General features: G+C 70.7%; 50 protein-coding genes and 6 pseudogenes (1 of these 56 only partly in view). 23 read left to right on the top strand and 33 right to left on the bottom strand.

The window, feature by feature from the left end; all coding sequences use genetic code 11:
* A partial coding sequence (locus ACFYZJ_RS35945; protein ID WP_388575616.1) for a phosphoenolpyruvate carboxylase occupies positions 1 to 473 on the bottom strand: 473 nt, incomplete at its 3' end.
* A gap of 307 nt (positions 474 to 780) precedes the next feature.
* Here ACFYZJ_RS35945 and ACFYZJ_RS35940 point away from each other — a divergent pair.
* Together ACFYZJ_RS35940 and ACFYZJ_RS35935 are read left to right on the top strand one after the other, a co-directional pair.
* Positions 781 to 1,791, top strand: coding sequence for an acyl-CoA desaturase (locus ACFYZJ_RS35940; protein ID WP_388575614.1), 1,011 nt, complete (start codon positions 781 to 783; stop codon positions 1,789 to 1,791).
* Positions 1,792 to 1,858: 67 nt separating this feature from the next.
* Complete coding sequence (locus tag ACFYZJ_RS35935) at positions 1,859 to 2,461, top strand: TetR family transcriptional regulator (protein ID WP_388575637.1); 603 nt, start codon at positions 1,859 to 1,861, stop codon at positions 2,459 to 2,461.
* 545 nt (positions 2,462 to 3,006) lie between these two features.
* Here the strand turns inward: ACFYZJ_RS35935 and ACFYZJ_RS35930 are convergent.
* The gene (locus ACFYZJ_RS35930; RefSeq protein ID WP_388575611.1) at positions 3,007 to 3,369 is read right to left on the bottom strand and encodes a VOC family protein; all 363 of its coding nucleotides are present in this window, start codon (positions 3,367 to 3,369) and stop codon (positions 3,007 to 3,009) included.
* A gap of 4 nt (positions 3,370 to 3,373) precedes the next feature.
* Entirely contained in the window at positions 3,374 to 4,183 is an 810-nt protein-coding gene (locus ACFYZJ_RS35925) for a trans-aconitate 2-methyltransferase (protein ID WP_388575609.1), read from the bottom strand.
* A gap of 88 nt (positions 4,184 to 4,271) precedes the next feature.
* On the opposite strand from ACFYZJ_RS35925, the gene tamR reads away from it, so the two are divergent.
* Positions 4,272 to 4,769, top strand: a complete 498-nt coding sequence (tamR, locus tag ACFYZJ_RS35920; protein WP_388575606.1) for a MarR family transcriptional regulator TamR — start codon at positions 4,272 to 4,274, stop codon at positions 4,767 to 4,769.
* Here the strand turns inward: tamR and ACFYZJ_RS35915 are convergent.
* Positions 4,728 to 5,495: a LuxR C-terminal-related transcriptional regulator gene (locus tag ACFYZJ_RS35915; protein ID WP_388575603.1), complete on the bottom strand. Its 768-nt coding sequence runs from the start codon at positions 5,493 to 5,495 to the stop codon at positions 4,728 to 4,730. The genes tamR and ACFYZJ_RS35915 overlap by 42 nt on opposite strands.
* 251 nt (positions 5,496 to 5,746) lie before the next feature.
* Here ACFYZJ_RS35915 and ACFYZJ_RS35910 point away from each other — a divergent pair, with 251 nt between their 5' ends.
* Positions 5,747 to 6,202 carry a GNAT family N-acetyltransferase gene (locus ACFYZJ_RS35910; protein ID WP_388575600.1) on the top strand — a complete coding sequence of 152 codons (456 nt, stop codon included), beginning with the start codon at positions 5,747 to 5,749 and terminating at the stop codon, positions 6,200 to 6,202.
* A 12-nt stretch (positions 6,203 to 6,214) separates the two neighbouring features.
* Here ACFYZJ_RS35910 and galK read toward each other — a convergent pair whose 3' ends face one another.
* From galK to galT, 3 genes are read right to left on the bottom strand one after another with little or no spacing between them, the layout of a single operon-like run.
* Positions 6,215 to 7,357 carry a galactokinase gene (gene galK, locus ACFYZJ_RS35905; protein WP_388575598.1) on the bottom strand — a complete coding sequence of 381 codons (1,143 nt, stop codon included), beginning with the start codon at positions 7,355 to 7,357 and terminating at the stop codon, positions 6,215 to 6,217.
* On the bottom strand, positions 7,358 to 8,326 hold the full coding sequence (gene galE / locus ACFYZJ_RS35900) for a UDP-glucose 4-epimerase GalE (protein WP_388575595.1): 969 nt from the start codon (positions 8,324 to 8,326) through the stop codon (positions 7,358 to 7,360).
* Positions 8,323 to 9,384, bottom strand: a complete 1,062-nt coding sequence (galT, locus tag ACFYZJ_RS35895; protein ID WP_388575592.1) for a galactose-1-phosphate uridylyltransferase — start codon at positions 9,382 to 9,384, stop codon at positions 8,323 to 8,325. The genes galE and galT overlap by 4 nt, the downstream gene beginning before the upstream one ends.
* A gap of 176 nt (positions 9,385 to 9,560) precedes the next feature.
* Here galT and ACFYZJ_RS35890 point away from each other — a divergent pair, with 176 nt between their 5' ends.
* Both ACFYZJ_RS35890 and ACFYZJ_RS35885 read left to right on the top strand, forming a co-directional pair.
* Positions 9,561 to 11,240 carry a sodium:solute symporter family protein gene (locus tag ACFYZJ_RS35890; protein ID WP_388575590.1) on the top strand — a complete coding sequence of 560 codons (1,680 nt, stop codon included), beginning with the start codon at positions 9,561 to 9,563 and terminating at the stop codon, positions 11,238 to 11,240.
* Positions 11,241 to 11,260: 20 nt separating this feature from the next.
* Positions 11,261 to 11,569 carry a hypothetical protein gene (locus ACFYZJ_RS35885; protein ID WP_388575587.1) on the top strand — a complete coding sequence of 103 codons (309 nt, stop codon included), beginning with the start codon at positions 11,261 to 11,263 and terminating at the stop codon, positions 11,567 to 11,569.
* 151 nt (positions 11,570 to 11,720) lie between these two features.
* On the opposite strand, the gene ACFYZJ_RS35880 is transcribed toward ACFYZJ_RS35885, so the two are convergent.
* From ACFYZJ_RS35880 to ACFYZJ_RS35865, 4 genes are all read right to left on the bottom strand, one after another.
* Positions 11,721 to 12,404 carry a LuxR C-terminal-related transcriptional regulator gene (locus tag ACFYZJ_RS35880; protein ID WP_388575584.1) on the bottom strand — a complete coding sequence of 228 codons (684 nt, stop codon included), beginning with the start codon at positions 12,402 to 12,404 and terminating at the stop codon, positions 11,721 to 11,723.
* A 158-nt stretch (positions 12,405 to 12,562) separates the two neighbouring features.
* Positions 12,563 to 13,354 carry a hypothetical protein gene (locus tag ACFYZJ_RS35875; RefSeq protein ID WP_388575581.1) on the bottom strand — a complete coding sequence of 264 codons (792 nt, stop codon included), beginning with the start codon at positions 13,352 to 13,354 and terminating at the stop codon, positions 12,563 to 12,565.
* Positions 13,355 to 13,414: 60 nt separating this feature from the next.
* Positions 13,415 to 13,603: a hypothetical protein gene (locus ACFYZJ_RS35870; RefSeq protein WP_388575640.1), complete on the bottom strand. Its 189-nt coding sequence runs from the start codon at positions 13,601 to 13,603 to the stop codon at positions 13,415 to 13,417.
* 110 nt (positions 13,604 to 13,713) lie between these two features.
* Complete coding sequence (locus ACFYZJ_RS35865) at positions 13,714 to 15,519, bottom strand: ABC-F family ATP-binding cassette domain-containing protein (protein ID WP_388575579.1); 1,806 nt, start codon at positions 15,517 to 15,519, stop codon at positions 13,714 to 13,716.
* Positions 15,520 to 15,675: 156 nt separating this feature from the next.
* Here ACFYZJ_RS35865 and ACFYZJ_RS35860 point away from each other — a divergent pair.
* Positions 15,676 to 16,043: pseudogene (locus tag ACFYZJ_RS35860) on the top strand (hypothetical protein).
* 10 nt (positions 16,044 to 16,053) lie between these two features.
* Here ACFYZJ_RS35860 and ACFYZJ_RS35855 read toward each other — a convergent pair.
* From ACFYZJ_RS35855 to rsmI, 6 genes are all read right to left on the bottom strand, one after another.
* On the bottom strand, positions 16,054 to 16,947 hold the full coding sequence (locus tag ACFYZJ_RS35855) for a 4-(cytidine 5'-diphospho)-2-C-methyl-D-erythritol kinase (protein WP_388575576.1): 894 nt from the start codon (positions 16,945 to 16,947) through the stop codon (positions 16,054 to 16,056).
* Positions 16,948 to 17,829: a 16S rRNA (adenine(1518)-N(6)/adenine(1519)-N(6))-dimethyltransferase RsmA gene (rsmA, locus tag ACFYZJ_RS35850; RefSeq protein WP_388575574.1), complete on the bottom strand. Its 882-nt coding sequence runs from the start codon at positions 17,827 to 17,829 to the stop codon at positions 16,948 to 16,950. It abuts the gene before it with no gap.
* 47 nt (positions 17,830 to 17,876) lie between these two features.
* Positions 17,877 to 19,349, bottom strand: a complete 1,473-nt coding sequence (locus tag ACFYZJ_RS35845; protein WP_388575571.1) for a ubiquitin-like domain-containing protein — start codon at positions 19,347 to 19,349, stop codon at positions 17,877 to 17,879.
* 142 nt (positions 19,350 to 19,491) lie between these two features.
* On the bottom strand, positions 19,492 to 20,391 hold the full coding sequence (locus ACFYZJ_RS35840; protein WP_388575568.1) for a TatD family hydrolase: 900 nt from the start codon (positions 20,389 to 20,391) through the stop codon (positions 19,492 to 19,494).
* 49 nt (positions 20,392 to 20,440) lie between these two features.
* Positions 20,441 to 20,893: a hypothetical protein gene (locus tag ACFYZJ_RS35835; RefSeq protein WP_388575566.1), complete on the bottom strand. Its 453-nt coding sequence runs from the start codon at positions 20,891 to 20,893 to the stop codon at positions 20,441 to 20,443.
* A 787-nt stretch (positions 20,894 to 21,680) separates the two neighbouring features.
* The gene (rsmI, locus tag ACFYZJ_RS35830) at positions 21,681 to 22,556 is read right to left on the bottom strand and encodes a 16S rRNA (cytidine(1402)-2'-O)-methyltransferase (protein ID WP_388575563.1); all 876 of its coding nucleotides are present in this window, start codon (positions 22,554 to 22,556) and stop codon (positions 21,681 to 21,683) included.
* Positions 22,557 to 22,618: 62 nt separating this feature from the next.
* Here rsmI and ACFYZJ_RS35825 point away from each other — a divergent pair, with 62 nt between their 5' ends.
* Positions 22,619 to 24,358 carry a dolichyl-phosphate-mannose--protein mannosyltransferase gene (locus tag ACFYZJ_RS35825; protein WP_388575560.1) on the top strand — a complete coding sequence of 580 codons (1,740 nt, stop codon included), beginning with the start codon at positions 22,619 to 22,621 and terminating at the stop codon, positions 24,356 to 24,358.
* 333 nt (positions 24,359 to 24,691) lie between these two features.
* Here the strand turns inward: ACFYZJ_RS35825 and ACFYZJ_RS35820 are convergent, their stop codons facing one another.
* The gene (locus ACFYZJ_RS35820; protein WP_388575558.1) at positions 24,692 to 25,048 is read right to left on the bottom strand and encodes a hypothetical protein; all 357 of its coding nucleotides are present in this window, start codon (positions 25,046 to 25,048) and stop codon (positions 24,692 to 24,694) included.
* 265 nt (positions 25,049 to 25,313) lie between these two features.
* On the opposite strand from ACFYZJ_RS35820, the gene ACFYZJ_RS35815 reads away from it, so the two are divergent.
* Positions 25,314 to 26,945 (top strand): penicillin-binding transpeptidase domain-containing protein, encoded by a 1,632-nt coding sequence (locus tag ACFYZJ_RS35815; RefSeq protein WP_388575556.1) that lies wholly within the window; start codon positions 25,314 to 25,316, stop codon positions 26,943 to 26,945.
* A 94-nt stretch (positions 26,946 to 27,039) separates the two neighbouring features.
* Positions 27,040 to 28,710, top strand: coding sequence for a penicillin-binding transpeptidase domain-containing protein (locus tag ACFYZJ_RS35810; protein WP_388575553.1), 1,671 nt, complete (start codon positions 27,040 to 27,042; stop codon positions 28,708 to 28,710).
* A 12-nt stretch (positions 28,711 to 28,722) separates the two neighbouring features.
* On the opposite strand, the gene ACFYZJ_RS35805 is transcribed toward ACFYZJ_RS35810, so the two are convergent.
* Positions 28,723 to 29,067 carry an SsgA family sporulation/cell division regulator gene (locus ACFYZJ_RS35805; protein WP_388575551.1) on the bottom strand — a complete coding sequence of 115 codons (345 nt, stop codon included), beginning with the start codon at positions 29,065 to 29,067 and terminating at the stop codon, positions 28,723 to 28,725.
* A 175-nt stretch (positions 29,068 to 29,242) separates the two neighbouring features.
* Here ACFYZJ_RS35805 and ACFYZJ_RS35800 point away from each other — a divergent pair.
* The 5 genes and pseudogenes from ACFYZJ_RS35800 to ACFYZJ_RS35780 all read left to right on the top strand — a co-directional run.
* Positions 29,243 to 29,491, top strand: a pseudogene (locus ACFYZJ_RS35800) (energy-coupling factor ABC transporter permease); the annotation flags it as partial.
* A pseudogene (locus ACFYZJ_RS35795) lies at positions 29,437 to 30,125 on the top strand (energy-coupling factor ABC transporter ATP-binding protein). The pseudogenes ACFYZJ_RS35800 and ACFYZJ_RS35795, both read left to right, overlap by 55 nt.
* Complete coding sequence (locus tag ACFYZJ_RS35790) at positions 30,122 to 30,583, top strand: MarR family winged helix-turn-helix transcriptional regulator (RefSeq protein WP_388575548.1); 462 nt, start codon at positions 30,122 to 30,124, stop codon at positions 30,581 to 30,583. Before ACFYZJ_RS35795 ends, ACFYZJ_RS35790 begins: the two are co-directional and overlap by 4 nt.
* Before the next feature lie 106 nt (positions 30,584 to 30,689).
* Entirely contained in the window at positions 30,690 to 31,136 is a 447-nt protein-coding gene (locus ACFYZJ_RS35785) for an organic hydroperoxide resistance protein (protein ID WP_388575545.1), read from the top strand.
* Positions 31,137 to 31,224: 88 nt separating this feature from the next.
* Positions 31,225 to 32,382: a serine hydrolase domain-containing protein gene (locus tag ACFYZJ_RS35780; RefSeq protein ID WP_388575543.1), complete on the top strand. Its 1,158-nt coding sequence runs from the start codon at positions 31,225 to 31,227 to the stop codon at positions 32,380 to 32,382.
* A gap of 99 nt (positions 32,383 to 32,481) precedes the next feature.
* On the opposite strand, the gene ACFYZJ_RS35775 is transcribed toward ACFYZJ_RS35780, so the two are convergent.
* From ACFYZJ_RS35775 to ACFYZJ_RS35765, 3 genes and pseudogenes are all read right to left on the bottom strand, one after another.
* A complete protein-coding gene (locus ACFYZJ_RS35775) occupies positions 32,482 to 32,763 on the bottom strand; it encodes a DUF1876 domain-containing protein (RefSeq protein ID WP_388575540.1) in 282 nt (93 codons plus the stop codon).
* 141 nt (positions 32,764 to 32,904) lie between these two features.
* Positions 32,905 to 33,813 (bottom strand): annotated as a pseudogene (locus ACFYZJ_RS35770) (NAD(P)-dependent oxidoreductase); the annotation flags it as partial.
* A gap of 165 nt (positions 33,814 to 33,978) precedes the next feature.
* Positions 33,979 to 34,101: pseudogene (locus tag ACFYZJ_RS35765) on the bottom strand (EamA family transporter); the annotation flags it as partial.
* 25 nt (positions 34,102 to 34,126) lie between these two features.
* Between ACFYZJ_RS35765 and ACFYZJ_RS35760 the strand changes: the two are divergent.
* The 3 genes from ACFYZJ_RS35760 to ACFYZJ_RS35750 all read left to right on the top strand — a co-directional run bounded on the left by ACFYZJ_RS35760 (position 34,127) and on the right by ACFYZJ_RS35750 (position 36,524).
* On the top strand, positions 34,127 to 34,603 hold the full coding sequence (locus ACFYZJ_RS35760) for a recombinase family protein (protein WP_388575538.1): 477 nt from the start codon (positions 34,127 to 34,129) through the stop codon (positions 34,601 to 34,603).
* Positions 34,604 to 34,632: 29 nt separating this feature from the next.
* On the top strand, positions 34,633 to 35,574 hold the full coding sequence (locus ACFYZJ_RS35755; RefSeq protein ID WP_388575536.1) for a recombinase family protein: 942 nt from the start codon (positions 34,633 to 34,635) through the stop codon (positions 35,572 to 35,574).
* Between the two features lie 188 nt (positions 35,575 to 35,762).
* The gene (locus ACFYZJ_RS35750) at positions 35,763 to 36,524 is read left to right on the top strand and encodes a hypothetical protein (protein WP_388575533.1); all 762 of its coding nucleotides are present in this window, start codon (positions 35,763 to 35,765) and stop codon (positions 36,522 to 36,524) included.
* Here the strand turns inward: ACFYZJ_RS35750 and ACFYZJ_RS35745 are convergent.
* Positions 36,452 to 37,150 carry a replication initiator gene (locus ACFYZJ_RS35745; protein WP_388575634.1) on the bottom strand — a complete coding sequence of 233 codons (699 nt, stop codon included), beginning with the start codon at positions 37,148 to 37,150 and terminating at the stop codon, positions 36,452 to 36,454. The genes ACFYZJ_RS35750 and ACFYZJ_RS35745 overlap by 73 nt on opposite strands.
* A 239-nt stretch (positions 37,151 to 37,389) precedes the next feature.
* Between ACFYZJ_RS35745 and ACFYZJ_RS35740 the strand changes: the two genes are divergently transcribed.
* Together ACFYZJ_RS35740 and ACFYZJ_RS35735 are read left to right on the top strand one after the other, a co-directional pair.
* The gene (locus ACFYZJ_RS35740) at positions 37,390 to 37,707 is read left to right on the top strand and encodes a trypco2 family protein (protein WP_388575530.1); all 318 of its coding nucleotides are present in this window, start codon (positions 37,390 to 37,392) and stop codon (positions 37,705 to 37,707) included.
* 49 nt (positions 37,708 to 37,756) lie between these two features.
* Positions 37,757 to 40,741 carry a tetratricopeptide repeat protein gene (locus ACFYZJ_RS35735; RefSeq protein ID WP_388575527.1) on the top strand — a complete coding sequence of 995 codons (2,985 nt, stop codon included), beginning with the start codon at positions 37,757 to 37,759 and terminating at the stop codon, positions 40,739 to 40,741.
* 135 nt (positions 40,742 to 40,876) lie between these two features.
* Here the strand turns inward: ACFYZJ_RS35735 and ACFYZJ_RS35730 are convergent.
* From ACFYZJ_RS35730 to ACFYZJ_RS35715, 4 genes and pseudogenes are all read right to left on the bottom strand, one after another.
* Positions 40,877 to 41,652 (bottom strand): annotated as a pseudogene (locus ACFYZJ_RS35730) (EamA family transporter).
* A complete protein-coding gene (locus ACFYZJ_RS35725; RefSeq protein ID WP_388575526.1) occupies positions 41,649 to 42,164 on the bottom strand; it encodes a YbaK/EbsC family protein in 516 nt (171 codons plus the stop codon). The pseudogene ACFYZJ_RS35730 and the gene ACFYZJ_RS35725 overlap by 4 nt, the downstream one beginning before the upstream one ends.
* Positions 42,165 to 42,174: 10 nt before the next feature.
* The gene (locus tag ACFYZJ_RS35720) at positions 42,175 to 42,363 is read right to left on the bottom strand and encodes a DUF397 domain-containing protein (protein WP_388575523.1); all 189 of its coding nucleotides are present in this window, start codon (positions 42,361 to 42,363) and stop codon (positions 42,175 to 42,177) included.
* Positions 42,360 to 43,220: a Scr1 family TA system antitoxin-like transcriptional regulator gene (locus ACFYZJ_RS35715; protein WP_388575521.1), complete on the bottom strand. Its 861-nt coding sequence runs from the start codon at positions 43,218 to 43,220 to the stop codon at positions 42,360 to 42,362. The genes ACFYZJ_RS35720 and ACFYZJ_RS35715 overlap by 4 nt, the downstream gene beginning before the upstream one ends.
* 260 nt (positions 43,221 to 43,480) lie before the next feature.
* Here ACFYZJ_RS35715 and ACFYZJ_RS35710 point away from each other — a divergent pair, with 260 nt between their 5' ends.
* Positions 43,481 to 43,666 carry a hypothetical protein gene (locus tag ACFYZJ_RS35710; RefSeq protein ID WP_388575519.1) on the top strand — a complete coding sequence of 62 codons (186 nt, stop codon included), beginning with the start codon at positions 43,481 to 43,483 and terminating at the stop codon, positions 43,664 to 43,666.
* 78 nt (positions 43,667 to 43,744) lie between these two features.
* On the opposite strand, the gene ACFYZJ_RS35705 is transcribed toward ACFYZJ_RS35710, so the two are convergent.
* Positions 43,745 to 45,979 carry an MMPL family transporter gene (locus ACFYZJ_RS35705; RefSeq protein ID WP_388575516.1) on the bottom strand — a complete coding sequence of 745 codons (2,235 nt, stop codon included), beginning with the start codon at positions 45,977 to 45,979 and terminating at the stop codon, positions 43,745 to 43,747.
* A gap of 99 nt (positions 45,980 to 46,078) precedes the next feature.
* The gene (locus tag ACFYZJ_RS35700; protein WP_388575513.1) at positions 46,079 to 46,678 is read right to left on the bottom strand and encodes a TetR/AcrR family transcriptional regulator; all 600 of its coding nucleotides are present in this window, start codon (positions 46,676 to 46,678) and stop codon (positions 46,079 to 46,081) included.
* Between the two features lie 259 nt (positions 46,679 to 46,937).
* Between ACFYZJ_RS35700 and ACFYZJ_RS35695 the strand changes: the two genes are divergently transcribed.
* Positions 46,938 to 50,267 (top strand): S41 family peptidase, encoded by a 3,330-nt coding sequence (locus ACFYZJ_RS35695; protein WP_388575511.1) that lies wholly within the window; start codon positions 46,938 to 46,940, stop codon positions 50,265 to 50,267.
* A gap of 102 nt (positions 50,268 to 50,369) precedes the next feature.
* On the opposite strand, the gene ACFYZJ_RS35690 is transcribed toward ACFYZJ_RS35695, so the two are convergent.
* The 4 genes from ACFYZJ_RS35690 to ACFYZJ_RS35675 form a co-directional block, all read right to left on the bottom strand.
* Complete coding sequence (locus ACFYZJ_RS35690; RefSeq protein ID WP_388575508.1) at positions 50,370 to 50,552, bottom strand: hypothetical protein; 183 nt, start codon at positions 50,550 to 50,552, stop codon at positions 50,370 to 50,372.
* A gap of 82 nt (positions 50,553 to 50,634) precedes the next feature.
* Entirely contained in the window at positions 50,635 to 51,519 is an 885-nt protein-coding gene (locus tag ACFYZJ_RS35685) for an SDR family oxidoreductase (RefSeq protein WP_388575505.1), read from the bottom strand.
* The gene (locus ACFYZJ_RS35680; protein WP_388575502.1) at positions 51,516 to 52,673 is read right to left on the bottom strand and encodes an alpha/beta fold hydrolase; all 1,158 of its coding nucleotides are present in this window, start codon (positions 52,671 to 52,673) and stop codon (positions 51,516 to 51,518) included. The genes ACFYZJ_RS35685 and ACFYZJ_RS35680 overlap by 4 nt, the downstream gene beginning before the upstream one ends.
* Complete coding sequence (locus ACFYZJ_RS35675; protein ID WP_388575500.1) at positions 52,670 to 54,187, bottom strand: flavin-containing monooxygenase; 1,518 nt, start codon at positions 54,185 to 54,187, stop codon at positions 52,670 to 52,672. The genes ACFYZJ_RS35680 and ACFYZJ_RS35675 overlap by 4 nt, the downstream gene beginning before the upstream one ends.
* Positions 54,188 to 54,351: 164 nt before the next feature.
* On the opposite strand from ACFYZJ_RS35675, the gene ACFYZJ_RS35670 reads away from it, so the two are divergent.
* On the top strand, positions 54,352 to 54,601 hold the start of the coding sequence (locus tag ACFYZJ_RS35670) for a MerR family transcriptional regulator (RefSeq protein ID WP_388575631.1). The gene runs 380 nt beyond the window's last position; 250 of the gene's 630 nt are visible here — the first part of the coding sequence; its start codon is at positions 54,352 to 54,354; its stop codon lies off the right edge, out of view.

Genomic DNA, 54,601 nt, shown 5'->3' with positions numbered 1-54,601 from the left:
GGGGTTTCCAGGAGTGCGGCGATGCGCCGGAGCTTGTTGAGGACGGACCGGCGCGCGGCCTCGGTGGGGTGCGCCGTGAAGACGGGGCGCACGTTGAGGTTGCGGACGGTTTCGCGCAGGTGGTCGGGGTCGGCGTCCTTGAGGCGGTCGGCGGTGCGGGAGAGCAGGCCGCCCTCGGCGGCGCGCTTGGCGCGCAGTTCACGGCCTCGGTGCACCTGTTCGGTGACGTTGGCCAGGTGGAAGTAGGTGGAGAAGGCGCGCACCAGCTTGGCGGCGGTCTGAAGTTCGGTTCCGCGCAGCAGTTCCGCGGCGGCATCGCCGTCCTCGCGGGTCAGCCTGCGAACCCTTTCGACCAGCTCCAGGAGTTCGGGGCCCTCCTGGCGGACGAGGGTCTCACCGAGCAGGTCGCCCAGTCGGCGGATGTCGGCGCGCAGTTCACTGCTGGTCGTCGTCTGGTCGTCGGCACTGCTCACAGGTGCGGCTCCTTGCAGTGTTGAAGCTCATCCGGAGGGGGACCCGGATGGGTGCCGTGCGCGGCGGGTGCCGCATACGGGACGGGCATCCGGGAAGAAATCAGAGCGGACCGCGCTGTCCGACCGACTCCAAGGATAGGTGGCGATGCGGACGCGCTGGCTCTCGGGCTCTTGCCGCCGGGCGACGCACTGCCATACTTACGACGCCGTAGGTTACGGAACCGTAGGTCTCCCGTCAGGTGCCGGGAGCACACCGGTGCCGTATCCGGGCATTTGTCTTGACCCTCGACCCCACAGGGGACGCCCCATGACCACAAGCTCCGATGTGATCGAAGACGCCCCGAAGGCGAACGACGACTCTTCGCTGCCCTCCGCGACGCTGGGTGGCGAGCAGAAGCGCTCGATCGAGCAGATCACGCTGCTGCTGTTCATCACCGTCCCGTTCCTGGCGCTTCTCGCGGCGGTGCCGCTGGCGTGGGGATGGGGGGTGAGCTGGCTCGATGTGGGCCTGCTGGTCTTCTTCTACTTCCTGGGCTGTCACGGCATCACGGTCGGTTTCCACCGTCACTTCACGCACGGCTCGTTCAAGGCGAAGCGGCCCTTGAAGATCGCGCTGGCGATCGCGGGGTCGATGGCCGTGGAGGGGCCGCTGGTGCGCTGGGTGGCCGACCACCGCAAGCACCACAAGTTCTCCGACGCGGAGGGCGACCCGCACTCCCCGTGGCGGTACGGGGAGACGGTTCCGGCGCTGATGAAGGGCCTGTGGTGGGCCCATGTCGGCTGGATGTTCGACGAGGAGCAGACACCGCAGGACAAGTACGCCCCGGACCTGATCAAGGACCCGGCGATGCGGGCGATCTCCCGCCAGTTCGTGCTGTGGACGACCCTGTCGCTGGTGCTGCCGGCGCTGATCGGCGGGCTGGTGACGATGTCGTGGTGGGGTGCGTTCACCGCGTTCTTCTGGGGGTCGCTCGTCCGGGTGGCGTTGCTGCACCACGTGACGTGGTCGATCAACTCGATCTGCCACGCGGTGGGCAAGCGGCCGTTCAAGTCGCGGGACCGTTCGGGCAACGTGTGGTGGCTGGCGATCCTGTCGTGCGGGGAGTCCTGGCACAACCTGCACCACGCGGACCCGACGTCGGCGCGGCACGGGGTGGAGCGGGGCCAGCTGGATTCCTCGGCGCGGATCATCCGCTGGTTCGAGCGGCTGGGCTGGGCCTACGACGTGCGCTGGCCGTCACGCTCGCGTATCGATTCGCGTCGCCACAGTGACGGGAGTGGCTCCCGACGCGGGAAGGTGACCGCCGGCACGGCATGATGGCGGTGTGGCGACCGACTCCAGCACCCCCAGCAGCGACAAGCCGCGGCGCGCACGCCGTACCCGGATGACCGGTGCGGAGCGCCGCCAGCAGTTGCTGGAGATCGGTCGCACGCTGTTCGCCGCGAAGGGGTTCGAGGGCACGTCGGTGGAGGAGATCGCGGCGAAGGCCGGGGTCTCCAAGCCGGTGGTGTACGAGCACTTCGGCGGCAAGGAGGGGCTGTACGCGGTGGTGGTGGACCGCGAGATGCGGCGCCTGCTGGACATGGTGACCAGCTCCCTGACCGCCGGGCACCCGCGTGAGCTGTGCGAGCAGGCCGCGTTCGCCCTGCTGGACTACATCGAGGAGTACACGGACGGTTTCCGGATCCTGGTCCGGGACTCGCCCATCCCGCAGTCGACGGGTTCCTTCGCGTCGCTGATCTCGGACATCGCGACGCAGGTGGAGGACATTCTGGGCCGCGAGTTCAAGAGCCGCGGCTTCGACCCGAAGCTGGCGCCGCTGTACGCGCAGGCGCTGGTGGGGATGGTGGCGCTGACGGGGCAGTGGTGGCTGGACGTGCGCCGGCCGAAGAAGGCGGAGGTCGCCGCGCATCTGGTGAACCTGGCGTGGCACGGGCTGGACGGGCTGGAGCAGAAGCCGCGGCTGATAGGTCACCGTAAGAGCTGAGGGCGGGTGGGCGGTCAGCGGCGGGTGATCGCTTCGCCGATGGTGAAGCCCTGGGCGGGGCCGAAGGGGATGATGACGTCCGTGCCGTACAGGACACGATGCTCGTCCACATACGCCCTTCTTCCGGTTCGGCGCAGTCAGGACGAGCACGGCGCCCCCCTCGTCGAAGTCGTCGACGATGACGTGGATGGGGCTACCTGCCCGCGCGTACTCGCGGCGCCTGCGCACTCGGTCACGCTCGATGTTCTGGCGACCGGGTGAGACGACCCCGAACACCACGGAAACGTGCGCGGCCTCGATGCCGAGGTCGTCCTCGTCGGAGATCTCGTCCGCGTCCGAAGGGGCGACGAAGAGGTCAGGGACCCAATCCTTGGGCCGGTGGATGACGTTACCGTCGTGCCACACTGCGTGTTCGCCGTCTCCGAGCACCTCCTCCATGAGTCTGGGCGCGGGCGCCACTGCGGCACACGCGACACCCGAACGCTATGGACGCGAAACCCCCGGTGACGCCCGTACCGCAACTGATCATCCGAACGAGTGATCATCTACTCAAGGGGCTCCAGGAACTCCAGCCGGTTCCCCACCGGATCCTCCGAGTAGAAGCGCCGGTGTCCCGGCAGGTTGTCGTCCCAGGTGACCGGCGCCCCGTGGGCGGCGAGCCGCGCCGCGTACGCCTCGATGCCCGTGACCCGCAGCCCCGGGTGGGCTTTCTTCGCGGGGCGGAAATCATCCTCGATGCCCAGATGGAGCTGCACGGCACCCGCCTGGAACCAGCAGCCGCCGCGCGCGGCGAGCACCGGCGGCTTCGGGATCTCCGTCATGCCGAGGACGTCCACGTAGTACGCACGCAGCCGGTCCTCGGAGCCGGGCGGGGCGGCGAGCTGGACGTGGTCGACGGCGGTCAGCATCAGATCAGGCCCCTTTCGTGGCGACGGCGAAGATGCGGCGGAACGGGAACACGGTGCCGTGCTCGGTCGCCGGGTACGCCTCGCGCAGGACCGTCCGGTAGTCGGCGACGAACTCCTCCGCCTCCTCCCCCAGCTCGGTGAGGACGGGCCGCAGCCCGGTGCCCTTCACCCAGTCGAGGACCGGGTCCTCGCCCTGCAGCAGATGCAGATACGTGGTCTCCCAGACGTCCGCCGCGCAGCCGAGCGCGGTGAGGTGGTGCAGGTACGCCTCGGGGGTGAGGACCGCGTCGTCGTGGCGCAGGGTTTGGGCGAGGCGGTCCTTCCAGCGGGGCGAGTGGGCGAGTTCGCGCATCAGCCGGTGGCTGGGGGAGGCGAAGTTGCCGGGGACCTGGAAGGCGAAGGTGCCGCCCGGCTTGAGGGCTCTGACCCACTCGGCGAACCGCCCGGCGTGTCCGGGTACCCACTGCAGGGTGGCGTTGCTGACGATCAGGTCGTACGGCTCCTGCGGCGTCCAGGTGCGGGCGTCGGCGTGCGCGAAGTCCAGGCGGCCGCCGCCGGGTGTGGGGCCCGCGTAGGCGTCGGTCTTCGCGAGCATCTCCGAGGAGTTGTCGTAGCCGGTGATGTGCGCGGTGGGCCAGCGGTCGGCGAGCAGGGCGGTGACGTTGCCGGGGCCGCAGCCGAGGTCGGCGATGCGGGGCGGGTTACCGGGCAGGCCGGGCACGCGGGAGAGCAGGTCGGTGAAGGGGCGGGCGCGGTGGTCGGCGTGGCGGAGGTACTGGGCCGGGTCCCAGGTCGGTTCGTTCGGCTTGGTCATGCCTCTCACTCTCCTCGGCCACTTATCTCGATGTCAAGATATTCGGTATCAAGAGACTTCACGTCGACACAACCACTACACTGATCGCATGGAGGACGAGGTCGATCGGCTGGTCGCGGCGTGGCGCAGGGAACGTCCGGACCTCGACGTGGAACCGCTCGAGGTGCTCAGCCGGGTCAGCAGACTGGCCCGGCATCTGGACCGCGCACGCCGACTGGCGTTCTCGGAGCACGGCCTGGAGCCCTGGGAGTTCGACGTCCTCACCGCGCTCCGCCGGGCCGGCAACCCCTACCAGCTCTCCCCCGGCCAGTTGCTCACCCAGACGCTGGTCACCTCCGGCACGATGACGAACCGCATCGACCGCCTGGCGAAGAAGGGCCTGGTCGAGCGGCTCCCGGACCCCAGCGACCGCCGGGGCGTGCTGGTGCGGCTCACGGACGAGGGCCGGGACCGGGCCGACCAGGCCCTCGCCGGACTCCTCGACCAGGAGCGCGCGATCCTCTCCGAGCTGAGCTCGGCCCAGCGCGGTGAGCTGGCGGCGCTGCTACGCCAGCTGACCGCCCCGTTCGACAACATCCCCGGCTAGGTCGACCGGCCCTACCCCGGCGCGGCGCGCCAGGGCGACGGCGGCGAGGGTCGAGTGGACGCCCAGCTTCCCCAGCACGTTCTGCATGTGCGTGCGGACGGTGTGCGGGGACAGGAACAGCCGCTCGGCGACCGCCTTGCGGCCGAGTCCGGCGACCATGCACCGCAGCACCTCCCGCTCCCGGGGCGTGAGGGACTCCACCAGGCGCTCGCTCTCGGTGCGGTGCTTGCGGGCCGCGGTCAGCTCCCGCAGCACCCCGGTGAGCAGGGCGGGCGGCAGGTGCGTCTCGTCCCGCAGGACGCCGCGGATGACCGTGAGCAGCCGCTGCAGCGAGCAGTCCTTCGCGACCCAGCCGGAGGCGCCGGCCTGCAGGGCGAGGGCGGCGCGGCGCGGGTCGTCCTTCTCGGCGAGGACGACGGTCCGCACGTTCGGCTGGCCGGAGCGGACGCCGGCGACGAGGGAGAGGCCGTCGACGAGCCCGTCCTCGTCGCCCTCCTGGACGGGGACCGCCGGGCGTGAGCCGGGGACGTTGCCCCCGAGGTCCGCGTCGACGAGCATCACGTCGAATCTGCGGCCCTCCGCGGCAGCCCGCTCCAGGCAGCGCAGCGCGGCCGGGCCGCTGCCGGCCGCGGACACGTCGACGTCCGGTTCGGCCGCCAGGGCGGCGGCGAGGGACTCGGCGAAGATGCGGTGATCGTCGACGACCAGAACTCGGATGCGAACCACTGACACCCCCACTGTTCGGGGGACAGCCGGGCGCGGATACGGCGCCCGGAGCGCTCCCCGGATTTTCACCTGGGACGGGTAAGGCAGCGGCACGGCCGCCGCCGTGCTGGAACTGCTACCCCCGCCTCGGGCGTCGTACCCGACTGTCTCGCCCCCTGATCAGCACCGGCCCCCACCGGCGCTGTTTCCCAGGGTAGGGCCGCCGGCCTGGAGCGGAAGGAGATTTGCAGAACTGGTCGGCCGACGCGTTTATGGTGAGGCGCATGTTTCGTATCGAGACAGAAGTCGACAAGGAGCGGCGGGATCTGCTCCGGGCTCGGCTGCGCGACACGAACACGGCGGCGTCCCCGGTGCTGCGCGCCCTGCGTGGCACCCCGGCGGAGCGTGATGTCCCGCTCCACGTGTGGGCGTTGGACGCGGCGGGGGAGGTGGCGGGCGGGCTGGTCGGGCACACCTGGACGACGTGGCTGCACGTCGCGTACCTGTGGGTGGACGAGCGCCACCGCGGCGCGGGCCTCGGCACGCGGCTGCTGGCGCAGGCGGAGCGGACGGCCCACGAGGAGCGCGGCTGCACGGCGTGCCGCCTGGAGACGTGGGACTTCCAGGCGCCGGAGTTCTACCGGAAACAGGGGTACGAGGTGGTGTGCGTGATCCCCGACTATCCGCCGGGGATCACGGAGTACACGCTGACGAAGCGGCTGGACTGAGCCGGGACGGGATCAGCTCAGGCGACGCGCCCCCGCCGACGGCACCGCCGGGAACACCCGCGGTGCCGTGAACCCGGCGGCGGCGAACGCCTCCTCGATCGCCTTGGTGATCGTGTCCGTGTCCGACGCCTCCGTCAGCACGATCGCCGAGCCGCCGAAGCCGCCGCCCGTCATCCGGGCCCCCAGCGCGCCGGCGGCGTTCGCGGTGTCCACCACCAGGTCCAGCTCCGGGCAGGAGATCCGCAGGTCGTCCCGGAGGGAGAGGTGGCCGTCGGTCAGGACCGGGCCGATCGCGCGGGCCCCGCCCGCGTCCAGCAGCCGGACGACCTGCTCCACCCGGTGGTCGTCGGAGACGACGTGGCGCACATAGCGGCGCACCCGTTCGTCCGACAGGCGCGCGAGCGCGGAGTCCAGGTCTTCGTACGCCACGTCCCGCAGGTGCGAGACGCCCAGCTGCCGTGCGCCCTCCTCGCAGCCCGCGCGCCGCTCGGCGTACGCCCCGTCGCCCAGCGCGTGCTTCACCCGGGTGTCCACGACCAGCAGCGTCAGGCCCTGGGAGGCCAGGTCGAAGGGGATCTGCCGGAGGGACAGGTCACGGCAGTCCAGGTGCAGTGCGTAGCCGTCCGTCGCGCACGCCGACGCCATCTGGTCCATGATCCCGCAGGGCACGCCCACGAAGTCGTTCTCGGCGCGCTGCGCGATCCTGGCCAGCTCCGGGCCGGTCAGGCCCAGCCCGTACAGGTCGTTGAGCGCGAGGGCGATGACGACCTCCAGCGCCGCCGAGGAGGACAGGCCGGCGCCCGTCGGCACCGTCGAGGACAGATGGACGTCCGCGCCGGTGATCGGGTGCCCCGCTTCGCGCAGCACCCAGACCACGCCCGCCGGGTACGCGGCCCAGCTGGTGTTGGTCAGCGGCTGCAGTTCGTCGACGTGCAGTTCGACGACGGGGCCCTCGATGTCCGCCGAGTGCAGCCGCAGCACGCCGTCGGTGCGCCGCGAGACCGCCGCGACCGCCGTGTGCGGCAGCGCGAGCGGCATCACGAAGCCCTCGTTGAAGTCCGTGTACTCGCCGATCAGGTTGACCCGGCCCGGTGCCGCCCAGACGCCTTCGGGAGCCGTCCCGTAGATCTCCCCGAAGCCCTCGCGCACTCCCACCTACTGCTCCCTTGCGATGTTCTGTGCGAACTGCCACGCGTCCGCGACGATCCCCGCGAGGTCCGCGCGGGACGGATTCCAGCCGAGCTTCTCGCGGGCGGTGGCCGCGGAGGCGACCAGGACCGCCGGGTCGCCGCCCCGGCGCGGGGCCACGACCTCGGGGATCGGGTGCCCGGTGACCTGACGCACCGTCTCGATGACCTCGCGCACCGAGAAGCCGTTGCCGTTGCCGAGGTTGCAGATCAGGTGTTCGCCGGGGCCGGCGGCGTCGAGGGCGAGCAGGTGCGCCTCGGCGAGGTCGGCGACGTGGATGTAGTCGCGGATGCAGGTGCCGTCCGGGGTCGGGTAGTCGTCGCCGAAGATCGAGATCGCCTCTCGCCTGCCCTGCGCGACCTGGAGGACGAGCGGGATGAGGTGGGACTCGGGGTTGTGGCGCTCGCCGTAGGCCCCGTAGGCGCCGGCGACGTTGAAGTAGCGCAGGGAGACGGCGCCCAGGCCGTGTGCGGCCGCCTCGCCGGTGATCATGTGGTCGACGGCGAGCTTGGAGGCGCCGTAGGGGGAGGTCGGCGCGGTCGGGTCGGCCTCGGTGATCGGGGTGTTGACCGGTTCGCCGTAGGTGGCCGCGGTGGAGGAGAAGACGAGCTTGCGCACGCCGGCCTCGCGCATGGCGCCGAGCAGGGCCATGGTGCCGCCGACGTTGTTGTCCCAGTACTTCTCCGGCTTCACGACCGACTCGCCGACCTGCGAGAACGCGGCGAAGTGCAGGACCGCGTCGAAGGAGGCGTCCAGCCACTTGGCGGCGTCGCGGATGTCGCCCTCGATGAAGGAAGCACCGGCCGGCACGCCCTCGCGGAAGCCGGTGGAGAGGTTGTCGAGGACGACGACCTCGTGGCCGGCCTCCAGCAGGTGCTGCGCGACCACGCTGCCCACATAGCCGGCGCCGCCGGTGACCAGGTACTTCCCACTCATGAACTCGCTACCTCTCGCAGTCGCCGGGCCGCGGCCTCCGGCGGCACGTCGTTGATGAACACGTTCATGCCGGACTCGGAACCCGCGAGGAACTTCAGCTTGCCGGAAGTGCGGCGAATGGTGAAAAGCTCGAGGTGGAGCGCGAAGTCGTCCCTGGTCACCCCGTCGAACTCGTCCAGTGTGCCGAACGGCGCCTGGTGCCAGGCGGCGATGTACGGCGTCGGAGGCTCACCTTCGCCGAAGATCCGGTCGAAGCGCTTCAAGAGTTCCAGGTAGACCTTGGGAAACTCTGTGCGTGCCGCCTCGTCGAGCGCGAGCAGGTCGGGGACGCGACGGCGGGGGTAGAGGTGGACCTCGTAGGGCCAGTGCGCGGCGTACGGCACGAACGCCACCCAGTGGTCGCTCTGCAGGACGATCCGCTCGTCGGCGAGTTCACGCTCCAGGACCGCGTCGAACAGGTTCTCCCCGCCGGTCGCCTCCTTGTGGGCGGCCAGCGAACGCAGCATGAGGGCGGTGCGGGGGGTGGTGAAGGGGTACGCGTAGATCTGCCCGTGCGGGTGGCCGAGGGTCACGCCGATCTCCGCGCCGCGGTTCTCGAAGCAGAAGACCTGCTCGACGGCCGGCAGGTGGGAAAGCTCGGCGGTGCGGTCGGTCCAGGCGTCCAGGACCAGGCCCGCCTGCTCCTCGGTCAGGTCGGCGAAGGAGGCGTTGTGGTCGGAGGTGAAGCAGACGACCTCGCAGCGGCCGGAGTCGCCGGCGAGCGAGGGGAAGCGGTTCTCGAAGACGACGACGTCGTACGAGGAGTCCGGGATCTCGCTCAGCCTGCCGTCCCGGGAAGGGCACAGCGGGCACTCGTCGGCCGGCGGGTGGTAGGTGCGGCCCTGGCGGTGCGAGGCGATGGCGACGGAGTCGCCGAGCAGCACGTCCTGGCGGATCTGGGAGGTCGTGACGGTCCGCTCGAGCGGCCGGCGGTCGACTGCGTCCCGCACGACGTCGTCGCGCAGGTCGTAGTAGATGAGCTCACGACCGTCGGCCAGCCGGGTCGAGGTCTTCTTCACGTTCGACTCTCCATTCGAGCCACTCACCCTTCAAACATAACCCAACACACCAAAACACAACTCACCACGGTCGTCAACGTCACAATCCAACAAAGACCATCATCAGAAGTGTTCAAATATCGAACGTGAGGGCGTAGGTTCCGGACTGATTGGTTCACGCAACGAAGCGAGTTCTCATGCAAACCCCCACATATCTGGCAGCCGGGCTACGCCTCCCCACGAACGGGCTCGACTACGCGATCCTCGGGATCTACTTCGCGGTCGTGCTCGGCATCGGCTTCGCCGCCCGCCGCTCGGTGAAGACCAGCCTCGACTTCTTCCTGTCCGGCCGCTCCCTGCCCGCCTGGATCACCGGTCTGGCGTTCATCTCGGCCAACCTGGCCGCCACCGAGATCCTCGGCATGGCCGCCAACAGCGCCCAGTACGGCGCCTACACCGTGCACTGGTACTGGATCGGCGCCATCCCGGCCATGGTGTTCCTGGGCCTGGTGATGATGCCGTTCTACTACGGCTCCAAGGTCCGCTCGGTGCCGGAGTTCCTGCTGCTGCGCTTCGACAAGGGGGCGCACCTGCTGAGCTCGATCCTGTTCGCGTTCGCCGCGATCCTCATCGCGGGCGTGAACCTCTACGCCCTCGCGATCGTCGTGCAGGCGCTCCTGGGCTGGCCGCAGTGGGTGGCGATCGTGGTCGCCGGCTTCTTCGTGCTCGCGTACATCACCCTCGGCGGCCTGTCGTCGGCGATCTACAACGAGGTGCTGCAGTTCTTCGTGATCCTGGCGGCGCTCATCCCGATCACCGTGCTCGGCCTGAAGAAGGTCGGCGGCTGGGGCGGCCTGACCGACAAGCTCACCAAGACCCACGGCCACGACTTCGTCACCGCCTGGGGCGGCACCGGGATCGGGCACACCAACCCGCTCGGCGCCAACTGGCTGACCATCGTCCTCGGCCTCGGCTTCGTGCTGTCCTTCGGCTACTGGACCACCAACTTCGCCGAGGTGCAGCGCGCCCTGTCCGCGAAGAACCTCTCCGCGGCCCAGCGCACCCCGCTGATCGCCGCGTTCCCGAAGATCTTCATCGTGTTCCTGGTGATGATCCCCGGCCTGGTGACCGCCGTCCTGGTCCCGAAGATCGGCATGCCCGGCTCGTCCCTGCAGTACAACGACGCGATCCCGTACCTGATGCAGGAGCTGCTGCCCAACGGCGTCCTCGGCATCGCGGTGACCGGTCTGCTGGCGGCCTTCATGGCGGGCATGGCGGCCAACGTGTCGTCCTTCAACACGGTTTTCACCAACGACATCTGGGCGCGGTACATCGTCAAGGACCGCGAGGACACGTACTACGTCCGCTTCGGCCGCCTCATCACGGCGATCGGCGTGCTGGCGTCGATCGGCACGGCGTTCCTGGCGTCGTCGTTCTCGAACATCATGAGCTACCTGCAGACGCTGTTCTCCTTCTTCAACGTGCCGATGTTCGTGGTGTTCATCGTCGGCATGTTCTGGAGGCGCGCGTCCGCGAAGTCGGGCTTCTGGGGCCTGCTCGCCGGCACGGTGACCGCGATGGTGAACTACTTCGTCATCTACAAGCACGGCATCATCTCCATCCCCTCCGACCAGGGCGCCAACTTCGTCTCCGCGATCGCCGGTTTCGTGGCCGGCGCGGTCGTGATGGTCGCGGTCTCGCTGTTCACCAGGCCGAAGCCGGAGGACCAGCTCCAGGGTCTCGTCTACGGCACCCGGTCGCCGGGCATGGCGGAGCCGCCCTCCGCGGGCGACGACGCCTGGTACCGCAGGCCCGCCCTGCTCGGCTGGGGCGCGGTCGTCCTCGCCGCCGCCTGCTACATCCCGTTCTCGCTCTGACCGCGGAGGATTGACCGACCATGTCCGAGTACTCCGAACACGACGTCCAGCGCCACGTCACCGAGCTGGAAGGCAAGTCCGCCACCGCGGCACGCATCTTCGACCTCCGCCGCATCATCGGCGGCCTGTTCGTTCTCTACGGCGTCATCGTGATGATCGCGGGCTTCACGGCCTCCGACGCGGCGATCCGCAAGGCGGAGGGCGTCAACATCAACCTGTGGACGGGCCTCGGGATGCTGATCCTGGGGCTGCTGTTCCTGCTCTGGCTCAAGCTGAGGCCGATAGCTCCGCCGTCGGCTGCCGAGGTGTCGGAGGAGAGGCCGGAGTAGCGCGCGGCGCGGCTCTGCTCCGCTCGGGAGGTGCCGGGGAACTGCGCGTCGTACGTCGGCTGCGGGACCTCCGCGGCTGGTCGCGCCCGTGCTCACGCGGCGGAGCCGCCGAGTTTCGCAGCCCCGCGCCCCTAGGGGGGCGCACCCCCGGCTACTCGCTTCCGGGCTTGATGGGCCCCGCCCGGTCCAGCAGCCCCGTCCGCGCGGCCAGCGCCGCCGCCTCCAGGCGGGAGCCCACGCCCAGTTTCATCAGAACCCGTTGGACATGGGTGCGGGCCGTGGACGGGGCGATGCCCATACCCGCCGCGATCAGGCGGGTGTCCTCGCCGTCGGCCACCCGGACCAGGACCTCGACCTCCCTCGGGGTCAGCATCTGCAGCAGGCGTTGGCCCTCGTCGTCCGGCTGCGCGGCCGGATTGAGCAGTTCGTCGAACGCGCCCTGCAACAACTGCGGCGCCACGGCCGCCTCGCCCGCCCGCGCCTTCATGATGGCCCGCTCGACGCCCTCGATGCGCTCGTCATGGCGTACGTAACCGGAGGCGCCGGCGGCGAACGCGGCCGCTATCCCGCGCGGACTCGGCACCGGGCCGAGGACCAGCACCGCCACCTGCGGGCGCTCCCGCTTGATGCGCACCACCGGGTCGAAGGCGCCCGGCTCCGCGGGTGCCGCCGTGCCCAGCAGACACACCTCGGGCGCCCTGCTGATCACCAGGTCCGCCGCCCCCGCGGCGGGCGCCGCCGCGGCGAGCACCCGGTGCCCCCGCAGCTTCAGAGCCGAGGCCAACGCCTCGGCGAGCAGTCGGTGGTCATCGACCACCATGAGCCGCACTCCCATCGAGCAACCCCCCAGTCCCCCCCCATGGATGCCCACTATGGATGCCCACTGGCCCGCATGGACAGAAGCCCCCCGGCGCACCCCCCGCCCTTCATGCCCCCGGAAGCTACACGCTTGTTCGACATTGCGCTTCCCCAACCGGCCAGAAGTGCCCCGGATTACCGAAATCCCGCCCAATGGCGCCTGATGAGGGGTACGTGAAAGGCCTCGCACCCGAACAGGAGCGAGGCCTTCGCCGCGCGCCGCGTACGCGCTACTTCGCACCGAAGCCGAGCGCGGTGTACGACTTCTGGTCCTCCGTGAACGGCTTGCTGACCAAGTCCTTGCCGAGGGACAACGATCTTGTTGATGCCGGCCTTGGCATAGACGGCGCCGGTCAGCCAGGAGCCCGCGACGTTGTCGATCTCCTGTCTGTCCTTGATCTGCGGCGCCGGTATCCGGAAGAGCACCTTGGCGCTGGGGTCGGCCGGCACCTTCTCCCGGCCCGAACCGGAGCTGCCGGCGCCGCTTCCCTGACCGCCACCGGCACCGGACGCGGAGCCGCCGCCCGTGGCGCTGCCGGAGGAGCTGTTCGCGTACCAGGCCCCGACACCGACGACCAGCGCGATGGCCGCGACCGCGGCGACGACGATCCACACCGTGGCGCCCGGTCCCCTGCGACCGCCGCCCGGGATGACCTGCGGCGGTACGGGGTCCATCGGCGGATGCTGATAGCCGTAGCCGGGCTGCTGGTTCGGGTGGCCGTAGGCCGGCTGCTGCGGATGCCCGTATCCCGGCTCGGGCGGGGCCGGCGGCTGCGGGTAGCCGTAGCCCGGTCCCTGGGCGGGCGGCGGCTGGGGTGCGCCGAAGCCGCCCGGCGGCGGGGGCTGAGGGGCGCCGAAACCGCTGCCCGGCGGCGGCTGGTGGGGCGGCGGGGGCGGCTGGTGGGGAGGGGGTGGCGGCTGGCTCATGGCGTGAGTACCTCGAGGGACGCGGGAACAGTGGGCGGGGACGGGCGGGTCACGGGCCGCTCACTTGCCGTAGGCCAGCATCAGCTTCTCCTCGGACCGGGTGCCGCCCGTCAGCCGGGTGGTGGAGAGGTAGAGGCGCCCGTCCCCCTCTTCACTGGTGTGTCCCCACGCCCGCGGTGCTCGTTTTCCGCCACGCCGGTGGTCCTCGGGCTGTTCTCGGACGGACCTTTCTATCACTGGGGCCGCCACGAAGAGGGGGCCGGTCCTGCCCCTGTTCCCAAGGGAGGACCGGCCCGTGATGCCCTCGTTACGCCCCTTCACGTGTCTCACTCGGCGCGTGAAGGACTCCCGCCCAACGCCTAGGCGTCCTCCGCGAGTTCCAGCCAGCGCAGCTCCAGCTCCTCACGCTCACCCGCCAACTTCCGGAGTTCAGAGTCGAGTTCGGCCACCTTCTCGAAGTCGGTGGCGTTGTCGGCGATTTGCTGGTGGAGCTTGCCCTCCCGCTCGGCGATCCTGTCCAACTGGCGCTCGATCCGCTGGAGTTCCTTCTTCGCGGCGCGGGCGTCGGCGGCGGACGCCGTCGGCTTGGCCGCCGCGGGTGCGGGGGCGACGGCCGCCGCGGCGGCCTCCTCCATGCGGTGGCGCCGCTCCAGGTACTCGTCGATGCCGCGGGGCAGCATCCGCAGCGTGGCGTCGCCGAGGAGGGCGTACACCTTGTCGGTGGTGCGCTCGATGAAGAAGCGGTCGTGGGAGATCACGATCATCGAGCCGGGCCAGCCGTCGAGGAGGTCCTCGAGCTGGGTGAGGGTCTCGATGTCGAGGTCGTTGGTGGGCTCGTCGAGGAAGAGGACGTTGGGCTCGTCCATGAGCAGGCGCAGCAGCTGCAGCCGCCGCCGCTCACCGCCGGACAGGTCGCCGACCGGCGTCCACTGCTTCTCCTTGGTGAAGCCGAACGTCTCGCACAGCTGCCCGGCGGTCATCTCCCGTCCCTTGCCGAGGTCGACCCGCTCCCGCACCCGCTGCACGGCCTCGAGGACCCGCCAGGTCGGATCGAGTTCGGCGACCTCCTGGGAGAGGTACGCGAGCTTGACGGTCCTGCCCACGGCGATCCGGCCGCCCGCCGGCTGCTGCTCGCCCTCGCTGCGCGCGGCGTCCGCCATGGCGCGCAGCAGGGAGGTCTTGCCGGCGCCGTTCACCCCGACGAGACCGATGCGGTCGCCGGGGCCGAGCTGCCAGGTGACGTGCTTGAGCAGCACCTTCGGGCCGGCCTGGACGGTGACGTCCTCAAGGTCGAACACCGTCTTGCCGAGCCGCGACGACGCGAACTTCATCAGCTCGCTGCTGTCGCGGGGCGGCGGCACGTCCTGGATCAGTTCGTTGGCGGCCTCGACGCGGAAGCGGGGCTTGGAGGTGCGGGCGGGGGCGCCGCGCCGCAGCCACGCCAGCTCCTTCCTGATCAGGTTCTGCCGCTTGGCCTCCTCGGAGGCGGCGATGCGCTCCCGCTCCGCGCGGGCGAAGACGTAGTCGGAGTAGCCGCCCTCGTACTCGTGGACCGTGCCGCGCTGCACGTCCCACATGCGGGTGCACACCTGGTCGAGGAACCAGCGGTCGTGGGTGACACACACCAGCGCGGAGCGGCGCTCGCGCAGGTGCTGGGCGAGCCAGGCGATGCCCTCGACGTCGAGGTGGTTGGTGGGCTCGTCGAGGACGATCAGGTCCTGCTCGGCGATCAGCAGCTTGGCGAGCGCGATACGGCGCCGCTCGCCGCCGGAGAGGGGGCCGATCACGGTGTCGAGCCCCTGGGGGAACCCGGGCAGGTCGAGTCCGCCGAAGAGGCCGGTGAGCACGTCGCGGATCTTCGCGTTGCCCGCCCACTCGTGGTCGGCCATGTCCCGGATGACCTCGTGGCGGACGGTGGCGGCCGGGTCGAGGGAGTCGTGCTGGGTGAGCACCCCGAGGCGGAGCCCGCCGGAGTGGGTGACGCGGCCGGTGTCGGCCTCCTCCAGCTTGGCGAGCATCCGGATCAGGGTGGTCTTGCCGTCGCCGTTGCGCCCGACGACCCCGATCCGGTCCCCTTCGGACACGCCGAGCGAGACGCCGTCCAGCAGGGCACGGGTGCCGTACACCTTGCTGACGTTCTCGACATTGACCAGGTTGACGGCCATTTCACTCCTGACGCGGGGATCGATCAGCCTTCAAGCGTAGGGCCTCCGGGGGAGGGAGCGGGGCGCGCGGTGATCGTCACTCTATGTGGTGACTGGTTCGTGATCGACGGCTACGGCGGGAAGGCAGGCCGCAGGATCGCGTCCATGGGAGGAACCATGATCGCCGAGTCCACCGAGCGGTCTCGCCGGCCGATGCCGCCGATGGACGGTTACACCGTGGATGACCTGTTCACGCTGCCGGATCTCCCGCCGCACACCGAACTGATCGACGGGAGCCTGGTCTTCGTGAGCCCGCGGCGCATCTTCCACGCCGATGCGATCGACCCGCTGGTCAACGGACTGCGGCGGACAGTGCCTACTGGCTGGTGGAAATGGCGGGTCAGGACGACCACCCGGTTGTCCAGGTCTACGAACGCGGTGAGGCGACCGGCGCCTATGCGCTGACCGGCATCCACCACGACCACGTCAAGGTCAGCGTGCCTTACGACATCGACATCGACCTCACCGCCATCGACGACCTCTGAGATCCACCCCTCAGACCACCGTCGCCCCGACCGCCGGCGCCACCGCCACCCGAGCCGAGCTGCACGTTCCGGACGCCACCAGCGCCCCCGCGACCTCCTCCGCAGCGGACGCGTCCCGCGCGAGGAACGCCGTCGTAGGCCCCGACCCCGACACCAGCCCCGCCAGCGCCCCAGCCGCCCGCCCCGCCGCCAGCGTCTCCGCCAGCTCCGGGAACAGGGACAGCGCCGCCGGCTGAAGGTCGTTCGAGAGCGTCGCCGCCAGCGCGCCCGCGTCCCCCTTCGCCAGCGCCTCCAGGAGGTCCTGGGACGCGACCGGCTCGGGGATCCGCACCCCCGCGTTCAGGCGGTCGAACTCCCGGAAGACCGCCGGGGTGGACAGGCCCCGCCCGGCCGTCGCGAACACCCAGTGGAAGGTGCCCCCGACCTCCAGCGCCGTGAGCCTCTCGCCCCGCCCCGTGCCCAGCGCCGCCCCGCCCACCAGGCTGAACGGCACGTCGCTGCCCAACTCGGCGCAGATCTCCAGCAGTTCCTCACGCGGGGCTCCGGCCCCCCACAGCGCGTCGCAGGCCACCAGCGCGCCCGCCCCGTCCGCGCTGCCGCCCGCCATGCCCCCGGCGACCGGGATGTCCTTGGCGATGTGGATGTGCACGGCCGGATCGAGGCCGCGGCGTTCCGCGAGTGCCAGCGCCGCCCGCGCCGCCAGGTTCGTACGGTCGAGCGGTACCTGCTCCGTGTACGGCCCCGAGCAGGTGAGGCTCAGCTCGTCGGCCGGGGTCACCGTGATCTCGTCGTACAGGCCGACGGCCAGGAAGACGTTCGCCAGGTCGTGGAAGCCGTCGGGGCGGGCACCGCCCACCGCGAGCTGCACATTGACCTTGGCCGGGACGCGTACGGTCACGCTCACTTACTCGGACTCCCCTGTCGCATCTTTCGCCGCCTCCGCGATACGCGCGAACTCCTCCACCGTCAGCGACTCGCCGCGCGCCTGCGGTGAGATGCCGGCGGCCACCAGCGCCGCCTCCGCCGCCGGGGCCGACCCCGCCCAACCCGCGAGCGCGGCCCGCAGCGTCTTGCGCCGCTGGGCGAACGCCGCGTCCACGACCGCGAACACCTCGTCCTTCGACGCGGTGGTCTTGATCGGCTCGGTGCGCCGCACCAGCGAGACCAGCCCGCTGTCGACGTTCGGCGCGGGCCAGAAGACGTTGCGCCCGATGGCCCCGGCGCGCTTGACCTCGGCGTACCAGTTGGCCTTCACGGACGGCACCCCGTACACCTTCGACCCGGGTGCGGCGGCGAGCCGGTCGGCGACCTCGGACTGCACCATCACCAGCGTGCGCTCGATGCTCGGGAAGGTGTCGAGCATGTGGAGCAGGACGGGCACGGCGACGTTGTAGGGCAGGTTCGCCACCAGCGCGGTGGGCGCGGGGCCCGGCAGCTCGCGGACGTGCAGCGCGTCGGAGTGCACCAGCGCGAACCGCTCGGCGCGCTCCGGCATGCGCGCCGCGATGGTCGCGGGCAGCGCGGCCGCCAGCACGTCGTCGATCTCGACTGCGGTGACGCGCTCGGCGACCTCCAGCAGCGCCAGCGTCAGCGAGCCGAGCCCGGGTCCCACCTCCACGACGACGTCGTCGGGCCGCACTTCGGCGGTGCGCACGATGCGCCGCACGGTGTTGGCGTCGATGACGAAGTTCTGGCCGCGCTGTTTGGTGGGGCGTACGCCGAGGGCCGCCGCCAGCTCACGGATGTCGGCGGGGCCCAGCAGGGCGTCGGGGGTGGGGCTGCTCACGGGGCAAGCCTACGGGGCGGGACCGAGCCCCTCGGCCGGTGGCACCGTCACCGGTACAGCCGTGACCCGCAGTGCGGCCACGGGCTGGTCCCCTGGCGCGCGTACAGCTTCTTCGCCCGGTACGTCTGCTCCTCCGCGGGGGCGTCCTGCGGCCGGCCCGAGCCGCCGAGACTGCGCCATGTGCGTCGGTCGAACTGGTAGAGGCCGCCGTATGTGCCCGACGGGTCCACCGCGTGGGCGCGGCTGCCGGACTCACAGGCCGCGAGCCCCGTCCAGTTCAGGTTCTCCGCGCCCTCCACCAGGTCCGGGCGCGGCTTGGTGCCGATCCGTACGAGCTGTGTCTGCGGCTCCCGCACCACCTCGTCCCTGACCCGCCGCGGGGTCTCCTTCACGCCGTTGACGGTGCGCAGGGCGTACGTGACCCGGCGCGCGCCCGCCTGCCCGGGGCGTGCGACCACTTCGGTGCCCTTGAGCAGGGTCGGGTCCTTGGTGCGCCGTACGGCGAACGGGATCGGCTCCTCGCGGACCTCCTGGGATCCGGTCACCCGCAGCACGGTCACCGTCTGCCCGTCGTGCGGGAAGCTGTCCGCTGCCACGGACGTCGTGTCCTGCCGGTACAGCACGACCCCGGCCTGGGCGACGGCCTCGCGGACGGTCGCCGCGTTGGTCCGGATGGTGCGCGCCTGTCCGTCCGCCAGGACCGTCACCGTGCGCTCGGTGCGGACGTCCACCTCGAGCCCGTCGCGGCCGATCCCCTGGGAGCGTGAGGTCGACAGGTAGGCGCCCTCCGCGCGCACCCCGAACTGCCGGAGCGCGGCCTCGACGGTGGGCGCCGTCGTCCACACCTCGCGTCGGACGCCGTCGATGGTGAGCCACACGGGGCGGCCGTAGCGCACCGCGACCTCGTCGCCGCCGACGAGCGGTGTTCCGGGCGCGGGGGCGACGAGGTCGCGGTCGCCCACCTTCACGCCCTCCTGGGCGAGCAGTTCGCCGACGTCGGCGGCGAAGGTGTGCAGGGTGCGGGTGCGGCCGTCCACGGTCAGCTCGACGGCCTTGTCGTTGGCGACGAAGGCGGTGGTGCCGCCGGCGAGGAACGCGACGACGAGCGCCTGCGGGATCAGACGGCGCACGGAGTCGGGGCGTGCGCCGCCCTTTCGGCGACGCGCCGCGTGCCGGGCCTGGGCGCGCCCTGAAGGGGGCGGGACGGCGTCCGGCTGGGCGCGCCCTGAGGGGCGGGGGACCGCGTCCGGCTCGGCACGCCCTGAGGGGCGGGGGACCGCGTCCGGCTCGGCACGCCCTGAGGGGCGCGGGACGGCGTCCGGCTCGGCACGCCCTGAGGGGCGCGGGACGGCGTCCGGCAGCCGGCGGGGCGAGCGGACCGTTATCTCCATGGCGCGCGCCGCCGCGCGGGCGCGGGCCTCGTACGCGGGCCGGTACGTGTCCGGGTGGGCGTGACCGGGGGCCTCACGGTCCTCACGGCCCTCGTACGCCCCGAACGGCGAGTACTGCCGGTTGCTCACGACGACACGCTCCAGAGAGGTTCCGACACGGGCGACCAGAACCTAGCGGCTGGCCGTCACTCTCCAAAGCAACGCCGTTACTCGGTGTCGCGACACGGGCCCCGGGCGGACACTCGCCGCCGGGCCGACCCCGGTCGGGCGGTCAGTACCCGAACGCGCGGGCCGTGTTGCGCGCGACGGCCGCCGCCAGCGTGTCCTCCTCGACACCCTTCACCGCGGCCATGGCCCGGACCGTGACCGGGATGAGGTAGGGCGCGTTCGGCCGTCCGCGGTACGGCGCCGGCGTCAGGAACGGCGCGTCGGTCTCCACCAGAACGAGGTCGAGGGGGGCCACGGCGAGGGCGTCGCGCAGGGGCTGGGCATTCTTGAAGGTCACGTTGCCGGCGAACGACATGAAGTACCCGTTCCGCGCACAGACCTCGGCCATCTCGGCGTCACCCGAGTAGCAGTGGAAGACGGTCCGCTCCGGCGCGCCCTCCTCCTTCAGGATGCGCAGCACGTCGGCGTGGGCCTCGCGGTCATGGATCACCAGCGCCTTGCCGTGCCGCTTGGCGATCTCTATGTGGGCGCGGAAGGAACGCTCCTGGGCGGCCTTGCCCTCAGGCCCGGTGCGGAAGTAGTCGAGCCCGGTCTCGCCCACGCCCTTGACCTGCGGCAGAGCGGCGAGACGGTCGATCTCGGCGAGCGCCTCGTCCAGCGCCGCGTCCCCGCCCGGCTCCCGGGCGCCCTGCCGGGACCAGCCGTCGGGGTCGCCGAGCACGATGCGCGGAGCCTCGTTCGGGTGCAGGGCCACGGCCGCGTGCACGGAGTCGTGCGCCGCGGCGGTCTCGGCGGCCCACCGCGAGCCCCGCACATCGCAGCCGACCTGTACGACCGTCGTCACGCCGACCGACGCCGCCTTGGCGAGGCCCTCCTCCACCGTGCCGGACTGCATGTCGAGGTGGGTGTGGGAGTCGGCGACGGGTACGCCGAGGGGCGCGGGAAGCGGTGGCGGCGCGTTCTTGTCAGACTTTTCCGATGTGTCGGACGCTCGGGAAGGCATGCCCCGATCCTACGAAAGGGGCATGCCGCCCCTCGTACGGCAGGAGCCGTCAGCCCGCCCTGCGGTGGTTCTGGAACGGATGGAGCAGGTCCGACAAGTGCCAGTGGTGGCCGTCGGTGTCCTTCGCCTGTGTGGGAGGCGCCTCCCGGTTCCCGCCGTCGACCTGCGGGAGGGGGCCGGGGTGCCGGTGCAGGGAGTTCTGCACGGAGGACACCTGGCCCGGGCGCATGATGCGCACCACGTGGCTGTCGCAGTTCTGGCAGGCCGGGCGGCTCAGCGGAGAGGGGACGACGCGGCCGTTCGCCACGTACATCACGAACTCGTTGCCGTCCGCGTCGAGGTGGTGCTCTATCTCGTACGACTGCTCCCAGCCGTGCCCGCAGCGCATGCACGCGAAGGAATAGGACTCGTGGACGACGGCGGTCGCCGCGCTGCGGTCGGGCTGCCCTGTGACCTGGCCGGCCGCGGTGGCCTGGCCGGTCCGCCCTGATATCTCGCTCATTCCAGCTCCTCTTGTCCATCGGACAAGCGCCCCCCGCGGTGCGGGCTTCCCCCCGGAATCCCGCGCGGTCCCACGGTGGGCGAGGGACGGGTACGTCCCTGTCCCCCAGTGGACGCCCTCACCGGCGAGAGCGGGAGCGGAGCTGTCGAGTGTTGGAGGCGATTTGGACTTTACTTGCCAAACTCACCCGATCGCCCCGCTCCGGCTTTGCCTTCGACGACAGCCCTTTGCCGCCCTATGGGGCGCACGCTCAGGAGAGATGCGCCCTGCTCAGAGGCGGTATGAGCCCCATCACGGGGGCGAGCGGCGACCCCGGCACGCACGGCCAGGACGCCCGCGGAATCCCCGGGGCCGTCCTGGGAGGGGGCCGGGACGCCATTTCCGGCAAGGGGCCGGGCCACCTTTCCGGCGGGGGGCCGGGGCCACCTTTCCGACGGGGCGCCGGAACCACCCTCCCGGCTGCGGGCCCGGACCCACCTTTCCCGCAGCAGACTGGAGCCACTGCCCCGGCCGGGCGCCGGAACCCCCCTCCCGGCTGCGGGCCCGGACCCACCTTTCCCGCAGCAGACTGGAGCCACTGCCCCGGCCGGGCGCCGGGCCCACCTTCCCGGCAAGCGGCCGGGACCACCTTCCCCGGCGGGCGGCCACCGACCGGGCGCCGGGCCCACCTTCCCGGCAAGCGGCCGGGGCCACCTTTCCCGCCGGGCGGCCGGGACCACCTTTCCCGGCAGGCGGCCGGGACCGAGAACCGAAACACCTCCCGGCAGCGATCGCGGAGCGACGACGCTCAGCCCGCCGCGTTCGCGTTCTTCGCCGCCACCACCGCGTCGAAGACCGCCCGCTTCGGCAGGCCCGCCTCCGCCGCGACCGCCGCGATGGCCTCCTTGCGGCGCTCCCCGGCCTCCTCCCGGACGTGCACCCGGCGCACCAGCTCGGCGGCGTCCAGTTCCTCGGGGGCCTTCTCGCCGGCGCCTTCCACCACGACCGTGATCTCGCCCCGTACCCCCTCGGCGGCCCACGCCGCCAGCTCCCGCAGCGGGCCGCGCCTGACCTCCTCGTACGTCTTGGTCAGCTCGCGGCACACGGCGGCCCGCCGCTCGGCCCCGAACACCTCCGCCATCGCGGCGAGCGTGTCGTCCAGCCGGTGCGGGGCCTCGAAGTAGACGAGGGTGCGCCGCTCCTCGGCGACCTCCCGGAGCCGCGACAGCCGCTCACCCGCCTTGCGCGGCAGGAACCCCTCGAAGCAGAACCGGTCCACCGGCAGCCCGGACAGCGCCAGCGCGGTGAGCACGGCGGACGGCCCCGGCACGGCGGTCACCCGGATGTCCTTCTCCACGGCGGCGGCCACCAGGCGGTATCCGGGGTCCGACACGGACGGCATCCCCGCGTCCGTGACGAGCAGCACCCGTGCCCCGCCCGCCAGCGCCTCGACCAGCTCCGGTGTCCGGGCGGACTCGTTGCCCTCGAAGTACGACACGACACGCCCGGCCGGCTGGACGTCCAGCGCCTGGGTGAGCCGGCGCAGCCGGCGCGTGTCCTCGGCGGCGATCACATCGGCGGTGGCCAGTTCCTCGGCGAGCCGCGGCGGCGCGTCCGCGATGTCCCCGATGGGAGTACCGGCGAGGACCAGGGTTCCGGACGTAGTCCCAGAGGCAACTGTCACGTTTCCATCCTCGCAGGCGCCGTCCACGGGACTCACACAGACCTGTTCCCTACGATGGCGCGGTGACCAGTACCGCGTCCTCCACGGACACCCGGCAGGGCCAGGCCACCACAGACCCACGGCCGTCGTGGCAGCAGCGGCTGCGCCGTTTCGGATACGCGGCGCGCCCGAGAAGCGACGTCCGTGACCGGCTCGTGCCGCCGTACACCCGGCCCAGCCCGCGCATCTGGGCGCCGATCGGCCTGGGGCCGGACGTCGCCGTACGGATCACGCGCTGGTCGGCGTGGGGCGGCCCGCTGCTCGTCACGCTGATCGCGGGGCTGATGCGGTTCTGGAACCTGGGCAGTCCCAGGGCGGTGATATTCGACGAGACGTACTACGCGAAGGACGCGTGGGCGCTCGTCCACAACGGGTACGAGGCGAACTGGGCCAAGGACGCCAACAACCTCATCCTCCAGCACCACGGCCATGTGCCGGTCCCCACGGACGCCGCGTACGTCGTGCATCCGCCGGTCGGCAAGTACGTCATCGGCCTGGGCGAGCTGATCTTCGGCTTCAACCCGGTCGGCTGGCGCTTCATGACGGCCCTGCTCGGCACGCTGGCGGTGCTGCTGCTGTGCCGTATCGGCCGTCGCCTGTTCCGGTCCACCTTCCTGGGTTGTCTGGCGGGCGGGCTGCTGGCGGTCGACGGGCTGCAGTTCGTGATGAGCCGTACCTCGCTGCTCGACGGGGTTCTGGAGTTCTTCGTGCTCGCGGCCTTCGGCTGCCTGCTCGTCGACCGGGACCGAACGCGCGCCAGGCTGGCGGCGGCCCTCCCGGTGGACACGGACGGCCGGGTGCGCCCGGACGCGCACACCGCCGAGACCACCCGCTTCGGGTGGCGCCCGTGGCGCTGGCTGGCGGGCCTGATGCTCGGCCTCGCGATCGGCACGAAGTGGAACGGCCTGTACTTCCTCGCCGCGTTCTGCGTGATGGCCCTGCTGTGGGACGTGGGCGCGCGCCGGGTCGCGGGTGCCCGCCGCCCGTACGTGACGGTCCTCAAGCGGGACACGGGCCTGACCTTCCTGGCAACGGTCCCGGTCGCGCTCGCGGTGTACCTGGCCTCCTGGACCGGCTGGATCCTCTCCCCCACCGACGGCTCCGGCGGCTACTTCCGCAACTGGGCGGCCACCGACGGCAAGGGCGGCGACTGGACCTTCCTGCCCGACTGGCTGCGCAGCCTGTGGCACTACGAGCACGAGGTCTACCTGTTCCACGTCGGGCTGACGTCCCCGCACACGTACCAGTCGAACCCGTGGAGCTGGATCGTGGTGGGCCGCCCGGTCTCGTACTTCTACGAGTCCCCGAACCCGGGTGAGGCGGGCTGTCCCACGGACGCGGGCGGCAAGTGCGCCCGCGAGGTCCTCGCCCTCGGCACCCCGCTGCTGTGGTGGGCGGCCTGCTTCGCGCTCCTGTACGTGCTGTGGCGCTGGGCGTTCCGCCGCGACTGGCGGGCGGGCGCCATCGCGTGCGGCGTCGCGGCCGGCTACCTGCCCTGGTTCATGTACCAGGAGCGCACGATCTTCTACTTCTACGCGGTCGTCTTCGTGCCGTTCCTGTGCCTGGCGGTCGCGATGATGATCGGCGCCCTCCTCGGCCCGCCCGGCTCGGACGAACGCCGCCGGATCGCGGGAGCGGCGGGGGCGGGCGTCCTGGTCCTGCTGATCGCCTGGAACTTCATCTACTTCTGGCCCCTGTACACGGGCACGGCCATCCCGATGGACTCGTGGCGGGCGCGGATGTGGCTGGACACCTGGGTCTAGCCGGACGGACGCACGACGAGGGCGCGGCGGTCGGCCGCGCCCTCGTGGTCGTTGTTGGTCATCAGCGGGATCGACTCCTGGCGGTCGCGGATGGGGCTGGACACCTGGGTCCAGCCGCACGGACACATGACGAGGGCGCGGCGTGCGCCACGCCCCTCGCGAAGTCGCGGGCACGGAGGTGGCGACAGCCGATCTGCAACGCATCTGGGAAATGTGTCGCACCTGCGGACGGACCCCCGCCCCCTGGAGTCGGCACACCCTCGGACCCGAAGGTTCTTGACCATGCCTGCGTGCACCGGTGACTCGGCGAACGGTTGCTGCTCGCCGACCTCCTCAGTCGCGCCTCGGGTTGCCCTGTAGGCCATCCAGGCAGCCTTGGTCCCAGCCGTCTTGCTGCAGTTCTCCACCGCTGATGTAGGCGGTGGAGGCAGCCTCGTCACATCTACGCTTCGCCTCCCGCTCGTCAGCGGCGTAAAGGCCTTCCTGGCGCATCTCCTGACCATCCTCGTACCCCTGCGCATAGCCGGGCGGAACAGGAGAGTCCGAGCCTTCGCTGCCCGACTTGGCCAGGCTCCCGCCGATCACCACCAGAAGAGCGAACGCTGCGGCAGCCACCAAGATCCGACCGGCAGTTCGGTCACGAAGAGCCGGTGGCAGGAACCGCTGCCACCTGTAGTAGGGGAGCGTCATCAGACAACCTCCAGGATTTCAGCTCTCCCGACGCACTGTGTGGCCGCGTCGACCAAACCCTAGGAGCGCGCAGACTGTCCGGTCCACGGCCCCTGGACGGCCCGTGAGGGTCCACCCAGGCCTCACGGGACTGAATCGCCAGGTCAGGGCAACACGGGTTTGCGTCATATTTCTGATCACTCTTCGACAAGAAGCGACCACAGCGCTCACAACCGTCGCTCAGGCCGCCTACAGTGCGAGGCCTACGGGGAGGGGGCTGTCTGCCATGCGCAAGGGGGTCAAGGCCGTCATCGTGGGCGGGGTGTTCACGGTGATGGTGGGAGGGGCCGGATACGGCGCGTACAACGTGCTGTCCGCGCTGCACGAGAGTTCGGGGGGCGGCGCGGGGGCCGCGCAGGTGAAGACCGGGCCGCCCTCGGCCGATGAGGTCAAGGATGCGACCGGCAAGTTCTTCGCCGCCTGGGAGAAGGGCGACGCGGCCACCGCGGCCTCGTACACGAACAACGCCGGGGATGCGGGGCAGCTGCTGAGCGCCTACGGGTCCAGTGCGCACATCACCGGCGTGCAGATCACGCCTGGCGCGCCCAGCGGGGACACGGTGCCGTTCTCCGTGAAGGCGACCGTGTCCTACGGGGGGAAGTCCAAGCCCCTCGCCTACGACAGCAGGCTGACCGTCGTGCGCGGGGTGACCACCGGGCGGGCGCTGGTCGACTGGCAGCCGTCCGTCGTCCATCCGGCCCTGCAGAAGGGCGACACGCTCGTCACCGGGGAGGCCAAGGCCCCGCCGATCGAGGCGGTGGACCGCAATGGCACGGTCCTGACGAAGGACAAGTACCCGTCCCTGGGCCCGATCCTGGACGCCCTGCGCGAGAAGTACGGCGACGCGGCGGGCGGCAGGCCCGGCATCGAGCTGTCCGTCCAGCGCGCCGACGCGAACACACCCGGCAGGACCCTGGTGACCCTCGCCGAGGGCACGCCCGGAAAGCTGCGCACCACGCTCAGTGCCGGCGCGCAGGCCGCCGCCGAACGGGCCGTCCTGGACTACGCGGAGTCGTCGGTGGTGGCGGTCAAGCCGAGCACCGGTGAGGTGCTCGCGGTCGCCAACCACCGCCAGGACGAGTTCAACGCGGCGTTCGAGGGGCGGCTCGCCCCCGGCTCCACGATGAAGATCGTCACGTCGGCGATGCTCATCGACAACGGCGTGACCACGATGAACGGCCCCGCTCCCTGCCCGCCGACAGCCACCTGGCAGAGCCAGACCTTCCACAATCTCCGGGGCATGGAGCCCAACGAGAACGCGACGCTGGCGAACAGCTTCATGCGCTCGTGCAACACGGCGTTCGTCAAGCTGATCGACGAGAAGCCCCTCACGGACGAGTCGTTGACCGACGAGGCCGAGGAGCGGTTCGGGCTCGGGCAGAACAACTGGAAGACGGGCATCGTCTCCTTCGACGGCAGCGTTCCCGCCTCCACCGGCCCGGACCGCGCCGCCAACGCCATCGGCCAGGGCCAGGTCCAGATGAGCCCGCTGAACATGGTGTCGGTCACCGCCACCGCGATCACCGGAACGTTCCGGCAGCCGTACCTGGTCTCTCCCGACCTCGACCACCGCGAACTGGCCACCGCCAAGGGGCTGTCCGCGAGCACCGTCGCGCAACTGCAGGCGATGATGCGGCTGACGGCGACGCAGGGCACCGCCGCGCGCGTGATGGCGGGGCTCAGCGGTGACATCGGTGCGAAGACCGGGTCCGCGGAGGTGGACGGGCAGGCGAAGTCCAACAGCTGGTTCACCGGGTACCGGGGCGACATCGCGGCGGCGGCCATGACCCAGGAGGGCGGGCACGGCGGCGACGCGGCCGGTCCTATTGTCGCAGCTGTGCTACGAACGGGAGGCTGAAGTCACCCGTGTCACCGCGGGACTCTAGTGTGTTGTCCTCGTTGATGACTGTGAGGGCACTGGGGGACCTGGGGACTTCGGAGGACCGGGAGCTGTGGGCAAGAGAAGGCGCGTCGCCGGGCGCAACAACAGCCGGCCGCTGGTGATCGGCGGGCTGATCGCCGTCGTCGGGCTGGGCGGGGCCGTGGGCGCCTACAGCCTGCTGGGCGGCGGCGCGGCGGCCGACGACCGCCATGCGGCCTCGGGCCACCAGAAGCTGGTGAAGACGGGGCCGCCGTCCGCCTCGGAGGTCCGCACGACGGCCACCGCCTTCCTCACGGCCTGGCAGCGGGGCGACGCGGCGAGGGCGGCGGCCGCCACGGACGACTCGGCCGCCGCGACCGCGGCCCTGACCGGCTACCGCAAGGACGCGCACCTCACAGGCGTCACCCTGACCCCGGGCACCCCCACCGGGGCGACGGTCCCGTTCTCCGTCAAGGCGACGGTGTCGTACCAGGGCACGAGCAAGCCGCTGACCTACGACTCGAAGCTGACGGTGGTGCGGCGGGCGAACGACGGGGCGACGGTGGTGCGGTGGCAGCCGTCGGTGGTGCACCCGGACCTGACGGACGGCGACCGCCTGGTGACCGGTGAGGCGGGCACCCCCCCGATCAAGGCGCTGGACCGCGACGGCGGCGAGATCACCACGGCCAAGTACCCGTCGCTGGGCACGGTGCTGGACGGCCTGCGCGAGAAGTACGGCAAGAAGGCCGGTGGCAAGCCGGGCATCGAGCTGCGGATCGTGCGCAGGGCGGCGGGGAAGGGCAAGGAGAAGACGCCCGACAAGACGCTGGTGACGCTGAGCGCGGGCACGCCGGGCACGGTGAAGACGACGCTGAGCCCGACGCTGCAGGCGAAGGCCGAGCAGGAGGTGACGGCCAGGGACAAGGCGTCCGTGGTCGTCATGCGGCCCTCGACGGGCGAGATCCTGGCGGCGGCGAACTCCGGCCACGGCTTCAACGTGGCTTTCGAGGGCTCCCTCGCCCCGGGCTCGACGATGAAGATCGTGACGTCGACGCTGCTGTTCGAGAAGGGCCTGGCGCACGCCGACAAGCCGCACCCCTGCCCCAAGTACGTGACGTACGGCGGCTGGAAGTTCCAGAACGACAACAAGTTCGAGATCAAGAACGGCACGTTCAAGGACAGCTTCGCCGCCTCCTGCAACACGGCCTTCATCAGCCAGGCGGAGAAGCTGCGGAACGACGACCTCACCAGGGTCGCGCAGCAGATCTACGGCCTCGGCATGGACGACTGGTCCATCGGTGTCCCCAGCTTCGACGGCGCCGTCCCGGTGCAGAGCGCGGCCCAGATGGCGGCGTCCCTGATCGGCCAGGGCGGCGTCCGGATGAACCCGCTGAACATGGCCTCGGTGGTCTCCACGGCGAAGACGGGCGTCTTCCACCAGCCGTACCTGGTCGCGCCGTCGGTGGACGGCCGCACCCTGGCGAAGGCGACCCGCACGATGTCGGCGTCGACGCAGGCCCAGCTGAAGGAGGTGCTGCAGTACACGGCCGCGGCGGGCACGGCGGCGAAGGCCATGGCGGGCCTCGGCCCGGACGTCGGCGCGAAGACGGGCTCTGCGGAGGTCGACGGCCAGAACAAGCCCAACGGCTGGTTCACCGCCTGGAAGGGCGACCTGGCCGCCGCGGGCGTGGTCCAGGCAGGCGGCCACGGCGGCGACACGGCGGGCCCGATCGTGGCGGCGCTCCTGCGCGCGGGGAGCTGACCCCGAGGACGCCTACCGCGTCGGCCCGGCCCCGACGGTGTACGTCCGCCGCAGGAACCGGATGAGGGCCTTCGACTCGAACTGCACCACTTCCACGCCCTGCGGCGAGTGGAACTCCATCACGGCCTGGACCCGGCCGCACGGCCAGATGCGGACCTCGCCCGTGCCCGCCGGAGCGCTCAGGCCCTGTTCCAGGAGGTCCCGGGAGAAGGCCCACTCATGCGGGCCGGGCAGCCCGATGCGAACCGAGCGGGGGTCGGCGTCCGGGTCGTAGCGCAGGACGACGGGGACGGCGTCAGGAGTTTCCGGGGAGTCGGTGACGACATGGGCTCGCGCGTACTGTTCCACCACGGACATCGGATCACTCCTCACGCTGCGTCACCCGAGCAGAAGCTGTGAATCCGCTACCCATCCAATGTCGCACGTATGGGCGCCATCGGCCTCCGATGCGAGTGTTGCTCACCACAGTACACCCTTTTCGCCACATGGATGCTCTTGCAAAGTGGTCGCAATAAGGCGCTGTCCTCGATCGGTGCATGTCCCCGACGGATTCATCAACGCGCCCACCTCCGCGGCGACCGGCGTCCTCGCCGTCGGCGCCCTGGCCGTCGGTCTGAAAAGCGCCCGGCGTGAGCTCGACGAGCGCACCGCCCCGCTGGCCGGCCTGGTGGCCGCGTTCATCTTCGCGGTCCAGATGCCGAACTTCCCCGTCGCCGCGGGGAGGCCCTGTTCCGCGTCGACTTCCGCATCGAGCGCGGCGAACGGGTCGCCCTGCTCGGGCCGAACGGCGCCGGGAAGACCACGCTCGTGCTGCACCTCAACGGCATCCTGACCGGCGGCACCGGCACGGTGAGGGTCGCCGGACTGCCGGTCGGGAGGCAGCACATGGCGGAGATCCGCCGCCGGGTCGGGATCGTCTTCCAGGATCCGGACGACCAGTTGTTCATGCCGACGGTCCGCGAGGACGTGGCGTTCGGACCGGCGGCGGCCGGGCTGAAGGGCGCGGAGCTGGAGGAGCGCGTCGACCGGGCCCTCGAACGGGTCGGCATGGCGGAGTTCAAGGACCGCCCACCGCACCACCTCTCCTTCGCCCAGCGGCGCCGGGTGGCGGTGGCGACCGTCCTCGCCATGGAGCCGGAGATGCTGGTCCTGGACGAGCCGTCCTCCAACCTCGACCCGGCCTCGCGCCGCGAACTGGCCGACATCCTCAGGTCGTTGGACGTGACGGTGCTCATGGTCACGCACGACCTGCCGTACGCCCTGGAGCTGTGCCCGCGCTCCCTGGTCCTGAGCGAGGGCGTGATCGCGGCGGACGGCAGGACGGCCGAACTGCTCGCCACGACGAGCTGATGCGCGCCCACCGCATGGAGCTGCCCTTCGGCTTCGATCCACGGTCCGTGACAATGGGCGCGTGACGAACGAGGAGATGGACGGCTCGCTGCTCCTGGACGACCAGCTGTGCTTCGCGCTGTACGCCGCCCAGCGCGCGGTGACGGCCGCGTACCGGCCGTTCCTCGAGGACCTCGGCCTCACCTACCCGCAGTACCTCGTCCTGCTGGTCCTGTGGGAGCGCGGCGAGACGACGGTGAAGGAACTGGCGGCCGCCCTGCGCCTGGACTACGGCACCGTCTCGCCACTGCTGAAGCGGCTCGAGGCGGCGGGCCTGGTCCGGCGTGAGCGGTCGGCGCGGGACGAGCGGTCGGTGCTCGTCGCGGTCACCGGACGCGGAGAGGAGCTGCGGGAGCGTGCGGCGCGGGTGCCGGGCGCCCTGCTCACGGCGACGGGGCTCGACGGCCCGGAGATCGCCCGGCTGCGCGAGGAGCTGTGGCGCCTGGCGGAGAAGGCGGAGGCCGCGGCGGGCCGTATCCGCTGATCTCGGGTTACCCGTGGTTGCTGCCCCCTGGTGACGGCGATGGGCCTACCGGTCGGTACCTTGTGCGCGATGAACTTGCGCACACTTGTTCTGGGGGAGGCCGACCATGTCTGACGGCACCGCTGTCGACACCCGTCCAACGAAGATCATGTACGTCGCCGAGGCCACCGCGCACGGCGGCCGGGACGGGTATGTGACCAGTCAGGACGGCCACATCGGGCTGAAGGTGGCGATGCCGCCGGAGCTGGGCGGTGACGGCAGCGGCACCAACCCGGAGCAGCTGTTCGCGGCCGGCTACAGCTCCTGCTTCCACAACGCGCTGATCCTGGTCGGCAACCGCGAGGGTTACGACCTCACCGGCTCCACCGTCGCCGCCAAGGTGGGGATAGGCCCCAACAAGCAGCGCGGCTACGGCCTCGCGGTGGCGCTGAGCGTCTCGCTGCCCGTGCTCGACCAGGAGGTCGCGGCCCGGCTCGTGGACGCGGCCCACCAGGTGTGCCCGTACTCGAACGCCACCCGCGGGAACATCGATGTAACGATTGTGCTGGGCTGAGAAGCCCCAGGAATCGCAGGCTCCAGGCACGTGTTACGCCCATAGTCGCAGGCGATCGACCATCGAGGATCGGGACGGGAGTGCGGAGGTGGACGTGAACGGCACTGTGGCCGAGGGCTTCGAGCCGGTCAGGGAGGCGTTCGTACGGAACTTCGAGGCGCTCGGCGAACGCGGGGCCGCGGTCGCCGTCTACCGGGACGGGCGCAAGGTCGTGGACCTGTGGGGCGGCACGAAGGACGTCGACGGAACGGCTCCCTGGCAGCGGGACACGGCGCAGATCGTGCGCTCGGCGACCAAGGGTGTCGCGGCGGCCGTGCTGCTGATGCTGGCCGAGCGCGGCGAGCTGGACCTGGACGCGCCGGTCGGTGACCACTGGCCCGAGTACAAGGCGCAGGGCAAGGAGCGCACGACGGTGCGGCAGGTGCTCGCGCACCGAGCGGGCGTACCGGTCCTGGACCGCCCGCTCACCCCGGCCGAGGCCGCCGACCCGGATCTGGCGGCCACCGCGCTGGCGGCGCAGGCACCCGTCTGGGAGCCCGGCACGGACCACGGCTACCACGCGCAGACGTACAGCTGGCTGACAAATGAGCTGCTCCGCCGGGTCACGGACCGTTCGATCGGCGAGTGGATCGCCGCCGAGGTCGCCGGTCCGCTGGGCCTGGACCTGTGGGTGGGCCTGCCGGAGGCGGAGGCGCACCGGGTGGGCCGCGTCGGCCGCATCGAGGCCCCGGCTCGGGAGGGCGCCCTGCGTACCCGGCCCAAGCGCGCGGTCGCCGACGCGTACGCGGACCCGGCGAGCCTGACCCGCCGGGCCTTCGCGGCGATCACCCCGCAGCCCGACGAGAACGACCCCGCGTACCGGGCGGCGGTGCTGCCCGCGTCGAACGGCATCGCGACGGCCGACGCGCTGGCCCGGTTCTACGCGGCGCTGACCGGCGAGGTGGACGGCGTACGCCTGTTCTCCCCCGCGACGGTGGCGCTGGCCCGCCGGGAAGCCTCGGTGGGACCGGACCGCGTGCTGGTGGTCCCGACCCGCTTCGGTCTCGGCTACATGCTCCACGGCAGCGCCTCCCCCCTGCTCGGCCCCGGCTCCTTCGGTCACCCGGGCCGCGGCGGCGCACTGGGCTTCGCGGACCCGGAGTCGGGCATCGCCTTCGGCTATGTGACGAACGGCTTCCACCAGAGCGTGACGGCGGACCCGCGGGCACAGGCGCTGGTCCGGGCGGTGCGTACGGCACTGGCGTGACCGGCCACGACGCGGCGGTGCCCGCACGCCTCGACGTGCGGGCACCGCGGGAATCCGTACTCCTCGATCTCTCTGTGGGCGTGGGCCTCACTGTGGGCGTCAGTGGAACGTGAGCGGGTGCGACGTCCTCCCCGACGCCTCGTCGATCTCGTCGTGCGCCTTCGTGAGCAGTTCCATCGCCAGCTCGTTGAGCGCACGCGCCCCCGCGATCTCCTCACCGACACGCGGCTGATTCGCGTCGGAGCGGTGGCGGCTGGCGTACCCGCGGGCCCGGACCTCTTTGCCGTCCGGGAGCCGGACGAGCGCCGCCGCCCGCGTCCGCTGGTCGTCTTCCTCGAACTCGAGTTCCACATGCCATCCGACAGCGGTGTGCATAGCCATGACGATCACCTCCGGAACCACTGATTCCAGGGTGCTCCTCCTCGCGCCCCGATGCACGGCGCGGCGCCTTCGGTAATCCCCGGGAGAGTGCGGAAATCCGCGGGAGACCTCCGGAGTCCGGAGCCCAGGAGTGCGGAGCCCTCAGGAACCGGACTTCTCGTCGAAGCTGGCGAAGTAGGCGGCGGCCATGTCCTCGTCGGCGTGGCCCTGAGCGGCGGCGCGGGCGAGGCGCTCGGCGGTCGCGGCGGCCACGTCGAGGCGGACGCCGTTCTCCTCCCCGGCCCGGACGATCAGGCGGGCGTCCTTCTCGGCGGTCGCCACGGCGAAACTGGCCGGGGTCAACGTGCCGTTCAGAAGGAGGTCGGCCTTGGCGTGCAGGTAGCCCATGTCCAGCGGGCCGCCCGCGATGATGTCGAAGAACTTCTGCGGGTCCACGTCCAGGGCCTTGGCCAGGGCCAGTACCTCGCCGGTCGCGGCGGTGGCGGCGAGCACCCAGCTGTTGGCCACCAGCTTCAGCCGGCTGGCGCTGCCCGCCGCTCCGTCCTCCCCGGTCCACAGCGTGCGGGCGCCGACGGCGTCGAAGACGGGCGTCACCGTCCCCCGCCCCTCGGCGGGCCCGGCGGCGAGGATGGTCAGCTGCCCGGCCTCCGCGGGCTGACGGGTGCCGAGCACGGGGGCGTCGTAGAAGACGAGGCCATGCTCCCCGGCGAAGGCGGCCAGCTCGCCCGTGGCCTCGATCCCGGCGGTGGTCGACTGCACCCAGGCGGTGCCGGGGCGCAGGGCGTCGGCGGCCTCCCGCATGACCTGGAGGACGGTGGCGCCGTCGTAGAGCATGGTCAGAACGACGTCGGCGTCCCGCACGGCCTCCGCGGGGGTGCCGGCGATCAGCGCGCCGTCGGCGGCGAGCGGCTCGGCCTTGTCGCGGGTGCGGTTCCAGGCGCGGACGGTGTGCCCGGCGCGGGCGATGTTGCGGGCCATCGCGGCCCCCATGATGCCGGTACCGAGAACACCCACGGTGAGCTTGTCTGTCATGACGTCAACTTCCTGATCCCACGGTGACTGATGCGCTTCCCATGCTCCCCCAGCGGGCGAGCGTTCGGTGTCGGCGAAAGCCGCCCACAACTCGACGTGGTCGGCGACGGCTTGACACGTTTCCCTACCGTGCCCGGTCAGGTCACCGCGGCACGCCTAGGGGTACCAAATCCGACGCGTCGGCTAACCGGCGTGCAGCATCAGCCCGATCCCGACCACCACCAGCCCGGCCGCCGCGATCCGCGGAAGGCCGAACCGCTCCTTGAAGAAGACGGCGCCGATGGCCGCGCCGACGATGATCGAGGTCATAGCGGGCTCATACAGTGTTTCCATGAGTCGATCGAAGTTACCGAAGGCCGCCATCACGCCGGGCGAGCCCGCAGCGATCTACTGCCGCATCTCCCACACGAAGGACGAGGACCAAACCGGCGTCGACAGGCAGGAACGCATTTGTCGGGAGATCGCCGAACGGCTTCAGCTCCGCATCGAGTCGACCCACGTCTACGTGGACAACAACCGTTCGGCATGGCAGCGCAACCGCAAGCGCCCGGGGTGGGAGGCGATGCTGAAGGCGATGGGAGACGGCGAGATCCGGCACGTCATCGTCTACCACCCCGACCGCCTGATGAGGCAGCCCAAGGATCTCGAAGAGTTGCTCGCGGTAGCCGACGACAAGCGCGTCCTGCTGCACGGCGAGGCGAACCGCCGCGATCTCTCGGACCCCGACGACCGGTTCATCCTCCGCATGAGGTCGCGCACGCATGCCGCTCCTCGGACGACACATCGCGCCGCCTCAAAGACGCCCTGAAGGACCACGCCCGAGAAGGCCGGCCACACGTGGGCAACCGACCGTACGGCTACACCCGCGACGGCAGGGCGATCGTCGAAGAGGAAGCGGAGATCGTCCGTGAGGTCTACCGCCGCTACTTGGACGGCGAGTCGCCGAACCAGATAGCGCAGGATCTCGCCGCGCGAGGCATCCCCACGTCGAAGGGTAAGCCGTGGAACCCCGAGAACGTTCGCCATCTGCTATCGTCCCACTTCGTAGCCGGGCTGCGGTTTCACCTGGGCGAAGAAGTGGCCGCCGGGACGTGGCCCGCCATCATCGACCGGGGGCAGTGGGACGAGGTACAGCGCCTCAAGGAGTACCGCGCCCAGCAGCACCGGGACACGAAGAAACGGCCGCTCAGGTACTACATCCTGCGCGGGGTCGTCACCTGTGCATGCGGAGCGCGGATGGGCGGATCGAACAGCGTCCGGTACCCCTACTACCGATGCACCCGCGCCGACAACACCGACCAGCAGAAGTGCAACCGATCCGTCTCGGCCGAGCCGCTGGAGGCATTCGTTCGAGACGTGGCGATCAAGGTGCTGACCAAGCTGGACACCTCCGGCTACGAGCCCGCCTCGACCACGCGTCCGGAGGCCGACATCATCGCGGACGAGAAGGACCGCGAGAAGCTGCGGGAGCTGAAGGAGCTGTGGCTCAACGACGACGACTTCACGACCGCCGACTTTCAGGCCATGCGCGCGCCGATCATCAAGCGGATGAAGGAGCGGCAGCGGAAGACGGTCAAGCGGCCGATCGCCGTCCTGGAGGGGATCGCCGGACCGAACGCGGAAGCCAACTGGGAGAGGCTGGAGAAGGAGGAGGACTACGCGCGCATGAATGCGATCTATCGGTTCCTGTTCGCCGCGGTAGTCGTCCGCCCGCCGACGAGGAAGGGCAGGGGGTTCGACACCGACCGGGTGGACATCAAGCCGAACCCGCTGGACTGACACTTCGCTGACGGCCTGCCGGCCGGATGAATCGGCAGGCCGTCACTCGGATGGGCTGGACCTGGAGCCGCTTGCGGAGGTCGATCCTCACCCACCCTGCCCAGCAATCAGTCGCGCAGGCGTGCGACTATATGCCGCCTGTGTCCCGCGCCGAGCGGGCCATGTATGGACATCAAGGGTGGGTCACTTTGAACCTTGTCATGCGTGCCGGGTCGGCCGCCGTACTGTGCACGGCGCTCGCCACGTCGGTTGCTGCCTGCAACCCCACTGATCCGGCCAAGCCCGCCGCCGCCTCCGGCACGGCATCGGCCGCGCCGTCCAAGCCCGCAGGGCCGCTGGACGAGCTCAGCGGCAGCGAGATCGCCCAGAAGGCGATCGCGAACCTCAAGGAGGCGTCGACTGTCCATTACGCCGGGCGGGCGAAGGATTCCGGCCAGACCATCGACATGGACATCACGCTGGTCAGCGGCAAGGGCTGCAAGGGGAGCATGACCGCGGGCAAGGGGTCTGTGAAGGTGACGCTCATCGGCACGACGATGTGGCTCAAGCCTGACCGAGCCTTCTGGACCGCCAACGGCGGTAACGATCCCACTGTCCTGGCCATGGTCGCCGACAAGTGGATCAAGACGTCAAAGACGGGTGACATGGGGTCCTCCATGTCCGGCCTGTGCAATCTGAACAAGATGCTGGCCGACGAGGTAGGCGACACCAACGACCTGCAAAAGGGCGGCACGACTACCGTCAACGGTCAGCCAGCGCTGCGGCTGAAGGCCACGGGCGACCCCTCAGTGCTCGACGTATCCGATACCGCGGACCCACGTCCGCTCAGGATGACCGACGTAAGGTCCAGTGGCCGCGGCACACTCAACTTCACCGACTACAACTCGCCGGTGAACCTGACGCCGCCGCCCGCGAGTGAGACCGTCGACGGTAAGTCGATCGGTATGTGAACCTGGCCAGCGAGGAGGCCCAGCCGTTGACCGGATGCGGGCCCGCTCGCGCACACGCCAGTCGTCTGCGCTAGGACTGCTTCCGTACGGGGCCGAGGAGCCGCGCGAGTCGCGCAGCGCTCTTCGGCCCTATGCGTGTGGGGAACTTGGCCGCCTGGCGTTCGACGGCCCGAGCCCACTGCTCGCTCTGGCGTCTCGTCACTGCGGCACCTCACGCACACTTTTGGCGATCTCGCGGTTCGTGGCGATGTCTTCGGCGACTCCCGCGGCCAGGAGGGCTGCGCCGGGGTGTGACCAGAGCCGACGTACCGCCAGTGCCGTTCGGTGACCGTGTCGGGGATGTCGGCACGGCCTACGTGGCAGGCTCGATCGGCGCGGAGTGCTGCGTAGGTGGTCGAGTAGGCGCGGGACTTGGTGAGGATGTGGCCCCGATAACCAAGCGTGTGGGCCCAGGTGCGTAGGTTCAGTGGCTCGTGCTCGGGGAGGCTGCCGAGACGCCAACAGGTTTGCATGAGGGTGCGGACGTGCCAGCTCACCGGTGCCGTGTCGATGTCTTTCCAGGTGGTGACCTTGTGGTCGAGGCCGGCGCCTGTCTCGCTCGCGCCTTTGGTGACGTACTTGGCCACGTACGCAGCCACCGCGTCATCGTCCGGGCCGTCGCCGTCGGCGCCACTCAGGGTGCGCCGCGCTCTCGGAGGCCATGCCTGGTGTGCCCTCCAGGGTATCGCAGCATCGGTTACTGTGCGTGATCGATTCCGGTTGCATCCTGGAGCTGCGACGGATCGTCATTCCGGGGTATTTCTCCGGTCGGCAGCCGTTACTCTGCCCATCTGACGTCACCTCAGCAGAGCAGGGGGAGCCACTCATGTCCCAGGAGCCGTGGGCGGGACTGTCCGAGGCCATCAGCGCGATCCGGGCCGAGTTGGAGCAGGCCATGGCCGACGGCCACGGGCACGCGATCCAGTTCCGCACCGGGCCGGTGGAGATGGAGTTCGCCGTGGACATCAAGAAGGACGCTCAGGCCGGCGCCAAGGTATCCGTCCTGCCCTGGAGCGCCAGCGCCGAGGCCAAGGCCGGATACGCGGCTGGGACCACGTCCCGCCTGAAGATCACATTGCAGCCGGTCGACGAGTACGGCCAGGACCAGAAGATCGGCGCCCACCTCCCGCAACGGCCCCGGTAACATCCCTATGACGCCCGCTTGTTGAGATGGAGAGAAGAGAAATCGGCGAGTGGACATACAACGGGTGGTGGAGGTCTGGGACCCGGCAGGCCGAATCGCCGGGACGGGCTACCTGGTCACGGACAGCTTGGTTCTGACCGCGTACCACAACATCGAGCACGCCGGCTCCGCCTCCGGGCGTGTGGTGGAAGTGCGGCGGCTCGCCCGGCACGGGGAACAGCATGCCGCGTGGGTGGCAGCCGAGGTGCTGTGGCCGGAGCAGACTCCCGACGTTGAGCAGGACCCGCACACCGATGCCGCTCTGCTCCTGATCACCGACTCGGCCTGGCAGCCTCCCCACTCTGCGACGCCGGTACGTTGGGGGCGCCTGCCCGCACCCACACCCGGTGCTGCCGAGGCCCGGGTCGCCTGTGTCGCGGTGGGATTCCCGGAGGCCGAGGAGCGAGACGGTAGGCGCGACACCAAGCAGATCAGCGGGCATATCGAGACGTTGAGTGGTCTGAAGTCCGGCCTGATCACCGCGCACATCGACGATGTCGCCACCCCCGGTGCGACGGGTGGGGGGTTCTGGAGCGGGGCATCCGGAGCCGCCCTGTTCTGCGGGAACCTGTTGACCGGGGTCCTGACCACCAACCGGGCGAGACATTACCCGAACGATCAGCTCACCGCCGTTCCTCTGGCCACGCTTGCCGCTCGCCCCGGCTTCACCCCGACCATCAAAGCCGCAGGCAACGCCCTGCTCCTCGAAGACATCACCGTCTCCGCCAGGGAAGATCACCCCGCAGCCGGCTCCTACGACGTGGCCGCGCCCCTGGGGCTGCACAATCTCCCCGCGCTGCCCTCCAAAGACTTCATCGGCCGAGAGGAAGCGCTCACCTCCCTCGCCGCCGCGCTGGAGGAGGACTCCAAAGCGATCACGCAGACCGTTCATGGACTCGGCGGTGTCGGCAAGACCACCTTGGCACTGCACTACGCCCACACTCACCTTGACGCCTATCAGTTGGTGTGGTGGATCCGCGCGGACACCCCCGAACAGCTCACCACCGACCTCGCCGGTCTGACTACCCGCATCAACGGCGGCGGCACCGGCCGCACCACCGCCGACGACGCCGACTGGGCCATCGGATGGCTGCAAACCCATCCCGGCTGGCTGCTCGTTCTCGACAACGCCGAGCACCCCGACACCGTCCGCCACCTGATAAGCCAGCTCCACCACGCGGGACGCCACCTGATCACGAGCCGATTCGCTCACGGCTGGCCCACCGCCCCCTTCGCTCTTCCCCTCCTCGCCCCCGACGCCTCAGTCGACCTGCTCACCCGACTCACCGGCCTGACCGACCCCGACAACCGGCACCACGCCCGCCTGCTGGCCGACGACCTCGGACACCTCCCCCTCGCCCTCGAACAAGCCGGCGCCTTCATCGCCCAAAGCCGCATCGGTGTCAGCACGTACCGGGATCTGCTCCGCCGGTACCCCGCCCGGACCACCAGCACCGCTCCCGCGGGCAGCGATCCCCAGCGCACGATGGCCCGCATCTGGCGCATCACTCTCGACGCCATTCACCGCACCACCCCCCTGGCCGTCGACATCCTGCGCACCGCCGCCTGGTACGCCCCCAGTGCCATCCCCCGCACCCTGATCGCACCCCTGACCGGCGATCCCGTCAGCTACGCCGAAGCCCTCAGCCAGCTCGCCGCCTACAACATGATCACCCTGGATGCCGACACTCTCAGTGTCCACCGCCTCGTCCAGACCGTCGCCCGCACCCCTGACCCCGCCACGACGGACGACGCCGACCCCCACCGCACCCACGACGCCATCACCACCGCCCGCCACCACGCCACCGCGCTCCTGCGCATGGCACTACCCGAGGATCCAGACGCGAACGTGGTGGGACGGCCGACCTGGCTCGCCCTCCTTCCTCACACCGAAGCCCTGCTCGCCGCCACTGACCCCGCCCACGACACCACGGACACCAACGTCCTCCTCACCGAAACCGCCTTCTACCTGCACGACCAGGGTCGGATCACCCAGGCCATCACCTACAAGAAGCGCTCTCTGGAAACGTCCACCCGCCTCCACGGCCCCGACCACCCCAATACGCTCGCCTCCCGCAACAATCTCGCGTACGCCTACTACCTGGCCGGGGACCTCGGCCGCGCCATCCCACTTTTCGAACAGGCCCTGACCAGCTGCATGCAGGTGCTGGGCGAGGACGACCCCACCACGCTCACCGCCCGCAACAACCTCGCGTCCGCCCTCGAGTCGGCGGGGGACCTCGGCCGCGCCATCCCACTGCACAAGCAGGCCTTGGCCGAACTTGAGCGGGTACTGGGCGAAGACCACCCCACCACGCTCGCCGCCCGCAACAGCCTCGCGGGCGCCTACCTGTCGGCAGGGGACCTCGGCCGGGCCATCACGCTGTACGACCAGACCTTGACCGGCCGGATACGGGCACTGGGCGAGGACCACCCCGAGACGCTCGCCGCCCGCAACAACCTCGCGTACGCCTACCAGTCGGCGGGCGACCTCGGCCGAGCCATCACGCTGTACGACCAGACCCTGCCCGAACTCGAGCAGGTACTCGGCGAAGACCACCCCACCACCCTCACCACCCGCAACAACCTCGCGTCCGCCCACCAGTTGGTGGGGGACCTCGGCCGCGCCATCCCACTGCACGAGCAGACCCTGCCCGAACTTGAGCGGGTACTGGGCGAAGACCACCTCACCACCCTCGCCTCCCGCAACAACCTCGCGAGGGCTTATGAGTTGGTGGGGGACCTCAGCCGGGCCATCCCGTTGTACGAACGGTCCCTGACCGATCGGGTGAGGGTACTGGGCGAAGACCACCCCACCACGCTCACCGCCCGCAACAACCTCGCGGGCGCCTACCACGCTGTGGGATACCTCCGCCGGGCCATCAGGCTGCTCGAACAGACCCTGGCCGACTGCGTGCGGGTGCTGGGCGAAGACCACCCCACCACCCATATGGTCAGTGCCAACCTCGCCGACGCGAAATCGACCGGCGCCTGATCCGTCCCAACAGCGATCAGCAGCACTTTCGCTATATCGGCATCAACCTTGACACGTGGTGCTTCAGTTGCCCGCAGTCAACCGCCGCACGCCCACAGACAAGCAGCCCGACGCGCCTTTACGAAAGGGACCTCATCAAGCACCCTGAGCGGCGAAATTATTACCGTATGAACCGAAGTTGACTGAGGACTCGCGCAGGGCCGCGATGGGAGCCAGCTCCGCCCGGGTCTGGGCCCACAGCACGAGGGCGTACGCCGCCACGGACAGCGCGGAGCCGAGCAGCCCGAGCGCCGCGAAGGGCCGGAGCCGGACGGTGAATTCGCCCCGCCACCGGTACCAGGCGTACGCGGGGATGACGACCCCCTGCACGGCCATCAGCCAAGCGACGTAACCGAACGACGACCCCGACACCCGTACGCCCAGCCCGTCCACCACGGTGTACGCCGCGATGGTCAGACCCGTCGCGAGCGCCGCGCCGATGGCCGCCCAGTTCGGCCGGCGCCCGCGCAGTCCCCAGAGCGCGACCCCGGTGAGCCCGGCGCACGACACGGCGACGCCCGTCGCCGCCCAGCCGTCCGGCACCTCGTGGGCGAACACCGCCGCCAGCACGGTGACGACCAGGGGCGCGGTACCGCGGGCGATGGGGTACGCCTGCCCGAAGTCGCCGAGCCGGAAGGAACGCATGAGCAGCGCCATGTAGGCGATGTGGATGGCCGCGGAGGTCAGGAGGTACGGCCACGACCGAGCCGTCGGGAACGCCGCGAACAGGGCGATCGCCAGTCCGATGAGCACCCCGCCACCCGAGATGGGCGTGAAGCCGACCAGTTGTCGGTGATGCGGTGGGCGATGGCGTTCCAGCTGGCGTGCGTGACGGCGGCGAGCAGCACGGCCACGGCGACGGCGGGCGTCACGAGGTCTGCTCGCGCACGTCCACCAGCGTGCCGCCCGCATGGGCGACCAGCGACTTCGGGTCCATCGGGAACACCGTGTGCGGGGTGCCGGCGGCGGCCCACACGGTGTCGTGGTCGAGCAGCGCACGGTCGGCGAGCACCCGGGTCCTCGTACGGTGCCCGAAGGGCGGCACACCGCCGATCGCGTACCCGGTGGTCTCCCGTACGACATCGGGCTTCGCCCGGGTGACCTTCTCGGCGCCCAGCTCCTCGCGGAGGCGCTCCACGTCCACCCGTGACGCTCCGTCCATGAGCACGAGCACCGGCTCGCTGTCCGCCGCGAAGACCAGCGACTTGCAGATCTGACTGAGTTCGCACCCGATCGCGGCGGCGGCCTCGGCGGCGGTACGGGTGGCGTCCGGGAAGCGGCGGATCTCCGCGTGGAGCGCGCCGAGCCCCAGCTCTTCGAGGGCTTCCGCGAAACGGGGGTGGGCTCCGGAGTCTCCTGCGGGCGTCGCGGGCGTCGTCGTCATGAACGGCAGGTTAGCCGCCGGATACAAAGGTCACGAACGAGTTCCAGGTGGTGGGGGCGACGGTGAGGTGCCGGGTTTCGGGGGTTTTGGAGTCGCGGATGTGGATGGTGGTGGGGGTTGCGGCTATCTCGATGCAGTCGCTCGGGTTGCTGCTGTCGCTGTAGCTGCTCTTGAACCAATGGAGTTCCGGGGTGCTCATAGTGCTCCCAGCGCTTTCTCGATGAAGGCCAGGGACTCCCGCGGCGGGAGAGCCTGAGCCCGGATGATGCCATACCGCAGTTCGAGGATCCTTAGCTGCCGAGGGTCGGAGACCGGACGTCCTCCGAAGTCGTCGTCGGTCCGCCCCACCCCCGTGCCGTCCCCGAACTTCAGCACCTGGATCCGCCCGCCCGTTCCCGGGTGGTCCGCCCGCTCCGTGGGCATCACTTGCAGCTCGACGTTCGGCAACTTCGCAACCTCCAGCAGACGCTCAAGTTGCCGCCGCAGGACCATTGTTCCCCCGATCGGACGTTCGAGCGTCACTTGTTCCTGGACGAAGCTGAATTCAGGCGCAGGGTCCTTCTCGAAGATGGACTGCCGAGCCATGCGCGCTGCGACACCGCGCTCCAACTCGCCCACCGACAACCTGGGCCGCCAGGTCTGCAGCAGCGCCCGCGCATACTCCTCCGTCTGCAACAACCCATGGATGTTGTGGTTGCCGTACAGCTGAAGCTCGACCGCCCGCTCCTCCAACTGCGCCAGCTCCCGCACCTTCTTCGGATAGCGAGCCCTCTCCATGTCCCCCTTGAAGGCCTTGAGATGCCCCTGCGCCTTCAGGATCTCGTCCGCCTTGTCCAGGAAATCGGCCCGTGGAATGCGCGTACCGCGCTCGACCTTCCGGATCAGGTCCTCGCCATACCCCATGACGTCGGCGAACTCGACGACCCGCATCCCGGCGGCCTCACGGCAGAACTTGAGGAGTCGACCGACCGCTTCCACCAATGGCGCGATCTCATCCCCGGGTTCGACTCCCCACCCCGCCTCGTCCGCACCCTCGCTCATGCCACCCGCCTCCATACAGCCGGGACAGCCCAGGACAGACGCCGGACCGTCACCGTACGCACGCACCAAGTAACGCATCAGCGTATGCACAACCCGCCACGCTGAGTGACATGAATCAGGAAACGCCCCGCTCTCAGCACGAAGCTCTGCACCGGGTCTTCCGGGAGAAACCCGGCCTTCTCGCCCGCGCCTGACGGTTACTCGGCCTCCCGTTCGACGACACGACCTCCACAGCGGAACTCCCGACGGATCTCACGGAGAACCGACCGTCCCAAGTGCTCGCCGAGGACACCCTCCGTATCCTCGACCGCCGCGACGTCCCCCTCACCGACGCCGACCGCGAGCGTGTCACCTCCTGCAAGGAGCTGGACACCCTCACCCGCTGGTTCGACCGCGCCATCACCGCCGCCTTGGCCGCCGAGGTCTTCACGGACGACGAGCCGGGCCACGAAGAGCGCTGAACCCAAGTCACCGTACGCACGCAACAGGGGCGCCCCACCATCGGCGGGGCGCCCCTGCTCGCGTTCAAGCCCAGTCGTTCAGACCCGCACCAACTCCCGGTCCTCGTCCGGATCCGCGTCCGGGTCCCGGGGATCGGTCGCGTCCGCCGCCGTCCGCAGGCCCTCGCCCTCCACGTCCACGTTCGGCAGCGCCCGGTCCAGCCACTTCGGCAGCCACCACGCCCGGCGGCCCAGCAGCGCCAGTACCGCCGGAACCAGCGCCATCCGGACCACGAACGCGTCGAAGAACACCGCGATCGCGAGCCCGAAGCCGATCATCTTGATCATCGACTCGCTGGAGCCGATGAAGCCGGAGAACACCGCGATCATGATGACGGCCGCCGCCGTCACCACCCGCGCGCCGTGCCGGAAGCCGGTCACGATCGCCTGGCCGGGGGTCTCCCCGTGGACGTACGCCTCACGCATCCGGGTCACGAGGAAGACCTCGTAGTCCATCGCCAGGCCGAAGACCACGCCCACCATGAAGATCGGCATCATCGACATGATCGGGCCCGTCTGCTCCACGCCCAGCAGCCCGGACAGCCAGCCCCACTGGAACACCGCGACCACCGCGCCGAGCGCCGCGGTCACGGAGAGCAGGAAGCCGAGCGCCGCCTTCAGCGGGACCAGGATCGAGCGGAAGACCACGATCAGGAGCAGGAAGGCGAGGCCCACCACCAGCGCCAGGTAGGGGATCAGCGCGTCGTTCAGCTTCTGCGAGAAGTCGATGTTCATCGCCGTCGTGCCGGTGACCAGCAACTCGGCGTCCGTCTTCGTCTTCAGCCCGGCACCGGTGTCCCGGATGCCGTGCACCAGGTCCTCGGTGGTCGTGGAGGACGGCTTGGAGCCGGGGACGACCGTGATCATCGCCGTGTCGCCCGCCTTGTTGTACGTCGCCGGCGTGACGGTCGTGACGTCCTTCAGGCCCTTGATGTCGTCGGTCACCGTAGTGACCGCCGCCTTCGGGTCGGGGCTCCGCTTGGCGTCGACCACCACCATCAGCGGCCCGTTGAACCCGGCCCCGAAGCCCTCCGACAACAGGTCGTACGCCCGGCGCTGGGTCGTGGACGTCGGCTGCGAACCGTCGTCCGGCAGGCCCAGTTCCAGCTGGGAGGCCGGCACGGCCGCGGCACCGAGGCCGATCACACCGAGCAGCAGGACGGCGACCGGGCGGCGCACGACGAAACTCGCCCAGCGCGTGCCCATGTTCGGCTTGGCCTTCTCGGCCGTGGTCCGGCCGCCGCCCAGCAGCCTGCTCTTCTCGCCCGCCGGCCTGACCCTGCGGCCCGCATGGCCGAGCAGTGCCGGGATCATCGTCAGTGCGATCAGGACGGCGATGGCCACGGTGCCGGCCGCCGCGACGCCCATCTTGGTCAGCATCGGGATGTTCACGACCGACAACCCCACCAGGGCGATCACCACGGTCAGACCGGCGAAGACCACCGCCGAGCCCGCGGTGCCGACCGCCCGGCCCGCCGCCTCCTCGCGCTCGCGCCCCTCGGCCAGCTCGGCCCGGTAGCGGGAGACGATGAACAGCGCGTAGTCGATGCCGACCGCGAGGCCGATCATCATCGCCAGCGTGGAAGTGGTCGTGCCGAGGTCCAGCGCGTTCGCCAGCGCCGTGATCGTGGACACGCCGATGCCGACGCCGATCAGGGCCGTGAGCAGCGGCAGCCCGGCCGCCACCAGCGAACCGAAGGTGATGACGAGGACCACCGCGGCGACCGCGATGCCGATGACCTCGGTCGCGCCCGTCTCCGGTGCGGCCGACAGCGCGTCACCGCCGACCTCGACGGTCAGTCCGGCGTTCCGCGCCTGCTGCGCGGCCTGCTTCAGGGCGTCCTTGGCGGAGTCCTTCAGCTCCATCCCGGAGACCTTGTACTTCACCTGCGCGTACGCGATCGTGCCGTTCTTGCTGACGGCGTGCGCGGTGTACGGGTCGGCGACGGAGACGACCTCGGAGCCCGAGCGCAGCCGCCCTACGGTCTTCTCGACGATCGCCTTGTTGTCCTTGGCCGTCACCTTCTCGCCGCCGGGCGCCTTGAAGACGACACGGGCGGTCGCCCCGTCGGCGCTCATCCCGGGGAAGCGCTGTTCGAGCAGGTCGAAGGCCTTCTGGGCCTCGGTGCCGGGGATGGAGAAGGAGGAGGGGCCCGCAGCGGGGGCGTTGGCGGCGCCGACGCCCGCAAGCGTCAGCAGCGCCACCCAGATCAGGGCGACGAAGTGCCGTCGCCGGAAGGCGAGACGGCCGAGTCTGTGGAGAAAAGTGGCCACGAGGGCGTACTCCCGGTCAGTCGTGGGGTTTTCAGGGCAGGTGTGATCAGCCCGACGACGTGAGCGGTGACGTCAGGTGGGGCCAGCTGAGGGGACTGGTCAGGTGGTGGGTGCGCCGAGGGCGGGGAGGACCACGGCGTCGATGTACGAACGCAGGAACGCCTGCGTCGGCGGCTGGTCGTCGATGAGCGCGCGGGTGGCGAAGGCGCCGATCATCATGTGCACCACGTACGGCAGCGCCGGGTTGTCGGCACGGACCTCACCGCGGTCGACGGCCCGCTGCAGCACGCGCCGGAACTCTTCCGTCTCCGGTCCGATGAGGTGGTCCCGGAACGCCTGGAGGAGGTCCGGGTTGGTGTGCGTGGCCATGGCCAGGCCCCGCATCAGGGCGTTGTTCTGCGCCATGGTGCAGTCGTCCTCGCGTGACACGAGGGCGTGGAAGTCGCCGCGCAGCGACCCGGTGTCGACACCCTCGAAGCGGCTCCGCTTGCCGTGCCGGATCGCTCGCGCCACCAGCTCGGCCTTGCCGCCCCACTGACGGTAGAGCGTCGCCTTGCTGGACCGGGTGCGGGCGGCCACGGCGTCCATGGTCAGGGCGTCGTAGCCGACCTCACGGAGCAGGTCGAGCACGGCCTCGTACAACTCGGCCTCGCGCTCGGGGGTGATCCGACTGCGACGCCCTGTCGCGACATCGGTCATCCGACTCACCTCTCCCGCTCGGCGCTTCCTGTCCCGTCCGGAGCGAGAGGGCTTCGAACGAGACTGTTTCGTACGCTCATGACGATACCCCGACCGCCAAACGAAACGAAACAGTTTCGTACGTGTTCTGGGTCACGGGCTTGTTCACGCGCCTGTCCACGCGCCTGTCCACGCGCCTGTCCACGCGCCTGTCGAGGCCGGTCCCGACACACCCTCCGTACGAGTTGCCGCGCCCGGTCGCGCGACAAAGCATGGGTAGGTGAGTGAAGTGCGCGACGAGTACGAGTACGAGAACGCACCCGGCTACCTCCGCTTCCCGCACCTGCACGGCGACCGCCTGTGCTTCGCCGCGGAGGACGATCTGTGGACGGCTCCGCTGGACGGGTCCGGCCGTGCCTGGCGGCTCACCGTGGACCGTACGAAGATCGGGCACCCCCGCTTCTCGCCGGACGGCCGGTTCATCGCGTACACGAGCTGGCGCAGCCTGTTCCCGGAGATCCACCTGACGCCGGTGGACGGCGGCCCCGGCAGGCGGCTGACCTACTGGGGCAGCGTCGACACCCGGGTGTGCGGCTGGACTCCGGAGGGCGACCTCCTGGCCGTCGCCTCGCACGGCGAGCCCTTCTCGCACTACACCTTCGCCTACAAGGTCCCGGCCAACGGTGACCCCGGCGGCAAGCTGCCCTGGGGCCCGGTCTCCGACATAGCGGTCGCGGACATCGACGGCGAACACAAGACCCTGCTGCTCACCGGCACGCCCCCGCACGAACCGGCCTCCTGGAAGCGCTACCGCGGCGGCGCCATGGGCCGGCTCTGGCTGCACGGACAGCGGTTGCTCGCCGACCTCGAGGGCCACCTGGGCTCACCGATGTTCGTCGGGGGGCGGATCGCCTTCCTCTCCGACCACGAGGGCGTCGGCAACCTGTACTCCTGTGCGTACGACGGCTCCGACCTGCGCCGCCACACCGACCACGACAGCTTCTACGCCCGCCACGCCGCGAGCGACGGCACGCGGGTGGTGTACCAGTGCGCGGGCGACCTGTGGATCGTCGACGATCTGTCCCCCGACTCGATCCCGCGCCGCCTGGACGTGCGCCTGGGCGGGCCACGGGCCGGGCGCCGCAAGTACCAGGTACCGGCGGCGCAGCACGTGGACGGCATTTCGGTGGACGAGACCGGGCGGGCCAGCGCCGTGGTCGTCCGCGGCAGCCTGTACTGGCTCACGCACCGGGACGGCCCCGCCCGCACGATCACGGACACCCCCGGCGTGCGCATCCGACTCCCGGAGATGCTCGGCGTCGGCGGGCAGATCGCCTACGTCACGGACGCGGAGGGCGAGGACGCCATCGAGATCGCGTATCTGCCGCGGGCGTCGGGAGACCGGGGACCGCGCCGGCTGGCCTCGGGGAAACTGGGACGCGTCCTGGAGATGGTGGCGGACCCCCAGGGCGAACGGCTCGCGATCGCCTCGAACGACGGACGGCTGCTGCTCGTCACCGTGGCCGACGAGGAGTCCGGCGGCGGGGAGTCCGGCGACGAGGAGTCCGGCGGCGAGGAGTCCGGCGGCGAGGGGCCGGAGGGCGTGGTCACGGAGTTGGTCCGCTCGGACAACGGGCCGGTACGGGACCTGGCGTTCTCCCCGGACGGCGCCTGGCTGACGTGGTCGCACCCGGGCATCGGCCGGTCGCTCAGGCAGATCCGGATGGCCCGCATAAAGGACCGGCTGATCGTCGACGTCACAGGCGGCCGCTTCGAGGACGAGAACCCGGTGTTCACGCGGGACGGCCGCTATCTGGCGTTCCTGTCCTGGCGCGGCTTCGACCCGGTGTACGACGTGCACACCGGGGACCTGTCCTTCCCGCTCGGCTGCCGTCCGTACCTGGTCCCGCTGTCCTCGGCGACCCCCTCCCCCTTCGCGCTGAACCCGGAGGGACGGCCCGCGGCCGGCGGCCTGGACCCGGTCGAGGACGAGGAGGAGGCGGGGGGCGTGGTGACCGTCGAGGTGGAGGGGCTGGAGAACCGGGTGACGCCGTTCCCGGTCACGGCCTCGAAGTACTCGGAGCTGCGTCCCGTCTCGGGCGGCGGCCTGGTGTGGCTGCGCTGGCCCATCTCGGGCGCGCTCGGCGAGACGTTCGTCAACCCGGACGACGTCTCCGGCCGCCCCACCCTGGAGCACTTCAACCTCAGCAAGGCGAAGAAGTCCGAACTGGTCGCGCACCTGGACTGGTTCGCGGTGAGCGGGGACGGGACACGGCTGGTGGTCGTCGACGAGGGCGACCTGCGGGCGGTTCCCTCGACCGAGTCCGGCGACTCCGACACGACGGTGTGGATCGACGCGCGCCGGATCATGCACGAGGTGGACCCGGGAGCGGAGTGGCGCCAGGCGTACGCGGAGGCGGGCCGGCTGATCCGGGCCTACTTCTGGGAGCCGCACATGTGCGGGATCGACTGGGACGCGATCCTGGCGCAGTACCGCCCGCTGGTCGAACGGGTCGCGTCGCCGGACGAGTTCGCGGACCTGCTGCGCGAGGTACTGGGCGAGCTGGGCACCTCGCACGCGTACGTGGCGGCGGCCCGGCGCAACGAGGGCCCGCCGCACTACCAGCGCTACCAGGGCCTGCTGGGCGCCAACTTCGTGCGCCGTGACGGGCGTTGGTCGGTCAAGCGGATCCTTCCGGGCGAGTCGTCGGACTCCAAGGCGCGCTCGCCGCTCGCGGGCACCGGCATCCGTGAGGGCGCCGTCCTGACCCATGTGGACGGGCGGCCGGTCGATCCGGTGACGGGACCGTATCCGCTGCTGGCGGGGGCGGGCGGTACGACGGTGGAGCTGACGTTCCTGCCCGCCGACGGGGAGGGCGGACCCCGGCGGGTGGCCGTGGTGCCACTGGTCGACGAACGGCCACTGCGCTACCAGGACTGGGTCGCCAAGCGCCGTGCGGTCGTGCGGGAGTTGAGCGGCGGTCGCTGCGGTTACCTGCACATCCCGGACATGGGCGGCTCGGGCTGGGCGCAGTTCAACCGGGACCTGAGGAAGGAGTTCTCGCTTCCGGCGCTCATCGTGGACGTGCGGGGCAACGCGGGCGGCCACATCAGCGAACTCGTCATCGAGAAGCTGACCCGCACCATCCTGGGCTGGGACCTGACCCGCAACGCCCAGCCGGTGTCGTACACCTCCAACGCGCCGCGAGGGCCGATCGTGGCTCTCGCCGACGAGGCCACGTCCTCCGACGGCGACATGATCACGGCGGCGTTCAAGCTGCTGAAGCTCGGCCCGGTGGTGGGCCTGCGCACCTGGGGCGGCGTGGTCGGCATGACGGGCCGTCACCGGCTGGGCGACGGCACGGTGATCACGGTGCCGATGAACGCGGCGTGGTTCGACGCGTACGGGTGGTCGGTGGAGAACCGGGGTGTCAGCCCGGACCTGGAGATCGAGCGCACCCCCGTGGACTGGGCGGAGGGCCGCCACAGGCAACTGTCGGACGCGGTCGAAGTGGCCCTGAACCTCCTGCAGACCCAGCCGGCGGCGACCCCACCGGACTACAGCCAGGTCCCGGACCGGACCCGCCCGAAGCTGCCCCCGAGGCCGTAACCGCTGTGGGGCACCCCAAAAGGCACCCCAAAAGTGGGGCGCCCTCAGCGCAGAGGGCACCCCACTCATCGCGGCGAAGCCAGGCCGCAGGCCGGCCGCAGGCTACCGCTCGCGGTCCCGGTCGAAGCGGTCCTCCGCTTCCTCCTGCATCCGCTGCGCCTCATCCGCCGGCGACACCTGCCGGCCCCGCTGCTGCGCCTGCTTGCCGCGCTGCTGGGCCTGCTGCTTGGCCTGTTCCATCTTCTGCTTGGCCTGCTGCTTGATCTGCTCGGACTTGTCCTTCATGCCCATGAGGGTTCACTCCCGAAGTGGGTGAGGGGATCGGGCCCGACCAGACTGACACGCAGGAACAAAGCACGCATTTCGATCAGTTACGCAGCGTACTGCGCTGCTGCTCATCGGCCTCGCCGCCGGCCCCGACGAGCCCCGTGCGCACCCCCTTGAGCCGTGGCTCGAACCGCCGCATCTCCCGTTGCCCCACGGTCGCGATGATCCCCGGCAGACATCCGCGTACGGCCTGCATCCCGCGCAGCCAGGCCTGCCCGTACACATGGCTCGACCGCCGCTCGATCCCGGCCACGAGCCGGTCCACCGCGGGCCCCAGCGGATACGTCTTGTTGGACGGCCACGGCAGCCGCTGCCGCAGCTCCCGCATCGCCTCGTCCCGGTCGGCGCCGCGCACCATGTCCGTGTCGGTCCACGACAGATACCCGACCCCGACGCGTACGCCCCGGTGCGCGACCTCCGCGCGCAGGCTGTGCGCGTACGCCTCCACGCCCGACTTGGACGCGCAGTAGGCCGTCATCATCGGCGCCGGCGTGATCGCGGCGAGCGAGGCGATCTGCAGGAGATAGCCCCGGCTCGCGATCAGCGCCGGCAGGAAGGCGCGAGCCGTCACCGCCGAGCCGATCAGGTTGACCTCGATCACCCGCCGCCAGGCCTCGGGGTCCGACTCGGTGAACGGCCCACCGTTCGCCACACCGGCGTTGGCGACCACGATGTCGACCTTCCCGAACCGCTGCCGGACCTCCCGCGCGACCCGCGTCATCGCCTCGTGGTCGGTGACGTCGGCGTACCAGTGGCCGCCGTCCCCGTACAACTGCTCCGCGACCCGCTTGAGGGCGTCCGCCTCCAGGCCGACCAGCGCGACCGTGGCGCCGTGTGCCGACAGCTTGCGGGCCAGCAGTTCGCCGACGCCCCGCGCGGCTCCGGTGACGACCGCGACCTGCCCCTCAAGGCTTCTCCTGCTCATGCGCCCTCCTTGACCGGCTCGTTCGGTGTGTGCGCCGCATATGTGGTGACGAGTTCGCGGATCTTGCCGGTGACCAGCTCGGGTGCCTCCACGGGTGTCATATGGCCGAGCCCCGGCAGTTCGGTGCCACCCACGCAGTGCGGCAGCGCCGCGACCAGCGCCCGTGCGTGCACCGGCGGGGTGAGCCGGTCGGCGGTGCCGACCACGACGGCCGTCGGTACGGTCAACTCCCGTACGGCCTCCTCGAGATCGAGCCGTTCGAGGACCCGCGACCAGGCGTGGCGCACCTCGCGCGGGCAGGCGTGCACCACCCGCGCGCACGCCTCCACCATGGCCGGCGTCGAAGCGGCGCCCAGGGTGGCGTACTTGAGGATGCGCCGGGAAACCGGTGTGACCGGTCCGAGCGGGGCGCGCGAGCTGAGCACGCGTGCCGTGAGCCAGGTGCGCAGGCGTCCGGCGCGCATCGGCACCACCAGCGACTCGGCCACCAGGCGCGCACTGCCCGTACTGCACAACAGGACGGCCGCCGTGTGCGCCCGGAAGCGGGGGCGCGCGGCGGCGGCGAGCACCGTCATGCCGCCCATGGAGTGCCCCACGACCACGGCTCTCTCGCCCGGCGCGAGGGTGGCGGCGAGCACCGCTTCCAGATCGTCGGCGAGCGCCTCGGTGGAGCAGGTGGGGCCAGGGCCTGCCTTTCCGATCAGCTCGGCGTCGCGGGGCCTGGCACGCACATCTGCGGCGTTGTCGTCGGTCCCCGACTCCTCCACGCTCGAACACGCTCGCGCGGGGGGACCCCCCTCGCGTCGACTCCCTTCTCCGCCTTGCAGCTGCACGCGCCAGGCCCCGCTCGACTGGGCTGAGACGGGCTGCTTCTCAGGGCCGACCTGATCCGAAAGACAGGCCCTGGCGAGGCTGCGCCCGTGTCCGCGCAGGTCGTAGGCGATCACCCGGTGGTCGGCGGCGAGAGCCCGGATCTGCGCCGCCCAGAAGGCGGTCGAGCAGGTCCAGCCGTGCACGAGGACCACCGGGGGCGCACCCTCGGGGCCGTGCACCTCGACGTGCAACCGGGCGCCGTCGACGGAGCGGACCGTCAGCTCGCGGTCCGGGGCGGGGGGCGCGTAGGGGCCCGTGGCCACCGGCGTCGGGCGGCTCATGCGCCGGCCTCCACGCGCTCCTCGGCCTGGGCGCTCTGCCGGGCGGGCGCCCGCAGCACCTCGTACTCCGCGAGGTTCACGCGCCGTGTCGCCGCCCGGAACTCCGTCGTCGTACCGGGCCAGATGGTGGTGTTGCGACCGCTCGCGTCGAGGTACCAGCTGGTGCAGCCGCCGGTGTTCCACACCGTGCGCTTCATACGCTCCTGCACCTTGTGGTTCCAGGCGGCGACGGCGCTCGGGCGGGCGTCGAGCGCGACCCGGCCGCCGAGCACCCGCAACTGCCGCAGGAAGTCGGCCATGTAGTTCAGCTGGGACTCGATCACCAGGATCATCGAGGAGTTCCCGAGCCCGGTGTTGGGCCCGATGATGGTCATCCAGTTGGGGAACCCGGTGGCCGAGGCCCCGCGCAGCGCCTGCATCCCGCCCACCCAGGTCTCCGCCAGCGTCCTGCCGTCGGCGCCGACGACCCGCTCGGCGATCGGCATGTCCGTCACGTGGAAGCCCGTCCCGAAGACGATCACGTCGACCTCGGCCTCGGTGCCGTCCGCTGCGACGACCGCCCGGCCGCGGACCTCGGCGAGCCCGCTCGCGACGACGTCGACATTCGGCTGCGCGAGGGCCGGGTAGTAGTCACTGGAGAGCAGGATGCGCTTGCAGCCGATGCGGTAGTCGGGGGTCAGCCTCGCACGCAGGGCGGGGTCCTTGATGGCGCGGGCCATGTTGGCCTTGGCCAGCTTCTCGACGAAGCCCAGCTCGTCCGGGTGCTTGGTGAACGCCTGGACCTGCAACTCCCGTATGCCCCACAGCAGTCCGCGGCGCAGCCGGGCGGTGACGGGCAGCGCGCGGTGCAGTGCCCGCTCGGGGCCGGTGATGGCGCGGTCGACGCGGGGCAGCACCCAGGGCGGGGTGCGCTGGAAGAGGACGAGTCGCGCGACGTCGGGCTGGATGGCCGGCACGATCTGGATCGCGGAGGCGCCGGTGCCGACCATGGCGACCCGCTTGCCGCGCAGGTCCTGGTCGTGGTCCCAGCGGGCGGAGTGGAACACCGCGCCGGGGAAGGAGTCGAGGCCGGGGATGTCCGGGATCTTCGGGTCGGAGAGTGGGCCGGTGGCGGACACGACGACGTCCGCGGTGAGCGATCCGCTGCTGGTCTCGATGTCCCAGCGCAGCTTCGCGGAGTCCCAGGTCATCAGCTTGACCTCGCTGTGGAGACGGATGTGCGGCCGCAGCCCGAACACGTCCGCCACATGCTCCAGGTACGCGCGGATGTGCTCCTGTCCGGAGAAGGTGCGCGGCCAGTCGGGGTGCGGCGCGAACGAGAACGAGTAGAGGTGGGAGGGGACGTCACAGGCGCAGCCCGGGTAGGTGTTGTCACGCCAGGCCCCGCCCACCGCGTCCGCGCGTTCCAGGACCACGAAGTCGGTGATCCCCTCCCGGCGCAGTCGCACGGCGGCACCGAGTCCGCCGAACCCCGACCCGATCACCGCCACCCGCACATGCTCGTGCTCGGCCATCCCGCAGCCTCCCGCCGCTCCGCATGAATCTGCCAGTAATCACTGGCGCAGTGGGAGCGTAGGGCAGCGGCGTACCGATGGGTAGGGGTCGGAACAAGGAAGTTACCGGCGGTACGACGTAGGGTTCGGGCGTGGCAGGCAACGGGGAGCGGCGTGAGTACCGCATGGAGGAGCTGGCCAGGAAGGCCGGCATCACGGTGCGCACCCTGCGCTTCTACCGCGAGCGCAAACTGATCCAGCCGCCGCGCCGCGAGGGCCGTATCGCCTGGTACGACGACACGCACCTGGCCCGGCTGCGAACCATCTCCGCCCTTCTGGAACGCGGCCACACCCTCAACGGCATCGCGGAACTCGCGGAGGCCTTCGACCACGGCCGCAACGTCGGCGAGTTGCTCGGCCTCGGCACACCCAGCG

This window comes from Streptomyces sp. NPDC001848 (assembly GCF_042891915.1).
GTDB lineage: Bacteria > Actinomycetota > Actinomycetes > Streptomycetales > Streptomycetaceae > Streptomyces.
Note: the sequence above shows the minus strand (reverse complement) of the source record. Positions and strands in the feature narration are given on the sequence as shown.

Excerpts from the sequence above, each read along its gene's own strand:
- ACFYZJ_RS35940 (WP_388575614.1), top strand. The coding sequence starts at position 781 with ATGACCACAAGCTCCGATGTGATCGAAGACGCCCCGAAGGCGAACGAC.
- ACFYZJ_RS35935 (WP_388575637.1), top strand. The coding sequence starts at position 1,859 with ATGACCGGTGCGGAGCGCCGCCAGCAGTTGCTGGAGATCGGTCGCACG.
- ACFYZJ_RS35930 (WP_388575611.1), bottom strand. The coding sequence starts at position 3,369 with ATGCTGACCGCCGTCGACCACGTCCAGCTCGCCGCCCCGCCCGGCTCC.
- ACFYZJ_RS35925 (WP_388575609.1), bottom strand. The coding sequence starts at position 4,183 with ATGACCAAGCCGAACGAACCGACCTGGGACCCGGCCCAGTACCTCCGC.
- tamR (WP_388575606.1), top strand. The coding sequence starts at position 4,272 with ATGGAGGACGAGGTCGATCGGCTGGTCGCGGCGTGGCGCAGGGAACGT.
- ACFYZJ_RS35910 (WP_388575600.1), top strand. The coding sequence starts at position 5,747 with ATGGTGAGGCGCATGTTTCGTATCGAGACAGAAGTCGACAAGGAGCGG.
- galE (WP_388575595.1), bottom strand. The coding sequence starts at position 8,326 with ATGAGTGGGAAGTACCTGGTCACCGGCGGCGCCGGCTATGTGGGCAGC.
- ACFYZJ_RS35890 (WP_388575590.1), top strand. The coding sequence starts at position 9,561 with ATGCAAACCCCCACATATCTGGCAGCCGGGCTACGCCTCCCCACGAAC.
- ACFYZJ_RS35885 (WP_388575587.1), top strand. The coding sequence starts at position 11,261 with ATGTCCGAGTACTCCGAACACGACGTCCAGCGCCACGTCACCGAGCTG.
- ACFYZJ_RS35880 (WP_388575584.1), bottom strand. The coding sequence starts at position 12,404 with ATGGGAGTGCGGCTCATGGTGGTCGATGACCACCGACTGCTCGCCGAG.
- ACFYZJ_RS35875 (WP_388575581.1), bottom strand. The coding sequence starts at position 13,354 with ATGAGCCAGCCGCCACCCCCTCCCCACCAGCCGCCCCCGCCGCCCCAC.
- ACFYZJ_RS35865 (WP_388575579.1), bottom strand. The coding sequence starts at position 15,519 with ATGGCCGTCAACCTGGTCAATGTCGAGAACGTCAGCAAGGTGTACGGC.
- ACFYZJ_RS35840 (WP_388575568.1), bottom strand. The coding sequence starts at position 20,391 with ATGCCTTCCCGAGCGTCCGACACATCGGAAAAGTCTGACAAGAACGCG.
- ACFYZJ_RS35835 (WP_388575566.1), bottom strand. The coding sequence starts at position 20,893 with ATGAGCGAGATATCAGGGCGGACCGGCCAGGCCACCGCGGCCGGCCAG.
- ACFYZJ_RS35820 (WP_388575558.1), bottom strand. The coding sequence starts at position 25,048 with ATGACGCTCCCCTACTACAGGTGGCAGCGGTTCCTGCCACCGGCTCTT.
- ACFYZJ_RS35815 (WP_388575556.1), top strand. The coding sequence starts at position 25,314 with ATGCGCAAGGGGGTCAAGGCCGTCATCGTGGGCGGGGTGTTCACGGTG.
- ACFYZJ_RS35805 (WP_388575551.1), bottom strand. The coding sequence starts at position 29,067 with ATGTCCGTGGTGGAACAGTACGCGCGAGCCCATGTCGTCACCGACTCC.
- ACFYZJ_RS35785 (WP_388575545.1), top strand. The coding sequence starts at position 30,690 with ATGTCTGACGGCACCGCTGTCGACACCCGTCCAACGAAGATCATGTAC.
- ACFYZJ_RS35775 (WP_388575540.1), bottom strand. The coding sequence starts at position 32,763 with ATGGCTATGCACACCGCTGTCGGATGGCATGTGGAACTCGAGTTCGAG.
- ACFYZJ_RS35760 (WP_388575538.1), top strand. The coding sequence starts at position 34,127 with ATGAGTCGATCGAAGTTACCGAAGGCCGCCATCACGCCGGGCGAGCCC.
- ACFYZJ_RS35740 (WP_388575530.1), top strand. The coding sequence starts at position 37,390 with ATGTCCCAGGAGCCGTGGGCGGGACTGTCCGAGGCCATCAGCGCGATC.
- ACFYZJ_RS35725 (WP_388575526.1), bottom strand. The coding sequence starts at position 42,164 with ATGACGACGACGCCCGCGACGCCCGCAGGAGACTCCGGAGCCCACCCC.
- ACFYZJ_RS35720 (WP_388575523.1), bottom strand. The coding sequence starts at position 42,363 with ATGAGCACCCCGGAACTCCATTGGTTCAAGAGCAGCTACAGCGACAGC.
- ACFYZJ_RS35715 (WP_388575521.1), bottom strand. The coding sequence starts at position 43,220 with ATGGAGGCGGGTGGCATGAGCGAGGGTGCGGACGAGGCGGGGTGGGGA.
- ACFYZJ_RS35700 (WP_388575513.1), bottom strand. The coding sequence starts at position 46,678 with ATGACCGATGTCGCGACAGGGCGTCGCAGTCGGATCACCCCCGAGCGC.
- ACFYZJ_RS35690 (WP_388575508.1), bottom strand. The coding sequence starts at position 50,552 with ATGAAGGACAAGTCCGAGCAGATCAAGCAGCAGGCCAAGCAGAAGATG.
- ACFYZJ_RS35685 (WP_388575505.1), bottom strand. The coding sequence starts at position 51,519 with ATGAGCAGGAGAAGCCTTGAGGGGCAGGTCGCGGTCGTCACCGGAGCC.
- ACFYZJ_RS35680 (WP_388575502.1), bottom strand. The coding sequence starts at position 52,673 with ATGAGCCGCCCGACGCCGGTGGCCACGGGCCCCTACGCGCCCCCCGCC.
- ACFYZJ_RS35675 (WP_388575500.1), bottom strand. The coding sequence starts at position 54,187 with ATGGCCGAGCACGAGCATGTGCGGGTGGCGGTGATCGGGTCGGGGTTC.